The sequence below is a fragment of the Flavobacterium sp. 40-81 genome, assembly GCF_001898245.1.
Classification (GTDB): Bacteria; Bacteroidota; Bacteroidia; order Flavobacteriales; family Flavobacteriaceae; genus Flavobacterium; species Flavobacterium inviolabile.
In genome coordinates this window covers 1-57,671 of record NZ_MKTM01000022.1, presented here as the reverse complement: position 1 = coordinate 57,671, position 57,671 = coordinate 1, and the positions used below count along the sequence as shown (strand labels likewise).

The 57,671-nt window shown below is 40.8% G+C and carries 51 protein-coding genes (1 of these 51 running past the window's edge); 9 read left to right on the top strand and 42 right to left on the bottom strand.

All coding sequences use genetic code 11. The annotated features are described in order from the left end of the window. On the bottom strand, positions 1-557 hold the 5' portion of the coding sequence (locus BGO42_RS08410; protein ID WP_273245378.1) for an NAD(P)H-dependent flavin oxidoreductase. The gene continues 505 nt to the left of window position 1, outside the view; 557 of the gene's 1,062 nt are visible here — the first part of the coding sequence; its start codon is at positions 555-557; its stop codon lies off the left edge, out of view. Positions 558-706: 149 nt separating this feature from the next. Then, entirely contained in the window at positions 707-3,769 is a 3,063-nt protein-coding gene (locus tag BGO42_RS08405) for a choice-of-anchor I family protein (protein WP_273245380.1), read from the bottom strand. A 314-nt stretch (positions 3,770-4,083) separates the two neighbouring features. Here BGO42_RS08405 and BGO42_RS08400 point away from each other — a divergent pair, with 314 nt between their 5' ends. Together BGO42_RS08400 and BGO42_RS08395 are read left to right on the top strand one after the other, a co-directional pair. Then, positions 4,084-7,215 (top strand): cytochrome c biogenesis protein, encoded by a 3,132-nt coding sequence (locus BGO42_RS08400; protein WP_177734965.1) that lies wholly within the window; start codon positions 4,084-4,086, stop codon positions 7,213-7,215. Between the two features lie 169 nt (positions 7,216-7,384). After that, complete coding sequence (locus tag BGO42_RS08395) at positions 7,385-7,672, top strand: hypothetical protein (RefSeq protein ID WP_273245382.1); 288 nt, start codon at positions 7,385-7,387, stop codon at positions 7,670-7,672. Between the two features lie 33 nt (positions 7,673-7,705). Here BGO42_RS08395 and BGO42_RS08390 read toward each other — a convergent pair whose 3' ends face one another. Then, complete coding sequence (locus BGO42_RS08390; RefSeq protein WP_177734953.1) at positions 7,706-8,938, bottom strand: MFS transporter; 1,233 nt, start codon at positions 8,936-8,938, stop codon at positions 7,706-7,708. Positions 8,939-9,031: 93 nt separating this feature from the next. Then, entirely contained in the window at positions 9,032-10,225 is a 1,194-nt protein-coding gene (locus BGO42_RS08385) for a thioredoxin family protein (RefSeq protein WP_273245384.1), read from the bottom strand. Between the two features lie 459 nt (positions 10,226-10,684). Between BGO42_RS08385 and BGO42_RS08380 the strand changes: the two genes are divergently transcribed. Further along, on the top strand, positions 10,685-11,425 hold the full coding sequence (locus tag BGO42_RS08380) for a hypothetical protein (RefSeq protein ID WP_177734948.1): 741 nt from the start codon (positions 10,685-10,687) through the stop codon (positions 11,423-11,425). A 122-nt stretch (positions 11,426-11,547) separates the two neighbouring features. Here BGO42_RS08380 and BGO42_RS08375 read toward each other — a convergent pair whose 3' ends face one another. From BGO42_RS08375 to clpB, 7 genes are all read right to left on the bottom strand, one after another. Further along, positions 11,548-12,345: an alpha/beta hydrolase gene (locus BGO42_RS08375; protein WP_273245387.1), complete on the bottom strand. Its 798-nt coding sequence runs from the start codon at positions 12,343-12,345 to the stop codon at positions 11,548-11,550. Positions 12,346-12,420: 75 nt separating this feature from the next. Continuing rightward, entirely contained in the window at positions 12,421-12,996 is a 576-nt protein-coding gene (locus tag BGO42_RS08370) for a Crp/Fnr family transcriptional regulator (RefSeq protein WP_273245389.1), read from the bottom strand. 23 nt (positions 12,997-13,019) lie between these two features. Further along, positions 13,020-13,520 carry a GyrI-like domain-containing protein gene (locus BGO42_RS08365; RefSeq protein WP_273245391.1) on the bottom strand — a complete coding sequence of 167 codons (501 nt, stop codon included), beginning with the start codon at positions 13,518-13,520 and terminating at the stop codon, positions 13,020-13,022. Beyond that, a complete protein-coding gene (locus tag BGO42_RS08360; RefSeq protein WP_177734942.1) occupies positions 13,504-13,884 on the bottom strand; it encodes a VOC family protein in 381 nt (126 codons plus the stop codon). The genes BGO42_RS08365 and BGO42_RS08360 overlap by 17 nt, the downstream gene beginning before the upstream one ends. Before the next feature lie 45 nt (positions 13,885-13,929). After that, positions 13,930-14,556 carry a hypothetical protein gene (locus BGO42_RS08355; protein ID WP_273245394.1) on the bottom strand — a complete coding sequence of 209 codons (627 nt, stop codon included), beginning with the start codon at positions 14,554-14,556 and terminating at the stop codon, positions 13,930-13,932. Positions 14,557-14,579: 23 nt separating this feature from the next. After that, complete coding sequence (locus tag BGO42_RS08350; protein WP_273245395.1) at positions 14,580-15,257, bottom strand: hypothetical protein; 678 nt, start codon at positions 15,255-15,257, stop codon at positions 14,580-14,582. Positions 15,258-15,428: 171 nt separating this feature from the next. Further along, positions 15,429-18,041: an ATP-dependent chaperone ClpB gene (gene clpB / locus BGO42_RS08345; RefSeq protein ID WP_273245397.1), complete on the bottom strand. Its 2,613-nt coding sequence runs from the start codon at positions 18,039-18,041 to the stop codon at positions 15,429-15,431. Between the two features lie 157 nt (positions 18,042-18,198). On the opposite strand from clpB, the gene ytxJ reads away from it, so the two are divergent. After that, the gene (ytxJ, locus tag BGO42_RS08340) at positions 18,199-18,588 is read left to right on the top strand and encodes a bacillithiol system redox-active protein YtxJ (RefSeq protein ID WP_177734934.1); all 390 of its coding nucleotides are present in this window, start codon (positions 18,199-18,201) and stop codon (positions 18,586-18,588) included. A 51-nt stretch (positions 18,589-18,639) separates the two neighbouring features. Here ytxJ and BGO42_RS08335 read toward each other — a convergent pair whose 3' ends face one another. The 14 genes from BGO42_RS08335 to fahA all read right to left on the bottom strand — a co-directional run bounded on the left by BGO42_RS08335 (position 18,640) and on the right by fahA (position 34,561). Then, positions 18,640-19,803, bottom strand: coding sequence for a hypothetical protein (locus BGO42_RS08335; RefSeq protein ID WP_273245400.1), 1,164 nt, complete (start codon positions 19,801-19,803; stop codon positions 18,640-18,642). Continuing rightward, positions 19,787-20,782: a DUF2157 domain-containing protein gene (locus tag BGO42_RS08330; RefSeq protein ID WP_273245401.1), complete on the bottom strand. Its 996-nt coding sequence runs from the start codon at positions 20,780-20,782 to the stop codon at positions 19,787-19,789. Before BGO42_RS08330 ends, BGO42_RS08335 begins: the two co-directional genes overlap by 17 nt. 120 nt (positions 20,783-20,902) lie before the next feature. Continuing rightward, positions 20,903-22,183, bottom strand: a complete 1,281-nt coding sequence (gene argH / locus BGO42_RS08325) for an argininosuccinate lyase (RefSeq protein ID WP_273245403.1) — start codon at positions 22,181-22,183, stop codon at positions 20,903-20,905. A gap of 11 nt (positions 22,184-22,194) precedes the next feature. Then, entirely contained in the window at positions 22,195-23,268 is a 1,074-nt protein-coding gene (locus BGO42_RS08320) for a M20 family metallo-hydrolase (RefSeq protein WP_273245405.1), read from the bottom strand. A 3-nt stretch (positions 23,269-23,271) separates the two neighbouring features. Continuing rightward, on the bottom strand, positions 23,272-24,060 hold the full coding sequence (gene argB, locus BGO42_RS08315) for an acetylglutamate kinase (RefSeq protein ID WP_273245407.1): 789 nt from the start codon (positions 24,058-24,060) through the stop codon (positions 23,272-23,274). Beyond that, positions 24,047-25,000: an N-acetylornithine carbamoyltransferase gene (locus BGO42_RS08310; RefSeq protein WP_273245409.1), complete on the bottom strand. Its 954-nt coding sequence runs from the start codon at positions 24,998-25,000 to the stop codon at positions 24,047-24,049. Before BGO42_RS08310 ends, argB begins: the two co-directional genes overlap by 14 nt. 6 nt (positions 25,001-25,006) lie before the next feature. Then, positions 25,007-26,143, bottom strand: coding sequence for an aspartate aminotransferase family protein (locus BGO42_RS08305; protein ID WP_273245410.1), 1,137 nt, complete (start codon positions 26,141-26,143; stop codon positions 25,007-25,009). Positions 26,144-26,227: 84 nt separating this feature from the next. Continuing rightward, the gene (argC, locus tag BGO42_RS08300; protein WP_273245412.1) at positions 26,228-27,193 is read right to left on the bottom strand and encodes an N-acetyl-gamma-glutamyl-phosphate reductase; all 966 of its coding nucleotides are present in this window, start codon (positions 27,191-27,193) and stop codon (positions 26,228-26,230) included. After that, positions 27,186-28,400 (bottom strand): argininosuccinate synthase domain-containing protein, encoded by a 1,215-nt coding sequence (locus BGO42_RS08295; protein ID WP_273245414.1) that lies wholly within the window; start codon positions 28,398-28,400, stop codon positions 27,186-27,188. The genes argC and BGO42_RS08295 overlap by 8 nt, the downstream gene beginning before the upstream one ends. 4 nt (positions 28,401-28,404) lie before the next feature. Beyond that, positions 28,405-29,022: a GNAT family N-acetyltransferase gene (locus BGO42_RS08290; RefSeq protein WP_273245416.1), complete on the bottom strand. Its 618-nt coding sequence runs from the start codon at positions 29,020-29,022 to the stop codon at positions 28,405-28,407. A 462-nt stretch (positions 29,023-29,484) separates the two neighbouring features. Beyond that, positions 29,485-30,948 carry an N-acetylmuramoyl-L-alanine amidase gene (locus BGO42_RS08285; RefSeq protein ID WP_177734912.1) on the bottom strand — a complete coding sequence of 488 codons (1,464 nt, stop codon included), beginning with the start codon at positions 30,946-30,948 and terminating at the stop codon, positions 29,485-29,487. 4 nt (positions 30,949-30,952) lie between these two features. Then, the gene (locus BGO42_RS08280) at positions 30,953-31,801 is read right to left on the bottom strand and encodes a TolB-like translocation protein (protein WP_177734910.1); all 849 of its coding nucleotides are present in this window, start codon (positions 31,799-31,801) and stop codon (positions 30,953-30,955) included. Between the two features lie 177 nt (positions 31,802-31,978). Continuing rightward, on the bottom strand, positions 31,979-33,163 hold the full coding sequence (locus BGO42_RS08275) for a hypothetical protein (protein ID WP_177734907.1): 1,185 nt from the start codon (positions 33,161-33,163) through the stop codon (positions 31,979-31,981). Positions 33,164-33,277: 114 nt separating this feature from the next. Then, on the bottom strand, positions 33,278-34,561 hold the full coding sequence (fahA, locus tag BGO42_RS08270) for a fumarylacetoacetase (protein WP_273245419.1): 1,284 nt from the start codon (positions 34,559-34,561) through the stop codon (positions 33,278-33,280). 110 nt (positions 34,562-34,671) lie between these two features. Here fahA and glyA point away from each other — a divergent pair, with 110 nt between their 5' ends. Both glyA and BGO42_RS08260 read left to right on the top strand, forming a co-directional pair. After that, positions 34,672-35,946: a serine hydroxymethyltransferase gene (gene glyA / locus BGO42_RS08265; protein ID WP_177734903.1), complete on the top strand. Its 1,275-nt coding sequence runs from the start codon at positions 34,672-34,674 to the stop codon at positions 35,944-35,946. Between the two features lie 595 nt (positions 35,947-36,541). Next, positions 36,542-37,234: a hypothetical protein gene (locus tag BGO42_RS08260; RefSeq protein WP_177734901.1), complete on the top strand. Its 693-nt coding sequence runs from the start codon at positions 36,542-36,544 to the stop codon at positions 37,232-37,234. 39 nt (positions 37,235-37,273) lie between these two features. Here the strand turns inward: BGO42_RS08260 and BGO42_RS08255 are convergent, their stop codons facing one another. From BGO42_RS08255 to truA, 8 genes are all read right to left on the bottom strand, one after another. Continuing rightward, on the bottom strand, positions 37,274-37,717 hold the full coding sequence (locus BGO42_RS08255; protein ID WP_273245421.1) for a carboxymuconolactone decarboxylase family protein: 444 nt from the start codon (positions 37,715-37,717) through the stop codon (positions 37,274-37,276). A gap of 76 nt (positions 37,718-37,793) precedes the next feature. Then, complete coding sequence (locus tag BGO42_RS08250; protein ID WP_273245423.1) at positions 37,794-38,369, bottom strand: Crp/Fnr family transcriptional regulator; 576 nt, start codon at positions 38,367-38,369, stop codon at positions 37,794-37,796. Positions 38,370-38,476: 107 nt separating this feature from the next. Continuing rightward, positions 38,477-38,929 carry a GNAT family N-acetyltransferase gene (locus BGO42_RS08245; protein WP_177734895.1) on the bottom strand — a complete coding sequence of 151 codons (453 nt, stop codon included), beginning with the start codon at positions 38,927-38,929 and terminating at the stop codon, positions 38,477-38,479. After that, on the bottom strand, positions 38,930-40,108 hold the full coding sequence (locus BGO42_RS08240) for a retropepsin-like aspartic protease (RefSeq protein WP_273245426.1): 1,179 nt from the start codon (positions 40,106-40,108) through the stop codon (positions 38,930-38,932). 151 nt (positions 40,109-40,259) lie between these two features. Continuing rightward, positions 40,260-40,820, bottom strand: a complete 561-nt coding sequence (locus tag BGO42_RS08235) for a DUF4377 domain-containing protein (protein ID WP_273245427.1) — start codon at positions 40,818-40,820, stop codon at positions 40,260-40,262. A 270-nt stretch (positions 40,821-41,090) separates the two neighbouring features. Continuing rightward, positions 41,091-42,479, bottom strand: coding sequence for a dihydrolipoyl dehydrogenase (gene lpdA / locus BGO42_RS08230; protein ID WP_177734891.1), 1,389 nt, complete (start codon positions 42,477-42,479; stop codon positions 41,091-41,093). Between the two features lie 188 nt (positions 42,480-42,667). Next, on the bottom strand, positions 42,668-44,416 hold the full coding sequence (locus tag BGO42_RS08225) for an ABC transporter ATP-binding protein (RefSeq protein WP_177734889.1): 1,749 nt from the start codon (positions 44,414-44,416) through the stop codon (positions 42,668-42,670). 2 nt (positions 44,417-44,418) lie between these two features. Beyond that, positions 44,419-45,165 (bottom strand): tRNA pseudouridine(38-40) synthase TruA, encoded by a 747-nt coding sequence (gene truA, locus BGO42_RS08220; RefSeq protein ID WP_177734887.1) that lies wholly within the window; start codon positions 45,163-45,165, stop codon positions 44,419-44,421. A 153-nt stretch (positions 45,166-45,318) separates the two neighbouring features. Between truA and BGO42_RS08215 the strand changes: the two genes are divergently transcribed. Beyond that, entirely contained in the window at positions 45,319-45,816 is a 498-nt protein-coding gene (locus BGO42_RS08215) for a metallophosphoesterase family protein (RefSeq protein ID WP_273245431.1), read from the top strand. 2 nt (positions 45,817-45,818) lie between these two features. Here BGO42_RS08215 and BGO42_RS08210 read toward each other — a convergent pair whose 3' ends face one another. The 4 genes from BGO42_RS08210 to BGO42_RS08195 form a co-directional block, all read right to left on the bottom strand. Then, positions 45,819-47,573 carry a tetratricopeptide repeat-containing sensor histidine kinase gene (locus tag BGO42_RS08210; RefSeq protein ID WP_286749051.1) on the bottom strand — a complete coding sequence of 585 codons (1,755 nt, stop codon included), beginning with the start codon at positions 47,571-47,573 and terminating at the stop codon, positions 45,819-45,821. A gap of 2 nt (positions 47,574-47,575) precedes the next feature. Further along, positions 47,576-47,857 carry a hypothetical protein gene (locus BGO42_RS08205; protein ID WP_273245461.1) on the bottom strand — a complete coding sequence of 94 codons (282 nt, stop codon included), beginning with the start codon at positions 47,855-47,857 and terminating at the stop codon, positions 47,576-47,578. Positions 47,858-47,869: 12 nt separating this feature from the next. Beyond that, positions 47,870-48,532 carry a response regulator gene (locus BGO42_RS08200; RefSeq protein WP_177734879.1) on the bottom strand — a complete coding sequence of 221 codons (663 nt, stop codon included), beginning with the start codon at positions 48,530-48,532 and terminating at the stop codon, positions 47,870-47,872. Positions 48,533-48,726: 194 nt separating this feature from the next. Beyond that, positions 48,727-49,137 (bottom strand): DUF4293 domain-containing protein, encoded by a 411-nt coding sequence (locus BGO42_RS08195; protein ID WP_177734877.1) that lies wholly within the window; start codon positions 49,135-49,137, stop codon positions 48,727-48,729. Positions 49,138-49,322: 185 nt separating this feature from the next. Here BGO42_RS08195 and rho point away from each other — a divergent pair, with 185 nt between their 5' ends. Continuing rightward, positions 49,323-51,065 (top strand): transcription termination factor Rho, encoded by a 1,743-nt coding sequence (gene rho, locus BGO42_RS08190; RefSeq protein ID WP_273245463.1) that lies wholly within the window; start codon positions 49,323-49,325, stop codon positions 51,063-51,065. Between the two features lie 70 nt (positions 51,066-51,135). Here the strand turns inward: rho and lgt are convergent, their stop codons facing one another. The 5 genes from lgt to BGO42_RS08165 all read right to left on the bottom strand — a co-directional run bounded on the left by lgt (position 51,136) and on the right by BGO42_RS08165 (position 55,250). Beyond that, positions 51,136-52,065 (bottom strand): prolipoprotein diacylglyceryl transferase, encoded by a 930-nt coding sequence (gene lgt, locus BGO42_RS08185; RefSeq protein WP_177734872.1) that lies wholly within the window; start codon positions 52,063-52,065, stop codon positions 51,136-51,138. 85 nt (positions 52,066-52,150) lie between these two features. After that, positions 52,151-52,378 carry a membrane protein insertion efficiency factor YidD gene (gene yidD / locus BGO42_RS08180; protein WP_502686364.1) on the bottom strand — a complete coding sequence of 76 codons (228 nt, stop codon included), beginning with the start codon at positions 52,376-52,378 and terminating at the stop codon, positions 52,151-52,153. Positions 52,379-52,435: 57 nt separating this feature from the next. Beyond that, on the bottom strand, positions 52,436-53,917 hold the full coding sequence (gene cysS, locus BGO42_RS08175; protein WP_273245467.1) for a cysteine--tRNA ligase: 1,482 nt from the start codon (positions 53,915-53,917) through the stop codon (positions 52,436-52,438). Between the two features lie 49 nt (positions 53,918-53,966). Beyond that, positions 53,967-54,638 (bottom strand): GTP cyclohydrolase I FolE, encoded by a 672-nt coding sequence (gene folE, locus BGO42_RS08170; protein ID WP_177734868.1) that lies wholly within the window; start codon positions 54,636-54,638, stop codon positions 53,967-53,969. Between the two features lie 171 nt (positions 54,639-54,809). Further along, positions 54,810-55,250 (bottom strand): hypothetical protein, encoded by a 441-nt coding sequence (locus tag BGO42_RS08165; RefSeq protein WP_177734866.1) that lies wholly within the window; start codon positions 55,248-55,250, stop codon positions 54,810-54,812. 210 nt (positions 55,251-55,460) lie between these two features. Here BGO42_RS08165 and BGO42_RS08160 point away from each other — a divergent pair. Continuing rightward, the coding region (locus BGO42_RS08160; protein ID WP_502686363.1) for an NIDO-like domain-containing protein at positions 55,461-57,671 on the top strand (2,211 nt) is incomplete at its 3' end.

The following is a 57,671-nucleotide window of genomic DNA, read 5'->3' as shown; positions in this document are numbered from 1 at the left end:
CCTCTGTGGCCGCCGGCTTCAATGCCCTGGGCAACGATCATGTCGATGTCTTTATTGTTCAAAAGCAGCGCTTCTTCCAGGCAGGTTGCCGTTCCGATCAATATAATGTGGTTTTCTTTCAGTTTCCGGATACTGTTGTCATCCAGGATGCCAAAAGTAAAACTGACAATAGGAATCTGCTCGTCAATGAGTACCGGGATTTGCTGCTGGTATGTGTAAAATGAAAATGCCGTTATGAGTGTTACCGGAAAAGAAATGCCGTTTTGTTTTCCTAAAGCTATCAGGAATTCCTGCATTTGCAGGGCATTTTCCGTATCGGTTTCCGGCAGGGAATGGGCAAACAGGTTAACGGCAAACGGTTTCTGGGTAAGCGATTTTGTTTTCCGGATCAGTTCCTTTGTCTTTTCCGGAGATAATCCGCCTACGGGAAGGGAGCCTAAACCGCCTTCATTGGAAACAGCGGCGACCATTTCGGGTGTGGTCACGCCAAGCATTGGAGCCTGGATAACAGGGTAGTGTATGCGGGCTGTTTTGGTAAGTTGATTTTCCCAGTTCATGGTGTGTCTTTTTAAATGAATTTGACACTCAAATTTAAGGAATCACGCTCAAAACCCTTGTAAATTTGTATTTGTTTAACGTTGGCTAAAAACCAAAAACCGGATCAGAAATGAATCCAATCCGGTTTTCTTCTAAAAATATAAATAAACTACTTCACAATTAATTTCTGTGTAATACCCTCAGCAGTACGGATAAGGTAAATACCCGCTGTTAGTTTTGAGGTGTTGATGGTTAAGGCATTTTTCTCCGACTGAATCAGTTTTCCGGAAAGATCGTATAACTGATAATCGGCTACACGGTTAAAATACACCAGACCTTTGTTTGACGGATTCGGGAATACCGTGAACGTTTTCGGTGCATTCGTAAAATCGTCATTGGAAAGGTTGGCGGTATTCACTTCATACATGCTGATCGTACCGCTTATTTCATTGGCTACAGCCACATAATTTTTCCCGGTAGGGCTGTTTGCTGCTTTAATGAACGTTACGCCTTCCGGACCTAAATCGCCGGAATAAGCAGAAACGCTGCGGCTGTTTTTATAGTCAACAAATTTCACATCGGCAGGATTGGTTACGTCATATACCATAACACCACCCACGCGTTCCAGTGTGATAAAGGCAAATGTTTTACCGGCAATTTCGGCTATGGTGATGCCTTCCGGCTCCGGACCTTTGGCGCGGCTTCTTCCTTTTTTAACGTTGTCCCCGTGATCGGCATTAAAAATAGGGCTGATGGAAGGGGTCATTGCAGTGTACATTTCAAAATCGTCACCACTGTCAAATACGATGGCTTTGGTATCGGCATTAAAAATAGAGAACGAACGGGCTCCTAATATTCTGATTTGTTCATAATCGGCATCGGCATCGGTGTTTCCGTTCAGGTTGGTCGCACGCAGTCTTCCGGCATTATGGTTTTGCTTTAAAACGGCAGCATTCGGGAAAACAGCCGGATCTAAAGTATAGGTATTGGCACCAATGGTTGTTCTTTCGGTAAGGCCGCTGTATTCTTTTTCATCACCTTCATTAGCTGTCAGCAGGTAAGTGGTTCCGCCAACGGTGTAGTTGGCTACGGCATCCGGAATATAATAGGCTTCAACCGGCCAGTTGGCAATCAATACTTCACTGTTGTTATCGGAAATGTCCATTCCGTTACCCGGAATACGAAGGTCTTTGGTGCCCAATGCCCAAACATCGGCAATGGATTTGGTGTTTAAATTGATTTCTGCAATAGCGTTGTTTTCCTGTAAGGTAACCCATGCTCTTTGAGAATCGGCGCTGATGGTAATGTATTCCGGTTCGAAATCCTGCGACAAAGTACTGCTGCTTTTGGTTTTACGAACACCGGAAGCAATCAGGGCACTTTCCTGTGCATTATAGGCCGTGAACAATAAGGTCGTTACATCGGATTGGGACAAGTTTGCGATTCCGCCGGAAATGTCAATGATGGAAACAGAACCTTCCGGGTCTACCGTATAGGCATCGTTTGGCTGTCCTTCGTTAGCAGTCAGTACTTTGGTACCGTCATGTGAAAAAGTAACCATATCCGGTAAAGCGCCTACTGTAACCTGTTTTAAAAAGTTTCCGTTCGTGTCAAAAAATACTACGGAACCGTTTAGTTGTTCGTTAGCGTTTGGAGAAGCCACAGCTACTACGCCATTTTTAACGGCTACGCTGGTGATTCCGCCATAAGACGCCATATTGATGGAGTTTACGACACTTAACGCTGCCGGATTGGAGAAATCGATTATTTCCAGCTTGTCGGCAATGGCACTAATGGTAAACAAACGCTGCGTGGCCGGGTCGTGTACCACAATTTCACAGGAACTGCTGCTGGCTCCGGAAGGGTCAAAACTTCCGATGTATTCCAGCTGGATGTCATTATTCGCTACTGGCGCCTGTTTGTCGTTATCTTTAATATACACCGTAGTCATCGGGTTACCGGTAATGCTTAATCCTACCGGGTTTTCAAGACTCAGCACAAAATATTCGGCATGCTGCTCTTCCAGAGTGTCGTCGATAATGGGAATCGAAACGGTCTGTGTAGTCGCACTGCCGGCTGTAAAATGCAGGGTCTGCGTGGCCAGTGTGAAATCTCCGGTATCAGCGGTACTAAAGGGGGTGGCTTTAACAACTAAATCTACCGAAGCATTAGATGGCGCGGTAAGGTTCAGGTTAAAGTTTAAAGTACCGTGGTTTTCATTTACCGTGATAAAATTGGAAGCCATTGCGATTTTGGTGTCAAAGGTAACGGTTGTAAATACGGCCGAAGGAGTAGTGGTAATCGCATTATCGTTAGTGTCTTCTATAGTGTTGGGTACAACCGCCACATAGTAGTTCTGACTGTTTGTTAAGGGTTGTACAGGGGCAATGGTGATCACATTATTGCTGATCGTGGCATCAAAAGGTACCGGAGCTCCGGAGGCATTTCCCAAACGCAATTCCACAAGAGCATCAACATTTGTATTGTTGATAGGGGAATTATCTGCCAAACGGATAGCCTCATTGAAAGAGATCGTAGGTTGGGATGTTATGGCAACGTTTGTGGCATTGTTTGCCGGTAAAAAGGTGGCTACCGGAGCCGTAGTGTCTGTACCTCCTGCAATTGTTCCGGTGATGGTCAGGTTATCGAAACGGTTGTTTCCGCTGGATCCTGCCGCAGTTGTTCCGCCAAAATCTATTTTAAGGGCAAAGTTGGGATTGTTGGCAACACCTGTAATTCCCGAAAAGTCAAGTGTGACCACTTCATATGTAGGTTCTGTTTGAGGCGAATAGGAAGTAACGGTTAATCCGGTGGTGATAAAATCGGTTCCGTTAAGCGTATAGGAATAATTCTGAACAGATGCTCCCTGTGTTGTTCTGGTCGTTGCAAACTTGATGATGATGTTCTGATAGCCGGTTGTTGGGGCTGTTACCAAAAGCGAACGGGTATTGCTGGGATTTCTGGGACGTAATCCCAATCCGGCAGCATCACCGTTTTGTGCATTCAGAACGGATCCGGCCACATTGTCCATATATCCTGCTCCGGTTCCGGGATAGCTAATCGCGGTTCCGGTTGGCAAAAGGGAAGCATCAGGAGCAACAGTATTCAGGTTACCGGAAGGCAGCGCATTAAAGTTCCAGTAATGGAGCTGCGTTTGTCCCCAGGTAAAGGTCGTTCCCATAAAGAGAAATAACCGTAGTAAATTCTTTTTAGTAGTGTAGTGTTGTGTCATTTGGTTGTGTGTTTTTTACTGGCTACAAAAGTCAATGCTTCAGGTTATGTAAATATTACCGAATAAATAAATGGATGTGACGGAATGTTTAAGAATAGGTTAGCAATGTAAACAGACCGTTTTAAGGTAAGCCGGTTGTGATAATTCTGTGTAAATGAATCCGGAAATGTTATAAGACTTTTTTTATTAAAAGAAGGCTTTAAGAAAGCTTTATGATTTTTAACAGCTACTAAATATTAAGTTAAAAAGCGTTAATCAGATTTTGTTTTTAAGTACTTTTGCGACAATTTATAAAAAAACAAATCCAACTTACCATGGGTAAAAAAATATTCTCTTTTTTGTCTTCCACGCGTTTAATGGCTTTCTTATTTGTTTTTTTTGCAGCGGCAATGGCTGTAGGAACTTTTATTGAAAGCGAATATAATACCACAACGGCCAGAATCCTGATTTATAATACCAAATGGTTTGAGGGAATCATGGCAATCTTTGTGATTAATTTCTTCGGAAATATTAAACGTTACCAGCTGCACAAAAAGGAAAAATGGGCAACATTACTGCTTCACCTGTCTTTTATTTTTATTATTCTGGGTGCTTTTATCACCCGTTATATCAGTTATGAAGGGGTGATGCCAATCCGTGAAGGAGAAACTGCGAACCAGATCTTTTCCGATAAAACCTATTTAACGGTTTTTGTAGACGGTGATTATCAGGGGGAAATGAGAAGAAGAACCTTTGAAAAGCATTTGTTGTTGTCGCCGGTTACCAATAATGATTTTTCTATTGATAAAAAATTCAACGAAACACCTTTTGAAATCGAATATAAAGATTTCGTAATGGGTGCTAAAGAGGTGATCAAACCTTCCGAAAACGGAACCTTATTCCTGAAATTAGTTGAATCGGGCGATGGAACCCGTCATGAACACTACCTGAAAGCAGGAGAAGTTCAGAACATCCACAATGTATTATTTGCGTTTAACAAACCTACTGACGGCGCGATCAATATTGCTTTGGAAGGGGATAAGTATACAATTAAGTCACCTTTTGAAGGTGATTTTATGCGAATGGCAGACCAGATGAAAGGGAAAGTGGCTAAAGATGCTACGCAGGACCTGATGTTCCGTTCGCTATACAATATGGGCGGTACGCAGTTTGTATTGCCGGAACCGGCTATGAAAGGAGTTGTCGCTTTTGAATCGAACAACGATTTTAAAGATGATAAAAAAGACGATGCTTTGGTATTAACGGTTCGTGTGGACGGTAAAGAAAAAGAAGTGACCTTACTTGGTGCCAAAGGTAAAATGGGAGTTCCGAACTCTTTTAAACTGGGTAACCTGGAGTTTACAATGATGTATGGTAGTAAAGTGTACCAGACACCTTTCAGTATTAAATTGAATGATTTTATTGCCGATAAATATCCGGGAACAGAAAAAAGCTATTCTGCTTTTGAAAGTAAAGTTACCGTGATAGACGGCGCCGAAAACTTCGATGCCCGTATTTATATGAATAATATTCTGGATCATAAAGGATACCGTTTCTTCCAGGCTTCTTTTGACCCGGATGAAAAAGGTACCGTACTTTCTGTAAACCACGATAGCTGGGGAACGAATATTACTTATTTGGGTTACTTCTTACTATACATTGGTCTTATGGCAATTTTATTTGATAAAAACACCCGTTTTGGCGATTTAAAACGCAAATTGGAAAAAGTAAAAGCGAAAAAAGCCAAAATGCTTTCGCTGATTGCTTTGTTTGTTTCGTTTGCCGGTTTTTCCCAAAACCACATGCACCAGAAACCTACAGACAAGCAGGTGGATTCTTTACTGTCTAAATACAAAGTAAGTGAAGAACAGGCAGAAAAATTCGGCCGATTGGTCATCCAGGATCTTGGAGGGCGAATGAAGCCTATCAATACCTTCTCTTCGGAATTATTGCGAAAAGTGAGCAAACAGGATCATTATAAAGGAATGAATTCCGACCAGACATTCCTTTCCATGACGCAATTCCCGCAGGTGTGGTACAATGTTCCGATGATCTACCTGAAGAAAGACAATGACAGTATCCACAAACTGATCGGGGTTCCGGTTGGTGAAAAATATACTTCCCTGGTAAATTTCTTTGACGATAGAGGAAACTATAAACTGACAAAAGTATTGGACGAAGCTTATAAAGCGGCTGTACCAAATCAGTTCCAGAAAGATTTTATCGAAACCGATAAAAAAGTAAACTTATTGTATTCGGCGTTAAGCGGACAGATTCTAAAAGTATTCCCTGTTCCGGGTGATGCAAATAATAAATGGGTTTCTTACCTGGAAATAAACGAGCACACCAATTCGGCTCTGGATTCGATTAAAAACGTTATTCCGTATTATCTGAGCAGTATTGATAAAGCTGCCGTTACCGGCGATTATAAGCTTTCCAACAGCCTGTTGAAAGGATTGGAAAACTACCAGATAAAATACGGCTCAAAAGTGCGTCCGAGCGAAAAGAAAATCGATTCGGAGATCCTGTATAACAAATATGATATTTTCAAGAAACTGTTCTCGTGGTATATGTATGCCGGAGTATTGATGTTCCTGTTTGTAATCATCAAAATTTTCAATGCGAATAAAACGGTTAACATCCTGGTTAAAATCAGCCATGCGATCATTGCCATATTGTTTGTGCTGCACACCGTAGGTTTGATTTTTCGTTGGTATATCTCGGGGCACGCGCCGTGGAGTGATGCTTACGAGTCGATGATATACGTAGGATGGGCGACCATGCTGTTCGGACTTGTTTTCGGAAGAAAATCGGAATTAACGGTAGCTTCTACAGCTTTTGTGGCGGCAATGATATTAATGGTGGCACACTGGAACTGGATGGATCCTGCTATTGCCAATTTACAGCCGGTACTGAATTCGTATTGGTTAATGATCCACGTAGCGGTAATTGTAGGTAGCTACGGACCGTTTACGCTGGGAATGATATTAGGTTTGGTAGCGTTATTACTGATGATCTTTACCAACGAGAAGAACAAAGCCAAAATGGATCTGAATATTAAGGAGATTACCTATATCAATGAAATGGCTTTAACGGTTGGTCTGGTTATGCTTACTATCGGTAACTTCTTAGGAGGACAATGGGCAAATGAAAGCTGGGGACGTTACTGGGGATGGGATCCGAAAGAAACTTGGGCTTTGGTGAGTATCATGGTATATGCCTTTGTGATTCACATGCGTTTTGTTCCGGCTTTAAGAGGAAAATGGATTTATAACCTGATTAGTGTATTGGCGTTCTATTCGATCTTAATGACCTATTTCGGGGTGAATTTCTACCTGACCGGATTGCACTCTTATGCGAAAGGGGACAAAGTGGTAACACCTAATTTTGTGTACTATTCCGTTGCTTTTGTAGCCATACTGGGAACAGCGGCTTACTTTAAAAACAAAAAATACCTGCATAAATAGCCCGTATTTTAAAACGATAATTCCAAAAGCTGCCTGAAAAGGCGGCTTTTTTTATATGTGTTAATTAAAAATAGTTTGTTTTTTAATAGTGTTAATTTAATTTGTTATTAACATTTTTTGAAGTATAAACTTTTTAATTTTATGCTGCAAATCACAAAACAACAACATTATGAAAAAAGTAGTTTATTTAGGTCTGGCTTTGTTATTTTCAATGGCGGTATCGGCTCAGGAAACTGAGAAAAAAGCCGAAAAGAAAGTGAATGAAGCGAAAAAGGAAATGAAGCAGGATATGAAAAAAGCTGATAAGAAAATGGATAAAGCAGCTAAGGATATGAAGTCGGATGCGAAAGATATGAAGGCAGACATGAAATCGGAAGCAAAGGACATGAAGAAAAAAGCCGATAAGAAGGCAGACAAAATGACTTCTGATGTAAAAGAAGAAATAAATAAGAAATAATATAAAAAAAAGCTACTGATCAGTAGCTTTTTTTTATTCGGTATAGTCCAGATCTTTATTGTGTGTTTCGGCTATTGTAAGGGTTGCATAAATGGCCAGTGTGAACACAACCAGGCCAACTATAGCGGCGGCGGCAATTACCCCGTTACCGACCTTCAGATGGTCGAATGCCAGCAACATTACAGGAAGCAGGCCGCGAACCATATTGGGTATCGTGGTGGCCGCGGTACTCCTGATGTTCGTTCCGAACTGTTCGGCACCGACCGTGACAAACATCGCCCAGTAGCCGGTTCCCAGTCCAAGCCAGGCACAATAAAAGTAATACATATTCTCCGATTTTGTTCCGCCAAAAAGCATCAGCAGTACGCCGATTATGGTAAACAGCATCATATAAAAAATAGCTTTCTTCCGGGAACGAAGCAATTGCGAAATGATACCGCTGGCAAAATCGCCGGCCGATATTCCCACATAGGCCCACATAATGGCTTTTCCGGGTACTATTTCCCCAATGCCGAAAGACGGGGCAAACTGATTACCCATTACGGCCAGTATGCCTACACAAAACCAGGTGGGCAGCCCGATCGCAATACACTTTACATATCGTATAAAGCGTTCTTTATTGGTGAAAAAAGAAAGGAAATTGCCTTTTTGTATGTCGGCTTCGTGTTCAATATCTTTATAAATACCGGATTCCATAACGCCCACGCGAAGGAATAACAGGAACAGGCCTAAGGAACCGCCGATAAAATAGGCATACGTCCAGTCACCGGCAAGTTCTACCGTTAATTGGGCAACTACGGCACCCAGTAAGCCAAATCCGGCAACAATGGACGTTCCGATAGCCCGAAGCTCCTTTGGAAGCGATTCTGATACCAGCGTGATTCCGGCTCCGAGTTCGCCGGCTAAACCCAATCCGGCTATAAACCGTAAAATGGCATAGGTGGTCGCTTTATCCTGAAAAGGAAGTATCGGCAGGAAACCGCAGAGAATGTTTGCCAGGGAATATACCAATATGGAACCAAAAAGTACGGACAGTCTGCCTTTTTTATCACCCAGCATTCCCCAGACAATTCCGCCTATCAGCAGGCCTACCATCTGAAAATTCAGGATCATCGTCCCGACATTGTCCACATCCAGTCCGAGGGCTTTTAAACTGGGCACCCGGACAATCCCGAACAGCAGTAAATCATAAATGTCTACAAAGTAGCCTAAAGCGGCAACAATTACAGGAAAAGAGAGTAAATGTTTAATTTTTTCAGAGTCCATTTATATTTTTCGGTTAATTACTACCAAAAATATAAATTATTGTTATCCGTGATTCTTTTTTAGCCGGATATTTTTTGGCTGTTTTCCAAACTGTTAATTGGATCGGAACACACTCAACCGTGCCATATCAAGTTTATTTTCTTTATAGAAATCCGTTGCTTTGGGAAGCAGCTTTTTAAGCTCCCCGGTATTGTTTGTTTTCTGATTGTAGAGCAGCTCAGAATACAGTATGTCGGCTTTGTCGTCGTTGTCTTTAGTGCTGCTGCGCAATTTGTCTATTTTGGCTTTGATCGCTGCAAAACTATTCTTGTCTTTTACGATATCCAGAAAATTATTGATGATATAAGTCGCCCCGCCAATTTCTTCACCTTCTGTCATTTTTGTGAAAAGCGCTAAGGCTTCCGGTTCGCGGCCTTCTTTTATCAGTACTGCGGCTTCCTGCTGCCATAAAAAGGCATCCGGATTGGTACTGAGTCCTGTTTTCAGAATAAGCTCTTTAGCGGACTTTATTTTAGCGAGATTCCAGTTCTTTTTGTCGTCGCTGTTAATCGTTTTTAAAAGAATGTCCTGCAATACTTTAATTTCGGTGCCTTCTTTGGCACCTTTTTCAAATCCTTTTAGCTTATCGGTATTGTTTGCCCAGTAGGTGAAAAATCCGTTATCGATCGAAGTGACACAATTTTTCATGATGGTATAGCTTTTTTGGGTCGCCAGCTGGTCTTTTGGAAAAGCATCGTAAAGATTTTCGGCAAGACGTTTGGTCAGGCGGTCGTCTTTATAGAGCTGTGCCAGATTGGAATAGGCGTAGAGCGTTCGCACGCTTTTATCGCCGGAATTGTATTTTTTGGCAAGACTTCCGGTGCGTTCCTCCGGATTCAGGGCTATTTTTCCCACCCCATTAATCAGGTAATCCATATCCGGTTTGGCACCCGAACAATGTACCAGGTTATCTTCCGTATCGAAAAACAGAAAATAAGGAACACTTTCCAGCTGCAGTTTGGATTTGGCAATGTATAAACTGTCTTCCTTTTTCATGCTCTCGGTATTCATCCGGTAGCTCACAAAATTGCTGTTGTAAAAATCACCCATAGCGGCTTCTTTAAATACCGGATCGAGTGTTTTGCATACGGTGCAATTGGAATTGTAATATTCTATAAACAGGAGTTTGTTTTCTTTTCTGGCTTTACTGAGTGCGCCGTTAAGATCAGGCTCAAAGCTGATGCCCTGCGCGCTGGCAGTTAATAACGTGCATAAAAAAAGAATAGCCGAAGTTATTGTTCTGATCATGTGATAACGGTTTTGAATGTTGAAAGTAGTGCCTACTGAAAAGCAGTATAAATTTACCATTATCCTGAGAAATAAGGAGAATGATACGGATGGATTAACAGTTTTTTAGGACAACCCGGCCGTAGCTCCGTTTTTTTTAATCCAACTGCCAATGTGCTTTGTTTGCCGGTAAGGACACTGGTTACCGTTTTTTACAGCAGCGGTATAATATTATTTTTATCATAACATCTTGTTAATGTGTATACTAAAAGTATAATTCCTGACGTTTTTACAGGATGGATTTGCCTGATATTGACAGGTGAATTTTTAAAGTTAGTTTCCTGTTACCGGTATAATGAGGAATTCAGCTTTACTACATCTTTTCTTCGTTATGTTACATATTTGAACAGGATGCTTTCAAGGTTATTTTTTGAGATCATTCAAGCGGTAATTTTACGGTAATCAAAAAACAACATTACGATGGAAACCAACTTCAATATACTGTCCATTTGGGATGGGGAAACAAAAGCAAGGACCTTTTTTCAGAGGCTTTTCTTCAGGCGGACTAAGGAGGAAAACAAGCCGCTTAGTACGCCAAAGATCATAGGGAAAGCTTGTGAAGGAATCGTTCTGGGCGGAAAAACAATAAAATCGGTGTTGTTTTCTACGGATATGGCACTGATTGAAAATAATGATGCCGATGCGGTATTGGCAGTTTATCCTTTTGCGCCTTCTCCAAAAATTATGAAGGCATTAATTGACTTCTCCGACAAACCGGTAATCTGTGGTGTAGGAGGGGGACTAACACAGGGGAAGGTAGCAATTGGAATGGCCATAGAGGCGGAAGCATTGGGCGCCGCCGCGATTATTGTTAACCAGCCTTTTAAAAATGAGCATATCGCCGCCATCAGGAAAAAAATCAGCATACCGATTATTTCCAGTGTTTCGGTAGCCGATTTTTCGTTTCAGGACCGCGTGGATGCGGGCGTGGATATTTTTCACATTACCGGCGGAAAAAACACCAGTAAAATCTTAGAGCATATCGCTTATGCCGTTCCGGGTTATCCGGTTATGGCAACCGGCGGAAAAAGTATGGACAGTATTGAAAGCGCCATCGAATCGGGAGCCGATGCCATTGTTTTAACACCACCTTCCAGTGGCGAACTGTTTAAGAACATCATGGATCAATACCGGAAAGGACTTAACTTTTTAAGGAAATAACCGCAACAGACAGCTCCATTGCATTGCCCCTTACCCTTTGCCCATTGCCTTTTCCCTCTTGCCCCTTGCTTTTTTACTAATTCCCCCTTGCCTTTTGCTTTTTATCTTTTCCCCTTTCCCCGCTACTTTCCATTAAAAAACCTGTTAAAATACAAAAGCTGTATTTCCGCTGCTTCCGACCAATAGGCGGTGTCGTGTTTGCCCAAACGTTCCATATATTCGTGTGGGATTGCCTGATCCGTCAGCAGCTGGTGGAAAGTCCTGTTTTGGGTAATTAAGGGGTCTTCGGTACCGCAGTCCAGAATTAGCTGCTGGTTGCTGGTCTTAAAATAGGCTATTCGGTTGCTGATGACATATTGCTCCCAAAGTTTGCTTTTTGGCCCCAACACTTTATCCACCTGGTAATCGTTTCCGAACGTTCGAATATCCAGAGCACCGCAGATGCTTCCTAAAATTCCAAAGGTCTGGCTGTACTGACTGCCGATCAACAGCGTGCCGTATCCACCCATGCTCCAACCCAGTAACCCTCTGTTGCTGCGGTTTTTCAGCGTTGGATAATGCTTGTCGATATAGGTTACCAGTTCCGAACCAATAAATGTTTCGTACTGAGAAGCCTGATTTACCGGACTATTCACATACCAGCTGTTGTAGTTGCCATCGGGCAAAACAAAGATCGTTTGTTCCTTATCGGCACGGTTTACCAGTGTCGGGATGTCTTTTTCAAGAGTTCGCTGCGGATTGCCGGTGTAACCGTGAAGAATGTAAATCGTGTTGGAAAGCTGTGTGGTAACGGATGGCGATATTACAATCACGCTGATTTCCTTTTTCATGGAAGGGCTGTAAACCTTAATGGTTTCGGTTGTACTGGCCTGGATGGTGATTCCTGTCAGGAAAAGAAGAAAGCTGAAAAAATGTTTCATGACTTTATAATTTGAATTAGTATTACCGCAAAGTTCCTGCGATTTCAATTGTAAAGCCTTTACATATGTTGAGGTTTATAAACTTAATTCTTTTCGGATCCGGCTGAGCTGCGTGGGGGTGATTCCCAGGAAAGAAGCGATATGGTGTTGTTTGATCCGGTTTTGAATGGCTTTGTATTCCTCTAAGAAGCGCAGGTAGCGTTCTTTGGCAGTGTCATATTTTAACGAGATTTCGAGGTTCTCTTTGGCAACGACCCAGTTTTTTTCCAGATACCGGAGCTGGAACATCGCCAGATCGTGGTGGGTATCAAATAAGGCTCTGAATTTTGCCGCCGGAAATTGTATATAATCACAATCTTCGAGCGCAACAATAGCGAACTGGCTGGGCGTTTCCTGAATAACTGCCGATGTTGAAGCTACTAAAGAATGTTCGGCAAAGAATTTTTTGATAATACTGTCCCCGTTACTGGCAATAAAATAATAGGCGAGCAGTCCATGGTTGATAAAATAATAATGCTTCGGAACTTCTCCGATCCTTAGCAGGTAATCATTTTTTTTGATTTTCTTATGCTGAAATAAAGAAAGTAATGCCGCTTTGGTTGTTTCCGACAGGGGATAGTATTCCGACATTTTTTGCAACAGCTCTTCCATAGTAACAGCAAATTTACGGATAACTATTGTTCCGCTTTAACCGGAATCCAGATTTCTTCTTCCGAATCGGGAGCATTGTTTTTGTATTTCGCTCCTAAAATCTCAAAATGAGGCCGGTTGTCAAGGACGTATCCGGATGTGGGAAACCAGGTTTCAAAAATATACCGGAACGTTACCGGGCCGGTATTGGCAGCGCCTTTATGAATAAATACGGCATACAAGCCTTCGGCCAGGGTAAAGGCCTCCATGTCGTGCGGTATCGCATCGAAATCGGTTACTGCTACGGCTGCCCATTTTTCAAAAAGAGTATCCGGGTTATAATTGAAAGGACCGTCATAGACCTGCATCGAAAAAAGATCAGCATTAATGTTGTTCCGGATTTCCTTTCGCCGGGGCATAAAGTTGCTCCATAGCGGGAACGTTTTATTATCGGATAAAGACATCTGCATCCGTTTGCCGATAAGCTTTGTTTCGGGCAGGGATTCGATACGGAGAAAGATATCGGGACTATCGGGCATTTTCATTCACTTCAAATATTCCGAATACATTGTTGTCGGTATCGATAAAATAACCCTGCCAGCATCTGCCTGGTATTGCAAATTTAGGCATGGCCACCTGTCCGCCGTTTTCCAGGATCAAAGCCGCTGTTTTATCAAAGTTTTCAACTATCAGGGAACAGGTATAGGCATTGGTACCGCATCCTGTTGGCGGCACGGCTACCGGACGTTTTAAAAGACCGCCGTGAATGGTACCGTTGGTTTCGATCCGGAAGTATTCATACGGAACGGATTCTTCGCGTATAATGTTCCATTGGAAAACATTGGTATAAAACTGAATGGCTTTTGCCGTATCGGAAGCCTGAATTTCGAAATAACTGATGGTATTCATCGGGTATGCTGTTTAAGTTGTAATGACGAAGTTAGGAAATAAAAGTTATGCTTTTTTATACTTTTTAAGGATATCCGGACTGATATTGTTCTCTTTTAAAATGGCAAGGATCAGGTCTTTTGGCGCTTCTTTGCCGTTCAGGCTGACCAGTATTTCCAACGTCATGTTGTTGTTCAGACTGATAAAGAGCAATCCGTAATCCGGGCTGAAATAGGTGATTCCGGTGCGGAATGTTATATGATCGTGGCGGCTTCCGCATAAAGAGTCGTAGCAGTTGTAATCAACGTGTTTGTACACGGTGTACTTTTTATCTTTCAGGGTATAGGTAACTTTTTCAGAATAATAGCGGTCGCTGACTGTTGCGTTCAGCCCCGGTATGACTTCCGTTTTCGGGATGGAATCTTTAGCTTTCAGGCTGTCGGCTTCCTGTTTGGTAAACGGAAACCAGAACTTTCGTTTGTGGCCATGGATGATCATCTCAATGTCATAGTTCGTTTTTCCGGCAAGAATAGTACCGCCGGAGTAGTTAAACTCCTGCACTTTTTCGCCGTGAAAACCGATATATTTGGCACTGGAAAACCGGTTGACCAATTGAGTACTGGTTGATTTGTTTTGAGAATAAACCAGCAAAGAGTTTACGAATACGCTTAATATAAGAAGATGTTTTATCATCGGATCAATCAAAATTATATTGTTCAAATATAAAGATTATCTTCCATAAACTGTTTTAGAATAAGGTCCGAATAATAATTGCCAATACTGCGGATGTGCAGGGAATAGGCGTCATCATAGGCGTTATAGGCAACGCAGATAATATCGAAATCGGTCTGCCAGTAAAGCTGAATGCTATCGGAACACTCTTTTAGAAAGGAATACTGCCGGTGCATGTTGTTTTTAAAGGCTTCAAGATCCGTTATTTGTAAATCTTTTACGGGTGCTGTTACATAATGCCTGTATGCTTTTTCCAGAGCTAAGATCTCAATCATGACTTCAACGGATTCATACAGGCAGAAATGGGTATAGGCTTCGTCATCGTAATAGGCGATAGCCCCATCTTCGGTTAACAGGTAATCGGGAGTTTCTTTTCCGTTATCCATAGCGAAAGCGGCTTTGCCATTAACTGTGGTATAGTATATTTTTTTGTTTTTAGCGATAATGACATCCGACAAAAAACGGAGCCGGACGGTATAATCCGGATTTTCATATTCCGTAAAAGTATAACCGGAATACTGCTGCTGGATATGCAGCAGCCGGCCGGAATCCGTCAGCCGGTATTTGGATAAATACTTTTCTGCAGCCGCAGCTGCCGTAATCCAGGCAGGATCTCTTTTGAGGGTGCTGAGGTAGTTTCGGGCTCGTTCCGTTAATTGCATAATGACATGAAAATAAGCACCAATTTATAAAAACTTTGGATTGCCCCATAAAAAAAACACCGATTCAGATCCTGAACCGGTGTTTCCAACCAAAAAACCAACCCTGTACGGGTAATTATGAAAACTACTTTATATTGTTAATCTGAACTGATTTCAGATTTTTTGTAACGGTTATTCCGTATCCGCTTTTAATTCGGTCTGATTGCGGAATACTAATTTTCCATCGAAACTGTCCAGTAAAATAATACTGTCGGTAGCGACTTTTCCGGCAAGGATTTCTTTGGATAATTCGTTTAAGACCTCTTTCTGGATCACACGTTTTACCGGACGTGCCCCAAAGTGAGGATCATAACCTTTTACCGCCAGATAATCAATGGCTTCCGGTGTTGCATCCATCGTGATGTGCTGCTGTGCCAGCATTTTGATGACACTTTTTAATTGCAGACCAACAATTTCACGGATATCGGCATTGCTTAAAGGCGTGAACATTACAATCTCGTCGATACGGTTAATGAACTCCGGACGAACGGTTTGTTTCAGCAAGCCTAAAACTTCCACTTTTGCAGCTTCCGTAGCGGCTTCCACACTGCCTTTCAGGTTTTCGAATTTTTCCTGTATGATATGGCTTCCCATATTGGAAGTCATGATGATGATCGTGTTTTTAAAATCGGCCAAACGTCCTTTGTTGTCTGTTAGGCGTCCTTCATCCAATACCTGTAACAGGATGTTGAAAGTATCCGGATGGGCTTTTTCAATTTCATCCAGCAGAACCACCGAATACGGTTTTCTACGAACAGCTTCCGTTAATTGACCGCCTTCATCATAGCCCACATATCCCGGAGGCGCACCAACCAAACGACTCACACTGTGGCGTTCCTGGTATTCACTCATATCGATACGCGTCATGGCATTTTCATCGTCAAACAGGTATTCTGCCAGCGCTTTTGCCAATTCGGTTTTACCCACACCGGTTGTTCCCAGGAATAGGAAAGAACCAATCGGTTTTCTCGGATCCTGTAATCCGGCACGGCTTCGGCGAACGGCATCACTGATCGCAATGATTGCTTCTTCCTGTCCGACAACTCTGTTGTGCAGTTCGTTTTCCAGTTTCAGCAATTTCTCACGCTCGCTTTGCAGCATTTTGGTTACCGGAACTCCGGTCCATTTGGCAACCACTTCGGCAATATCATCGTGGGTAACCTCTTCTTTAATCAGCGAATGACCGGATTGATTTTCCTGTAATTGTTTTTGTAAAACATCCAGACGTTCCTGTGCTTCTTTGCTTTTTCCGTAACGGATCTCGGCTACTTTACCGTAATCACCCTCACGTTCTGCACGTTCTGCCTGCATTTTAAGGTCTTCAATTTCCTGTTTTGTTGCCTGGATATTATCCACAACATCTTTTTCCGATTTCCATTTGGCGAAAATCTCGTTGCGTTCTTCTTTCAGATTGGCTAAATCCAATCCTAATATTTTTAATTTGTTTTCGTCATTTTCACGTTTGATCGCTTCAATTTCGATTTCCAGCTGCATGATCTTTCTGTCCAGTACATCCAGTTCTTCCGGTTTGGAGTTGATTTCCATACGCAGTTTGGATGCTGCTTCGTCCATTAAGTCAATCGCTTTATCCGGAAGGAAACGGTTGGTGATATAACGCTGTGACAGTTCTACCGCCGCAATGATTGCATCATCTTTGATACGCACTTTGTGGTGGGTTTCATATTTTTCCTTGATACCACGCAAAATAGAGATCGCACTTTCCGTATCCGGTTCGTCTACCATTACTTTCTGGAAACGACGCTCTAACGCTTTGTCTTTTTCAAAATATTTCTGGTATTCGTCCAGAGTTGTCGCACCAATAGCTCTTAATTCACCACGTGCCAACGCCGGTTTTAAGATATTGGCAGCGTCCATTGCGCCTTCACCGCCTCCGGCACCAACCAGTGTGTGGATTTCGTCAATGAACAGTACAATATCCCCTTCTGCTGAGGTTACTTCTTTTACAACGGATTTTAAACGTTCTTCAAATTCACCTTTATATTTTGCCCCGGCAATTAAAGCACCCATGTCTAACGAATAGACTACTTTGTTTTTTAAGTTTTCCGGAACGTCGCCCTGTACGATACGGTGTGCTAATCCTTCGGCTATAGCCGTTTTACCTACTCCGGGTTCTCCCACCAGCATCGGATTGTTTTTGGTACGTCTGGAAAGAATCTGTAATACCCGGCGGATCTCTTCATCACGCCCGATTACCGGATCCAGTTTCCCGTCGTTTGCCAGCTGGTTTAAATTTTTGGCATATTTGTTTAAGGCATTATAGGTTTCTTCGGCCGAGGCTGAAGTTACCCGTTCGCCTTTACGGATTTCATTGATAGCACTTTCCAGACCTTTTTCGGTTACTCCCTGGTCTTTCAGGATTTGCGCTATTTTACTTTTTGATTTAAAAATTGCCAACAGTAAATGTTCGATGGAAACATATTCATCGTTCATTTTTTTAGCAATGCTGGTTGCTTCATTCAATGTTGTTCCGGCTTCACGGGAAAACATTAATTCGCTTCCGCTAACTTTAGGAAAGCTTTGTAACGTACTGTCCAGAATTTGTTTGAACAGGTTTACATTCACATTCAGTTTTTTCAAAATGAATGGCGCTACATTTTCATCAACTTCAAGAATACCTTTGAAGATATGTTCGTTCTCGATTTGCTGATGGCCTGAACCCTGCGCAATTTGCTGCGCTTGTTGCAGGGCTTCCTGCGATTTGATGGTTAAATTATTAAAGTTCATATTTTTAAATGTTGTTTGTCGTTTGTGATCGTTATTTTCTAACTTTGGTTGGTATATTTCAATTTGTATTCCAATACAACAAAACAAGACAATTTGGCGTTTTTATACTCCTGTTTGGAGAATTTGAATGTCAAAATGGCGTAAAATCGGACAAAACATGAGTTTTTTAGACAAACTATTTGGGGAGAACAAGAAGGAAGAAGCCCTTCCAAAAGTACATTGGCTGTATTTAGAGGAAACGCCTCTGGATGAAATTGAAAAGATTTCTTTTGAAAAGCCAGTAGCTATTTTTAAACACAGCACCCGTTGCAGTATCAGCAGAATGGCATTAAAACAGTTTGAAAACGAATATGACGTGCCGGCAACAGCGATGGAGCTTTATTTCCTGGATCTGTTAGCACATCGTTCGCTTTCGAATGAGGTAGCACAACGTTTCGGAGTGGAACACCAGTCGCCGCAATTGGTACTGATTAAAAATGGAAAAGCAATATATGATGCTTCCCACAGCGATATTGATGCTGAGGTATTGAAACAAAAAATAGCATAAGGAGCTAAATAAGAAATCCCGGATTTTTGATTTGCGGATTTCTTATCCTTTTTAAAAACTTCCGCCCGATCCGCCACCGCTAAAACCGCCATCTCCGAATTCCATTGGCGATTCTTCCGCTTTTATTGCTGGTTTTAAATCAAAAGTAGAAGCGATAATCAGTGTTTCCACATTTAACAAGGCATTGGAATTATCAAAGCGGTCCGGTTTGAAAGTAAAGCCTGTAGCATTGTTTTTTATCTTTTTGATAGAAAAATACGTAAATGCAAAAAGGAATAAGCCTCCAAGAGTCAGTGCAAACTCCGTTGGCAAAACATGATGGTAATTCCGGAAGCTGAAAATCGAAAAACAAAATGCCAGGAAACCGATCCAAAGCAGCATCCTGTTTTTGTTTTGTAATGCAAAAACGATATAAAGAACAGGAATGATAAAGGTAAAGCACCAGAAGAACCATGATAATGGGATTTCCGGACTATAATCGTAGTAGGTGTCGGCCATTGCTGCTGAAAGTTCCCTTACAACAAAATAATTCCCTGATAAATAAAATAAGACCAGACTGAAATTTCTGATCAGCAGGATTCCGTTGTGATAAAAAGGTTCCGTCAGTTTTTTTAGAAGCTGTACACCGGCAACATACATTCCAACTGCAAAAAGCATCATCGCAAAAGGCAGTATCGCTTTTCCATATGCCAAAAGATCAAAGACAGCATAAGCCAGTGTAGCGGTTAAAGCCAGGAAAAAAACAACCATGGAGGGTAAATGTACATAACGCAGATACATCATTAAAGCGGCTATCGTGACCGTGCCTGTAATAACCAGGATGTTGCCTTCTGTAGAAAAAGTAACGGCTATGCCCAGAGCAAACTGCGTTCCCAATATAAAAGCATCGTCCAGTCCGAAACCATAATATTTTTGTCGTGCCAATAATTCAGATCCTACCAGGCCAATTGCCGCAAAAAGATATACCAATCCAATAGCGAGATCTACATTGACCAATCCGAATAGCGCTAATACACCACTAACAGACGAATACAGGAAAACACCCAATATGAAAAATCCTGAACGGATTAAGATGTTGTGCTGGCTTTTCAGTGCGGGTAATGCTTTTACCGCATTTTGGAACTGTTCTTTAGTAATGAAACGGGCTTTCTCTAAAGCCTTCGCTTCGGTAACCAAAAAAGTGTTTTTCAATAAATTCTTATCGTATGCGATCATTTGCTTTATGTTTATTGAAATTTTTAATTAACCCGATAAATAAAATAATAGAAACAATTATATAAAAAGGGGAGGCCAGTAGTATTATTTCATAAAAGTTATCGGCTCTGACAAAAATCAGAAACTTAAACAGCAGGAGGTTTAGGCCTATATAGGCGTATATAATTGTAAAAGCAAATAACGAAACCGAAGGAATCTGATAGCTTGTTTTGTAAAAATAATAGGAGGAAACGCTTAAAAGTATCGCTGCCATCAGCCAGTTATCAAATAAATTATTGATCGTTGCAATACTGATTAAATGCAAAGCATACGTGAGGAAGATAAAATTGAAATGTGCTTTTAAGTGAATCTTTGCGCTGTAAACAGTCCAGGCAATTAATAAAGCGCCGAGTAAAATTGCCGAATAGCTTAATGTTGCTGTTGAATAAAGATTATTGCTTAGCAATGCCTGAGGACTAACCGAAAGACCAATATAGGCCGCTAAACCGGTTACCGCAATGGTTAACACGCCTTTATGGTCAAAATAATAGGCGCAAAAGAAACTGATAATTGTAGGGATTAATGTTGCTAAACCGTAATGGGTTCCGAAAAGGGTGTATTGAAATTGTATGTATCCTACAAAAATGCAGCTTAAAAGGGTTGCCGCAAGCACTAAATACTGCCATAAAGGGTTCTCAAAACCGGACTCTTCTTTTTGAAATCCTTTCGAATTTTTAAAGCAAAAGTAGAAACAGCATATTGTGATGAGCAGCAGCAGCGACAAGATAACAACGTGTTCGATACTGTCAATATTCTGATAAATTAAAATTCCGATTCCTGAAGTGAATAATAAAACCGACAGGTACAGCATTAGTTTTAATTCGGAATAAAGTGAAAAAATAGCCAACCGGCGATATTCCTTTATTTGGTCGGATTGTTTTGCTGTAATTAAATTTTTCTTAAAAAGAGTTTGGGTAGCCTCATCTTCAAATTGTGCCATACTATTACTTTAAGATAACTTATACTCAAATATATACATTTAGTATGGATTTTTTGGTTTCCGGATAAAAGGATTTCATTTAAAAAAAATACGTTATGCTGCCATAACGTATTTTCTAAATTAATAAGCGCTCTCCATTTTTGTCTGAATCTCTTTCAGACAAAGATTGTTGATACTGCCTTCATGGGTATGTTTTGTTTTTTCTGGAGCTTTGAAAGTTCCGTTTTCCAATTGCCCGGCTATTATTTTATAGGCATCCCGAAACGGGATTCCCTGAACGACCAGTTCGTTTAAGGCATCTACCGTAAAGAGGTAGTTGTATTTCGGATCGTTTAGGATTGTCTCTTTTACTTCAATATCCTGCAAGGCATAACGGGTCATTTCCAGACAGGATTTTAAATTTTGAATAGCCGGAAACAAACCCTCTTTCAGCAGCTGGAATTCCCTGTGGTAACCACTGGGCAGATTGTTCGTTATTAGGGTCAGTTCATACGGCAGACTCTGGATTTTATTCGCTTTTCCCCTGATCAACTCAAAAATATCCGGATTTTTTTTATGCGGCATAATACTGGAACCGGTGGTGAGCTGTTGTGGCAGCGTCATAAAATCAAAATTCTGACTCACATACAGGCAGACGTCCATTGCCAGTTTCGACAAGGTTCCGGCAACGCTGCTCATCGCAAAAGCCAGCGTTTTTTCCGATTTTCCACGGCTCATCTGCGCGGCAACGACATTGTATTTTAATGTTGCAAATTGCAGGGTTTCGGTTGTATGCGTTCGGTCGATAGGAAAGGAGCTTCCATAACCGGCCGCAGAACCTAACGGATTCTGGTCGACAACCTGTAAGGCGGCATTCAGCATCGTAATATCGTCAATCAGACTTTCGGCATAGGCAGAAAACCACAAACCAAAAGAGGAGGGCATGGCAATTTGCAGATGCGTATAACCGGGTAATAAAACCTGCTGATTTTTATCGGCTAATGCCATCAGCAAATCAAAAAGTGCTTTGACCAATGCTTTTATAGCGATAATCTCGTCTTTAAGGTATAAATGCAGGGCTACTAAAACCTGGTCGTTTCGGGAACGCGCCGTATGGATCTTTTTTCCGGTGTCGCCCAGTTGTGCAATCAGCATGGACTCTATTTTGGAATGTACATCTTCAAAATCGGCTTCAATGGTAAACTGTTCTTTTTCGATGGTCAGCAGTATTGCTTCCAGTGCCTGGATAATGTCCGCTGCTTCCGTTTCGGTCAGTAATCCTGTTTTTGAAAGCATTTTGGCATGACCGATGGATCCCAAAACATCATATCGGGCTAAAATAATATCCAGTTCCCTTTCATTGCCTACGGTAAACTGTTCAATTTTCTGATCCGTAGGGATGCCTTTTTCCCATAATTTCATGTTTCGTGTTTTTATGTGGTTAGTAAATAGCCTTCGAGTATGTTGATGTATAATTGAATTCCTTCTTCAATTTCCCGGCGATAGATAAACTCGTTAGCCGTATGGGAACGCAGGGAATTTCCCGGTCCTAATTTTAAGGACTGACAACTCAGTACCGACTGGTCGGAGAGCGTTGGAGAACCATAAGTGCTGCGTCCAGAAGCGATTCCGGATTGCACTAACGGATGCTGTGGCGCAATCGAAGAGGCATTTAAATTCATCGAGCGCGGTTTTATAACGGCCGGTACCTGCTGAACCACCGTGTCCAGTATTTCCTGGTTGCTATAGCGGTCGTTTACACGGATATCCACGACCAGCCGGCATTCGGCAGGAACAACATTATGCTGCTTTCCGGCATTGATCTGGGTTACCGTCATTTTAACCGGTCCCAATATGTTGGAAACCTTTTCAAAACGGTAATTTTTAAACCAGTCGATAACGGCAAGCGTTTTGTAAATAGGGTTATCATCGTTGTGATGTGCGGCATGGCTGGCTGTTCCGTTTACCGTAACATCCAGTACCAAAAGCCCTTTTTCGGCTATGGCCAATTGCATTTCGGTGGGTTCGCCCACAATTGCACAATCCAGCGGAGGCAAATGTTGCAGGACGCTGTTCAAGCCGTTCGGTCCGCTGCTTTCTTCTTCGGCGGAAGCCACGATCACAATATTGTGCGACAGGTTTTCGTGTGTATAGTAATAGGCAAACGCAGCCAATAGCGAAACCAGGCAGCCACCGGCATCATTACTGCCGAGGCCGAAAATTTTGCCGTCTTCCTCAATAGGGGTAAACGGATCAAGGGTATAGCCCTGATTGGGTTTTACGGTATCGTGATGGGAGTTGAGCAGTAATGTCGGTTTGGAAGCGTCAAAATGCTGGTTGCAGGCCCATATATTATTGTTTTCCTGTTTAAAAGGAATATTATTTTCCTGAAACCAGTTCTGGAGTAATAGTGCCGTTTGCTGTTCTTCTCCAGAAAAAGAAGGAGTGGCAATGAGCTTTTTTAATAACTGGATGGCTTCGTTTGTTAGCGTTGGTATTGTTTTCATAAGTTAAAGGCTAATTGTGGTACATTGTGTATTTGGATTTTCAAGAACAGCCGGATTCCCAATAATGACCCGGTCAACTCCTTTGGACAATGCCAGGAAGCAGTTGTCGAGTTTCGGGATCATACCGGAATGTATCGCACCGATTTCCAGCAGATCCCTGTATTTGGATCGGGTGATGGCCGGTATAACGGAATCGTCATCATTCGAGTTGATTAAAACACCTTGTTTTTCAAAGCAATAAATGAGCTTTACCGTATAGATTTCCGATAAGGTGCTGCTCAGTTCCGATGCAATGGTATCGGCATTGGTGTTTAAAAGCTGTCCGTTTCCGTCATGGGTAATGGCACAGAAAACCGGTACTATATTTTGTTCCAGTATTTTTGTGAGTGGTTCTTTATTAACGGCAATGATGTCCCCCACGAAACCAAAATCGATGTCCGGATTTTTTCTTTTTTCGGATACGATTGTGTTCCCGTCGGCTCCGGAAAAACCAATGGCTATTGACTGCCTCGCGTTCAGCTGTGCAACAATTCTTTTATTAATCAGTCCGGCATAGGTCATTACAACGACATCCAGCATGTGCTGGTCGGTAATTCTCCTGCCGTCAATCATTTGCGGTTCCAGACCTAAGGACTGAGCAATTTTACTGGCTTCTTTTCCGCCGCCGTGAACGAGTATTTTAGGCCCGTCTGTTTTGGAAAAAGCGGTCAATACTTTCGATAAAGCAACCGGATCATCAATAACATTGCCGCCGATTTTAACGATGGTTATATTGGGTTTACTGGCTTTCATGTGCTAATATTTTGGTTAGAACGGCCTGTGCCGCATAGGTTCTGTTGTTTGCCTGCGAAATGACGATGGAATCGGCACCGTCTAAAACGGCATCACTAACAACCTGGTTTCGTCTTACTGGAAGGCAATGCATGAATTTTGCCTGTTTGGTCAGTGCCATTTTTTCCGGGGTTACCATCCAGGCAGCATCCTGCGACAGTATCTGCCCGTAATCGTTATAATTGCTCCAGTTTTTGGCATAAATAAAATCAGCATCTTTAAATGCTTCCTCCTGGTTGTGGGTAACGGTACTGTTTTTCGTTACTTCCGGATTGAGCTCATAACCTTCCGGATGTGTAATGACAAAATCAACATTAGCGAGCTGCATCATTTTTATAAAGGAATTGGGAACCGCATGTGGCAAAGCTTTCGGGTGCGGTGCCCATGTTAAGACCACTTTCGGCTTTTGGGTCGTCTTGTATTCCTGTATGGTCAGTATATCGGCAACCGCCTGTAGCGGATGTTCCGTGGCGCCTTCGAGGCTGATTACCGGCACCGAGGCATACTGGACAAAGGCGTTGATGACGTGTTCTTCTTCATCTTTTTCCTTATCGGTTAACGAAGGAAAACTGCGAATGGCGATAATGTCGCAATACTGGGAGATTACCTGTGCCGCTTCTTTTATATGTTCGGCTTTGTCACCGTCCATAACCGCACCGTCTTCAAATTCCAGGCTCCAGCCTTCGTTGTTGAGGTTCATGGTAATGCAGTTCATGCCCAGATTAGCAGCTGCTTTTTGAGTGCTCAGTCGGGTTCTTAAGCTGGGATTGAAAAATAACAGTCCCAGGGTTTTGTTTTTGCCTGCTGTTTTGTTGGCATAAGGATTGGATTTGATCTGTTTGGCTAATAGAAGCAACTCGTCCAGATCATCAATATGGTTTACGGATGTGAAATGTTTCATGTTGTTTTAGGTTAAGGTTGCGAGCGCATTTTTGAGCCCTTTTACAAAATAATCAGTGTCGTCTTTGGTGATGGATAATGGCGGCAGTATGCGCAGCAGGTTTTTTTGTGCGGCATTGCCGGTAAAGATGTATTCTTCATAAATGAGCTTTTGACGCAGTTCGCTAACGTCAAAATCAAATACCAGTCCGAGCATTAGTCCTCTGCCTTTCACTTTTTTGATTTCGGGAAATTGTTGCATCTGATCGCAGAAATAATCATGCTGAAGACGGACATTGTCAATCAAAGCTTCTTTTTCAATGGTTTCCAATACCGAAAGAGCCGCAGCACAAGCCAGGTGGTTGCCGCCAAATGTGGTTCCCAGCAAACCATAGGAGGCTTTGAATCCGGGACTGATTAAAATACCACCAACAGGAAAACCGTTGCCCATTCCTTTTGCCATCGAAATGATGTCCGGCTGAATTCCGTGGTGCTGATGGGCAAAGAATTTACCGGAACGGCCGTAACCGCTTTGGATTTCATCCAGGATCAGGATCACGTTATGGGCTTTACAGAGCTGTTGCAAGGCCTGAAAGAAAGCGGTTGTACCTTCGTCCAGTCCGCCAACACCCTGAATGCCTTCGATAATTACGGCACAGACGTCGCCTTTGGCAATTTCATCGGTCACCGGGCCGATGTCGTTTAACGGTAGGAATACGACTTCGTGCTTATTGTTAACCGGCGCTATGATAGCGGGATTGTCGGTAACGGCAACCGCGGCAGAAGTACGTCCGTGAAACGCTTTTTGAAATGCAATGATTCTGGATTTTCCATTGTGGAAAGAAGCGAGTTTTAAAGCATTTTCGTTGGCTTCCGCGCCGGAGTTGCACAGGAATAAGGAATAGTCGGGATAACCGGAAAGCTGCGCTGTTTTTTGAGCCAGTTGTTCTTGGATAGGGTTTACTATCGAATTGGAGTAAAATCCTATTTTCTGTACCTGTCCGGTAATCGCATTAACATAGGCTGTATGGGAATGACCAATGGAAATAACGCCGTGGCCTCCGTAGAAGTCAAGGTATTCCTGGTTGTTGGCATCCCATACTTTAGCGCCCATGGCTCTGGTTGGGGTTATGTTGTATATGGGGTAAACGTTGAATAGATTCATTTTTTTAGTTTTTAAATAGTGAAAAGTAAAGGGCAATTAGCAAAAAGCAAAGGGCAAAATGTAAATGGCAAAGGGCAAATGGGATTAGAAATTACCGGATTTTAATTGCAAGCCTGTTTTCTCATCTAAGCCGAACATCAGGTTCATGTTTTGAATTGCCTGGCCGGATGCGCCTTTGATGAGGTTATCAATAATGGAAGTTACCAACAGGTAATCTCCTTTTTTGGTAAGGCTGATCAGGCATTTATTGGTCTGAACCACTTGTTTCAAATGGATATTTCCGGTGGTGACCACAACAAACGGTTCCTTTTCGTAAAAAGCCTGAAACTGTTTTACATGGGTGTCCAGTGATTTGTCGGTTTTGGTATACAGCGTTGCAAAAATGCCTCTGGTAAAATCGCCGCGATTGGGTATAAACAACAGTTCCTGACAGAAACCGGTCTGTGTGATGGCCAGACTTTGCTGTATTTCATCCAGATGCTGGTGTTCAAAGGCTTTGTAATGGGACATATTGTTGTTTCGCCAGCTGTGATGCGTTGTTTCCGAAGGCTGTACGCCGGCACCGGTACTTCCGGTGGTGGCATTAATATGAATACTGTTTTGCAGTTCCTGGTGCTGTGCCAACGGTAGTAAAGCGAGCTGAATAGCCGTAGCGAAACAGCCCGGATTGGCAATAAACTGTGCTTTCTGTATGGCTTTTTTGTTCCATTCTGGCAGTCCGTAAACGAAGGCTTCCGCATCTTTCTGCAAACGGAAGTCATTTCCCAGGTCGATAATACGGGTGTGACCGGCAAAAGGATGTGCCGCTAAAAAGGCTTTCGATTTGCCGTGTCCCAGGCAAAGGAACAAGACATTGATTTCCGGGTTTACCGTATCGGTAAATAGTAAGTCCGTTTCACCAAGGAGGTCCTGATGCACATCCGTTACCGGTTTACCGGCATTGGTGGTGCTGTAAACAAAGTCGACTACAGCCTTAGGATGGTTATCCAGTAAACGCAACAGTTCTCCGGCAGTGTAGCCGGAACCTCCGATAATACCAACATTAATCATAATCCAGATAATTTACATGTGAATAAATAGTTTGTGCATTGCCCAGGATTTTAATGAATCCTTTGGCTTCTTCGGCCGTCCAGGCGTTGTTCATTTCGCCATATTGCCCGAACTGGGAATTCATCAGGTCGTGAGCCGATTCTACTCCGTCCAAAGAGAAATGGTAGGGCTTTAGCGTTACGGTCACTTTTCCGCTGACTGTTTTTTGAGAGTCTGTCAGGAAGGTTTCGATATTGCGCATAACCGGATCCAGGAATTGCCCTTCATGAAACAACATGCCGTACCAGTTGCCCAATTGTTCTTTCCAGTACTGCTGCCATTTTGTGAGTACGTGTTTTTCCAGCAGGTGATGGGCTTTGATAATGAGTAAGGGTGCCGCAGCTTCGAATCCGACTCTGCCTTTAATACCGATGATGGTATCGCCCACGTGTATGTCTCTGCCAATAGCAAATGCGTTTGCCAGAGCTTCCAGTTTGAGGATATTGTTCGCCGGAATGTCTTTTTGATGATTGATGCCGACCAATTCTCCTTTTTCAAATTCAAGGATCACTTTTTCAGGTACGGTTTTTTGTAATGGCGACGGATAAGCTTCTTCCGGTAACGGCAGGTGAGAGGTTAGGGTTTCTTTTCCGCCCACACTGGTTCCCCAGATCCCTTTGTTGATAGAGTATTGTGCTTTTTCCCAGGAATAGTTGATGCCGTTTTGCTGTAAAAATTCCACTTCCTGCTGGCGGGACAATTGCAGGTCTCTGATGGGGGTGATAATTTCAATCTCGGGGGCGATGGTTTGAAAAATAAGGTCAAAACGAATCTGGTCGTTTCCGGCACCGGTACTGCCGTGCGCAATTGCCGCCGCTCCGTTTGCTTTGGCATATTTTATGACTTCCAATGCCTGGAAAACACGTTCGGCACTGACCGAAAGGGGATAGGTGTTGTTTTTGAGTACGTTGCCGAAAATCAGGTATTTAATGGCTTTGTTATAGTATTTTTCAACAATGTCCAGGTTGGTATGCTGTGTGCTGCCCAATGCATAGGCTCTGGCCGTAATGGTTTCCAGTTCGGCTGTGGTAAAGCCTCCGGTATTTATCAGGACTGTATGTACTTCGAAACCGTTTTGGATTAAATACGTCAGGCAGAAAGAGGTGTCCAAACCACCGCTATAGGCCAATACTACTATTTTGGAATGATTGTTATGAGTTTTGTTCATGGTATTATTTTTTTAAGAAAAGTGCCTGTTTGATGCTTTTTAATCTGCCCAGCACTTTTTTGTTAAAGGTGTATTCCTGTTCCTGGTTTTTCTTTTCTTTCGGGTCGTACAGCATTCCGGTGCAAAGGCACATTTTGTTTTCTTTGTGTTGCAGGATATCGAAATTCGTACAGGTTTTGCAGCCTGCCCAAAAACTGGGATCATCGGTTAGTTCCGAAAAAGGAACGGGACGATACCCGAGGTCGGAATTGATTTTCATAACCGCTAAACCGGTGGTTATTCCGAAGATTTTTGCTTCCGGATACTTTTTTTGGGAATACTCAAATACAAAAGTTTTGATCTTTTTTGCCAATCCGAGATGCCTGTAGCCGGGATGTACGATCAATCCGGAATGGGCTACGAATTTTCCGTGCTGCCAGCTTTCGATATAGCAGAATCCGGCAAATTTTCCATTTTCCAAAGCGATCACAGCTTCCTGTAAATCGATCTTTTTATGGATGTATTCCGGAGTTCTCTTGGCAATTCCGGTACCTCGCTGCAGGGCAGATGTTTCGATGGTGTCGCAAATTTCCTGCGCATAGTGATAATGCTCCTTTTGAGCAATAACAATGATTACATTCATTTCTAACAATGATGAATAAAGGATTAATAGAAAATAAAAAATAGGGGGTGTGGTTCGAGCCTAAAAGAAATTAGTGTCGAAAAGAGCAGCCTTTACCGTCGTGTTGTCAGTATTACAGACTGTAATGCTAAAAATATAAATGTGTTGTTAAGACTGTTTTGTCCTGATACAAAAATTACTGGTTCCAAAATGGGAAATATGAGAAATGAATAACAATATGAAAAACTCGGGTACTAGAAAGTCGACCGCTCTGTCCGGGAAGATAGGATCAGGGTTTTCCGTGTAGAAAAGTTACTATGTAACATTGTTGTTTTCATTGCTGCAAATGTAAAAGATTTTGTAATAGGATGTGTTAAAAAATACAGAAAGTGATTTTTTTAACAATAGAAGTCCCTGTTTACAGGGCTTTACACTAAAAAAAATCCGGAGCATTGCCCCGGATTTAAACAAAAAAGAAAGGATTTATTTCTTAATAATCTTACGAATGTATTCTTTATTGTCGGCTGTAATCTTGACAATATAGATTCCCGCAGCAAAATTACGAATGTCAATCTGCTCGGATACGGTGTTGTCTGCCGGTGTCAGATTGTTTTCTAATACGATACGTCCGTTGGTATCGATCAGCATCAGATGAAGCTGTTTTACGGCTATATTTTCAATGGAAAGGTTGATTATTCCGTCTGACGGGTTAGGGTATAAGTTTAAGCTGTCAAATCCGTTCGGAGCTGTTTCACCAGCCATTTTCGCACCACAGCTGGTTGCTGTTACGCTGCGGGTACCGTTCGAATTACTGATTGTTCCCACACTGTTTTTGGCAACCATCGAATACGTATAGGTAGTACCGGCAGTGATCAGGTAAGTGTTTAAGAATGATGTTCCTGTAACATCCGGAGCATACAGGTTACCGTTTCTGTAAATATCATAAGTAGTGGCATTGGCAGATGCGGTCCAGGTAACGTTAATGGCACTGGTAGTACCGCTGCAGGTTGCTGTTGCTGTTACCGTAAAGGCTCCCGGAGTACTGCAGGATGGCGGTGTAGCCGATAGTGTTCCGTTTGAATTATTGGTACTGCTGCTGGCATTTTTAGCTTTTACATAGTAGGTATAGGCTGTTCCGGCGGTAACGGCGGTATTCAGGTATTGTGTTCCTGTAATGCTGCTGGCATATAGAGCACCGTTTCTGTAAATATCGTAGCTGGTGGCATTAGCAGAAGCGGTCCAGTTCAGTCTTACGCGGGTAGCTGTTCCGTTGCATTCCGGTGTAGCGGTCAATGTGAATGCGCCCGGAGCGGTAACGCTGCAGGTCAGGTTCAGGTTGGATTTTAAAGCGTTAAAGTAGGCAGACGCAAAAGAATCCCTCCAGGTGGAGCTTGTTAGTTTTGTAGCATCGGCAGAATCCACAAAACCGATCTCATTTAAGCATCCTGTAGCGGAAGAATAGCGTAAAACGCCCAAATGATAGGCCAGGAAGCTATTGTCTTCCACGCAGCGTCTGTTTGTCCAGGAACCGTAAGAAACCATATCGGCCTGGATTTTCTGTGCAAAAGCAATATCCGGAGCGGTATTGGTATCGTCATAAGTACAATAGAAAGTCTCGGTTCCGGTACCACCGCCGGCGTTACAGTGAACGCTCAATAAACGGTCGGCATTCCAGTTATTGGACATCGTTGCTCTTTGGGTAACGGATGTCCAGCTGTTTAGGTTTGTGGTTCGGGTCATGTATACGGTCCACGTACAGCTGTTCTGGATCAGGGTACGGGTTCGTAAACCCACTTCCAGTGAAGTTTCTATTTCGGTTGCGGTTCTTCCGTCGGGATTGTCACTGGTTGAGGTGCCATATCCGTGACCCGGATCGATAACGATTATCTGAGCATTTGCCATAAAGGTCACTACTAAGGCAAACAGGAGTGCAGTTATTTTTTTCATGTGTTTAGTTTTTTAGTTGAGAAGTGAAAATTCTACCGGTTTTATCATCCGAAAACATTATCTGGTTTTTGCCGTAAAATGTTGGGAACATTTCGGTAAAAACTTCTGTATTGGTGATTTTTTTCGGTCTGAAAGCGCTGGTGTCAAAAAGGTATATCTCGGAATTGCTTACCGTATGCCCGTCTTCACTTTCGTCTAAAAAACCTAATAAGTATTTGTCGTCTGCCGACCAGGAAGTTGCGATTCCGGTGCCCACTTTTGTTCCTTTTCCGTCTCCGTTAAGGTCGTAAACAAAAATGTCCGGACCGTTGTGTACCGCTACTTTTTTACCGTCATTGGATAAAATAGCGTTGTAGAATTGTCCTTCATCGCCGGTAACTACCCAGCTTTTATCGCTGGCCAGATCTTTGGCTTCGATTTTTAAAGTCGTCAGGTTGGTGTAAACAACTATGTTTGTTGTTTCACCCTGAAACGAAGGCAGGAAGTTGTGATTGATGTTTGTTTTACGTTCCAGTTGTTTGGTGGCAACATCATAGGCCATAACTCTGGATTGTGAGAAATATTCTTTTTCTCCTTTTTCCTTGAAATAAAAAACGGTACCGTTCTTATCCCAGCTGTAACCATAACCGCTACCATCCTTATCGGAAATTTTGACAACAGTGTTTTTTTTCAGGTCTAAAAGATAGAGCCCTTTAAAATGCTCGCCTGTTAGCAAGGCATAGTCCCCGTTTGGAGCTACTACGGGATTGGTGTAAAATCCCTCAACATTAATGCGATTGAATTCGGATAGTTTCTGGGCATGGCCGCTGATGCCTAAAAACAACATCGAAATGAAAAGTAGGTTTTTTTTCATAATGTATAGATTTGATTTTCATAAAATTAGCATTTATATTTTATAAAACGTCAAATTTTTATTAACAAATAATTAATATTATAATGCTTGTTAATATTTTAATGCAGCCTTTCGGAAATAAAAAAAGTGCTTTAATTACTAAAGCACTTTGGTTGGTACAGCCTGAAAACAGGGGTATTATTTACGGAATTTATTCCGGGTGATAATGTTCTTTAATTTGGATTTAAGATCTTCACCGGTGTCAAAAACCATTTGTTCGTTGCTTGGGAACGGCACGGCTTTGCGGTCAAAATACTGGTAGTAATTTTCATCGCTGGCACGTCGGTCTCCGTTATAATTGGCATAGATGTTCTGGAAAACAAATTCACTGCTCAACGGGAAAGTTTCGATCAGCTGGTTGGTTTTAAAATCGATATAATCAACTTTAGCCGTTATCTGGCAGGCTTTGAATTGTGTAAATTCATAGATGTTGATTTTTATCGTACGGAAGTTGTCTACTTTAATTGGTTTGCCCAAACTGTCTCTTACCACACGTCCGTTTGCATCCAACAGGTTTTTTACGCCGTCTTTGATCTGTTTTTCCTTGATGAATTGTTTTTCTTTGATTTGTTCCGGAGTGATTTTAATATCCCTGAAGTTTACAATTAAACCAAAATCGTAAGTCACTCCTTTTTGCCGGTTACTGTGGTAAACGGTCCATTTGTCGTTTAATCCCAGTGTGCTGAAATCCAGAAGGTCGTTTTGCAGACCAACCGGAATGACCATATTGGTTTCGTTTTTTGTATAGACGTTTACAAAGTCGGTACCTTTAAATTGTGCCTCATCCATTAATTTTTTGACATCTTTAAAGCCCGGGCTTAAGGTTTCCAGATAAGCGAAATCGTCATAAGCTCTTCTGAAATTCATTTTGTCGTTGGTAGCCAACAAAGCTTTGGAGTTGTTATACAGGTGTTTGGCAAGTGCATTTTTGCTGCTTATGATCTGATCGGAATAATCGTCAAAAGGGAAAAGGGCATTGCGTTTTTCTTTCAGCAACTGCAAAGGCAATAGCGGGCGGATGCGTTCCTGGCGGTTGTTAAGCTGTAAATAGGTATTGTACAGTTTTTCCAGTTTGGAAGGATTGGCATCTTTTATCAGTAAATCGATAGTCCGTAAATCACGTTCTTTGGCTTTGGCAAACGCTTCTTCCAGTAAATAGACATAATCCTGTTTACCTTTGGCATTTTTGTTATTGCTCAGTCCTTCGATAGCGCGGTTAATAGCACCGTCATAATCGCCTTCGCTGATCATGCTTTGGGTTTGTTTGACACCACAGGAATAAACAAATGCTATTACGGAGAACAGCGCTATAATTTTCTTCATAAATCGGACATTTTACTTTGGGTCAAAAATATAATTTTTTTAAGAGGTATTTTCGGTCAGGACATAAAAAAACTCCGAATTTAATCCGGAGTTTGATTTTGATTCAGAAAGAATCTATTTTCTTTCGAAAGCGGGAAGCAGTTTACTGGAAACTTCTCCGAATCCGATTCTTACATTGTTATTCTGGCAGTATCCTTTCATGATTACAGTATCGCCGTCATTGATGAATTTACGCTCGGAACCGTCATTCATTTTAATCGGGTTTTTTCCGCCCCAGGTTAATTCCAGCATCGAACCGAAACTGTCTTCTGTTGGACCGGAAATAGTACCGGAACCCATCATATCACCTGAATTCACACGGCAACCGTTGATGGTGTGGTGTGCCAGCTGCTGACTCATTGTCCAGTACATGTATTTGAAGTTGGATTTACTAACGCTGGTTGCTTCTGCATTTTCCGGTGCAATTAATACTTCCAGATTAATATCGAAAGCATGATCGCCGGTTTGCTGTAAATAAGGCAGCGGAGCCGGTTCCTGTACAGGACTTGCTACGCGGAAAGGTTCCAAAGCGTCTAAGGTTACAATCCACGGAGAGATGGAAGAGGCAAAGTTTTTCGCTAAGAATGGTCCCAGCGGCACATATTCCCATTTCTGGATGTCACGGGCACTCCAGTCGTTTAGTAAAACCATACCAAAGATATAGTCTTCGGTTTCACCAACAGGGATATTTTCGCCCATGATGTTGGCATCGGTTGTGATGAAAGCGGTTTCCAATTCGAAATCCACCGTACGGGAAGGTCCGAATACCGGTTGTGTTTCCCCGTTTGGAAGGGTTTGTCCCATCGGACGGTGAATCGGGATTCCGGAAGGAACTATCGTTGAACTTCTTCCGTGGTAACCCACCGGAATGTGCAGCCAGTTTGGCAATAAGGCATTGTCCGGATCACGGAACATTTTACCAACATTGGTAGCATGTTCTTTACTGGAATAGAAATCAGTATAATCACCGATTAAAACCGGCAATTGCATTTCAATATCGTTAACATTGAAAATCACAACTTCTTTGTGCGCTTCATTATCTCTTAATTGCGGATTTACGGCATCAAAAATTTCAGCCAGGCGGTTACGAACCAATCGCCATGTTTTTTTTCCATCGGAGATAAAGTCGTTCAGCGTATCCTGCATGAACATATCGTCTGTTAATTCTATTCCTTCAAAGTACCCTAATTGTTGTAAGGCTCCCATATCGATCGCAAAATCACCAATACGAGTTCCTATGGTTACGACATCGTCTTTTGTTATGAAAACTCCAAATGGAATATTTTGGATTGGGAAATCGCTGTTTTCAGAGACGTGTAACCACGATTTTCTGTTAGGGTCATTGGCACTTATAGGCATATTGTTTGTTGTTTTTGTTGTTGAAAAATTCGAAATCAAATATAGTCCCTATTGTGAATTTAACAAACGATTTTCGTATTTTTGAACTCAATTTAACGAAATATTATAAAATGCAACGCGACGAACAAATTTTCGACTTAATTCTTGAAGAACAAGATAGACAAATTCACGGACTGGAACTTATTGCTTCAGAGAATTTCGTGAGTGATCAGGTAATGGAAGCAGCGGGTTCTGTTTTAACAAATAAATATGCAGAAGGATATCCCGGAAAAAGATACTATGGCGGATGTGAAGTAGTGGATGTTATTGAGCAGATTGCGATAGACAGAGCGAAGGCTTTGTTTGGAGCGGCTTATGTGAATGTACAACCGCATTCCGGTTCTCAGGCCAATACAGCTGTTTTTGCTGCCTGTTTAAAACCGGGTGACAAAATATTAGGTTTTGACCTTTCACACGGTGGTCACTTAACACACGGTTCACCGGTTAATTTCTCCGGAAAATTATACAATCCTGTATTTTACGGAGTAGAGCAGGAAACAGGAATGCTGAACTATGATAAAATTCAGGAAATTGCTACGAAAGAGCAGCCTAAATTGATCATTGCAGGTGCTTCTGCGTATTCCCGCGATATGGATTTTGCGCGTTTCAGAGCAATTGCAGACAGCGTTGGGGCTATTTTAATGGCAGATATTTCACATCCTGCCGGATTAATCGCGAAAGGATTAATGAATGACCCGGTTCCGCATTGTCATATTATTACAACTACGACACACAAAACATTAAGAGGTCCGAGAGGAGGAATGATCATGATGGGGAACGATTTTGAGAACCCATTCGGAATCAAGACACCTAAAGGAGAAATCAGAATGATGTCGTCTTTATTGGACGGAGCTGTTTTTCCTGGAAATCAGGGCGGACCGTTAGAGCATATCATCGCCGCTAAAGCGGTTGCTTTTGGGGAAGCTTTAACCGATGAGTTTTTCACTTATGCAATGCAGGTACAAAAGAATGCCAAAGCGATGGCTGCTGCCTTTGTGAAAAGAGGGTATAACATCATTTCCGGAGGAACGGACAATCACATGATGTTAATTGACCTGAGAAATAAGAATATTTCCGGTAAAGAGGCTGAAAATGCTTTGGTAAAAGCGGAAATTACCGTTAATAAAAACATGGTTCCTTTTGATGATAAATCACCATTTGTAACCTCTGGTATCCGTGTGGGAACTCCTGCCGTTACTACCCGTGGATTGGTGGAAGCCGATATGGAAACAATTGTTGCTTTGATTGATAAGGTAATTATGAACCACACAAACGAAGAAATTCTTGAAGAAGTTGCCGACGAAGTAAACGATATGATGAGCGAAAGAGCGATGTTCGTTTTTTAATCAGCGATCAGTAAATATTAAAAATCCCTCTTTTTAGGAGGGATTTTTTGTTTTTATTCCGGTAACAAAATTAAATGATAAAAGAGTTGACATCTATATTGAATCCCATTGTAAAAAGGGACTAAAAATAGTCTGGAGTAGTGTAAACGTTATAACAACTGGCTGAAGTTAATTATCAGCACAATCAGTTGTCTTATTAGCATAATCATTATCTGTACCATAAGTAAATCAATGACTTTATAAAGGTTTAACGGACTGCAAGTTACAAAAAAAGGAATAAACGTTTTACGGTTTTTCCTATTATTTTTTATGGATATTCTTAATAAAATCATAAATTTTATAGTGTAATGCCGGCTATATTCCGGTTCCGGGTTTCCGATGGATGCCCGTCTAAACAGGTAAAACAATAAACTGATATCACAAATCAAAACTTCCGCTGTTTTTAGGGCATGGTTGTTTTCTTTTTTTGAAAAAAATAGAAAAAGCAGCTAAACAGGCATTGTGTTTGATAATTAAAATAGCGTTAAAAAGCGGCATAATATTTTTATGTCGTCCTTAATTTGTTATTTTTAAACTTTAAAAAAATTTCAGCCTGGTGAAATCGTTATATTTATTATTTCTTGTAATCGGATTATCCGTAAATGGTTTTGCGCAAAATGATTTTATCATCAAATCCAAACCGATACCGCGTTTGAAGATACCCATCGCCGCTCCGGATAAAGCATCGAATACCACTGCTTTTCCATCGATGAATTTTGGTGCTTCCATTTTTGATACTCCCGTGAATCCTTTAGATGCTTTAAAACCGAATACGTCTTCTTTTCAGATTGGCGATACCAATAATTCCGGTTTTGGCAGCGAAAAAGAGAAGTTCGCAAATCCGGGAGAGGTATATGTAGACAGGCTGAAACAGGATTTTAAAGGAGAAGGCAACGGCGATTCCAGGATTTTTAAAAGGGATCAGTCCTTTGGTGAGATCAGAACGAAATCGGAATTTGTAAAAATACTGTACCGTGACCATGAATATGTAGACGGGGATATGATTAAGGTACTGGTTAACGGTAAGATTGTGGTTGCGCAGGTAATACTACAGGGCGATTTTAAAGGAATTACACTGGGTCTGGAAAAGGGATTCAACAAACTGGACTTTGAAGCGCTAAACCAGGGAAGTTCCGGTCCCAACACAGCGGAGTTTAATATCTTTGATGATAAAGGACAGACGCTGTCGGCAAACCGATGGGATCTGGCCACCGGCTTTAAAGCAACAATAATGATTATCAGAGAATAATATAAAAATAAAAAATCCCTTTTTAAAGGGATTTTTTATTTAGTCTCTTTCGGGCTGCAAACCACTTGCAATCGCAATCCGGTTCCAGCTGTTAATGGTTACTATGCCAAACATCACCTGGGCAAGATAGTTGTCGTCTTTTAAAGCCTCCTGTGCTCTTTTAAAGGTAGCATCCGATACATGGTGCTGGATCAGGGTCATTTCTTCCGTTAATGCTAAAATAGCCTGCTCTTCTTCGGTAAAGAAAGGCGTGTCTCTCCAGGCATTCAATGCATAAATCCGTTGTTCCGTTTCGCCGGCTTTTCGGGCATCTTTGGTGTGCATGTTAATGCAGAATGCACAGCCGTTAATCTGGGAAGCTCGGATTTTTATCAGCTCTTTGTGGGTAGTGGTCAGTTTGGAACTGCTTAAATATTTTTCAAAGGCATACATTATTTTATATGCTTCCGGTTCTACCTGACTAAGGTTTATTCTAATGTCCATAACTATTGATTTTTAATATTATAGGACAAAGTTATGGGCTGCAAACCGGAAAAAAATTAAGAAAACCTAAGAAATACTATTTTGTGTTTTTTTTTCGGATTTCACTCAGGTATTCCGGTGTCAAGCCCAGAAAGGACGCCAGCATGTATTGCGGTACGCGCTGGATAAAGCCCGGATACAGTTTGGCGAACTGGGAGTAACGTTCTTCTCCCGATAAAGCAAATATATACTGGATCCGGATTAAAGAAGCGGTATAGGCTATTTCCAGGTTTTTACGGAAATAGCTCTCTATTTTAGGAACCCGGAGAAACAGTTCTTCTTCTTTTTCCTTGCTGTAATATAACACTTCCGAGCGTTCCAGTGCCTGGATGTAAAACTTGGACGGCTGTCCGGATGAAAAGCTGACATAATCAGTTATCCACCAGTTTTCAAGTCCGAACTGAATAACCTGTTCCCTTCCGTTTTCGGTTATGATATACAAACGGAAACAGCCTTTAAGGATAAAATAGTTGTATTTGCAAAGACTGCCTTCCTGTAGCAGAAACTCTTTTTTGGCAATATCTTTGGAACTGAAATACGTTTTTATGATATTTTCGTCTTCAGCAGTAAGGGATACAGATTTTTTAATATGAAGAAAAAGTTGTTCAAACATAGCAGGAGCTTTGGTATAAAGATAATCGATTCTTAGCGGATAGCTTTGATTTTAAGCATAGTATTTTGCCGGAACAATGGTTTCCGGAAAGGTACTCTCTTTAATCGTTATAGTTCTTTTGAAAGCCGGATAAGGTGTCTGCACTTAATCCCGTTTTCATAAATAGGCTCTTTATAATTTGTGGTAAAGAAGTCTTTTTCAATATTAAAAATGTCAAATCCCTGTTTCTGGTATAAATACAGCTGACCGATGCTGGAATTGCCGGTGGCAATTTGAATGGTCCGAAAACCTTTTTTCCGGGCTTCTCCGGCGGCATGGTCAAGCAGCTGCTTTCCAATTCCTTTTTGCTGACAGGCTTCCTGTACGGCTATGTTTTTGATCTCTGCCGTCGCGGTATCTATGGGAAACAGTACATAAACTCCAACGGCAGCCGTTCCGGCATACATGACAAATACAAACGACTGATGGATATAACTGTCAATCATTGCTTTTGACGGATCGGCCAGGTATAATAAATCATACGGAAGCGGCTCGGTCTTATCCAGCTGTTTTATGGTCATTTAGTTTTTGTTTAAGGTCAGCTTTGTTAAGTCTTCTGCGCTGTTTCTAAAAGTTACTGTAGCGGAATCTTTATTCTTTAATGGTGAAGGTTGGGTCACAATATAACAATGATCGATGTTCTCGTAGTTGATGTCGTCAATCTGAACGATTTCGTCACCAATGCCCACGGTTCCTCTTATGGCATCGTCCCAGATAATCCCCACGACTAATTTGTCGTTAACGATAGTGGGCTTGAAACCAAATTGTTTTTCCTTTAGGTCATAGCTTTCCCTGAAAGGCTCAAAATAGAAGTATTTGTTCTTATAATCGATGGTTACGATACCGTGATTGAGCAGTTCGGCACCAAATCTGGAGTTTTGATCGCTGGTAGTTTCAACGGTTGCGTTTTTAAAAGGAATACCGTTAATTTTTATTTCCGGAATGGTAAAGCGGTAATTTTTGGTACCGCCGGCATTGCCAAAAATACCGATGGTGGCATTGCCATAGCCTTCCTGTGTATTGGTAAAAAGGTTTTCATTTTTAAAAATATCATAGGCTCTTAGTGACATATCGTATAAATTGTTCATACCGGTATCGAATAAAAGCTGTTCTCTGGCACTTTTTTTATTTCGTAGCTCAATGGTAATATACGGACTGCTCTGATTGTCCACGAGTATTAATTTTGAAGCGTGTTTTTTATTCAGGTTTAATTTGGAATGATTGTCGGTTATGGTGATTGTCTTTTTTACAGAAGAAAGATGCAGGATGGAATTTCGCAGCATGTTACTGCCGATGAATCCATCAATGTTCATGCATTCGGAAATCAGTTTGTTGTCGCTAACCAAAGCCGGAACGCCATTAAAGGCAATATTGCCCAAGGTGACTTCCGGTAAAGAAACCATTTTCAGGCTGTCGATTGTTCCGTTGGCATCTGTAATATTGGCATTGGTAAGCACTGCCGGTTTGAGATGGTCGTATAGTTTTTTTGTGATAATGCAGGGCGCACCGGTATCGAGCAGGAAACGATAGGTTTTATTCTGGATGACAACCGGTATGATAATCTTATTGTTTACATTTTCGTATGCAATCTCCGCATGATAATCCTTTTGACTGGTTCCGCCCTGGTTAAAGGTAAACTGCTGGGCAGTGGTTGTAAATGGAATGAAGCATAGCAACAGGAGGCATAGGTAATGTTTCATGGAATTTGGTTTTATTTCGATAAATATACAAATTCACGGTTAACGATTAATTCCGGAAAATGTTAAACTCAAAAAAATGATACCCGGTTTATAATAAAAAAAACAGCCTCATTACAACAATGAGGCTGGGCTGTAAAACGAATTACGGTTTTTATTTTTTTGGTTTGGGAAGATTATCAGACGTTTTTTTCTGTTTGGAAATCTCTTTTACCAATACATATTTTAAAGATGAGGCATCTGCCGGCGGATTGTCAATTTTTTCTTCTTTTACTTCCAGCACATATTCATTTCCTTCTTCATACTTGAATCCTTCAATACCGCTGTACCAGAACTCCCAGTCTTTTTGACCGTCTTTTTTGATCAACAGGCATTTCTGCGGGGCTACTCCGGTACAGTCTGCCTGCTGTGAGGCGATTGTGAGCTGGAAAGTTGCCGCCACTTCGGCTTTTTGCGGTAATCCTTCCGATACTTTAGCTGTTTTGGAAATTTCCTTTACCAAAACATATTTCATAGCGGGTGCATCTGCCGGCGGATTGTCGATTTTTTCTTCTTTTACTTCCAATACATATTCATTTCCTTCTTCATAGTTGAATCCTTCAATTCCGCCATAAAGATTTTCCCAGTCTTTCTGATTTTCTTTTTTAATCAACAGACATTTTTGCGGGGCTACTCCAACACAATCTGCTTCCTGTGAAGCAATTGTTAGTTTCATCACTTCGTTTTTGTTACAGGAAGTAAACAAAAATAGTGACAGTAAAAAATACATTACAGGTCTAAACATAAAACTTGATTTTAAGATTATTGATTTTGTTGAATGCTGTTTTATCCGATCGATGCGGATAGAAACGAATGTAGTAAAGTGGATGTATATTACAAATATAGTATTTTTTGTTATAAAAATCGTATTAAATGCGGGAATACCGGCTATAAAAAAACCGTCTTGAATTTCAAAACGGTTTTTTTATAGGTATTGTAATGTATATTATAAGTGGATCACTTCGCCATAAGCATCGGCAACAGCTTCCATTACAGCTTCACTCATGGTTGGGTGAGGGTGGATAGCTTTCAGGATTTCATGTCCTGTAGTTTCCAGTTTACGCGCTACAACTGCTTCAGCAATCATGTCGGTAACACCGGCTCCAATCATATGGCATCCTAACCATTCTCCGTATTTAGCATCGAAGATCACTTTTACAAAACCGTCCGGAGTACCGGCAGCTTTTGCTTTTCCTGATGCAGAGAAAGGGAATTTACCCACTTTGATTTCATATCCTTTTTCTTTAGCCTGTTTTTCAGTCAATCCAACGGAAGCAATTTCCGGAGTAGCGTATGTACAACCTGGAACGTTTCCGTAGTCGATTGGCTCTACATGTAATCCGGCGATTTTTTCAACACAAAGAATACCTTCAGCAGAAGCAACGTGTGCCAAAGCTTGTCCCGGTACAACATCACCGATGGCATAATAACCCGGAATGTTTGTTTGATAGTAATCGTTTACTAAGATTTTATCTCTGTCTGTCGCAATTCCAACTTCTTCCAAACCGATATTTTCAATATTGGATTTGATTCCTACAGCAGAAAGTACGATATCGGCTTCTAAAATTTCTTCTCCTTTAGCTGTTTTTACCGTTGCTTTAACACCCGTTCCGGTTGTATCAACTTTTTCAACAGAAGCATTTGTCATGATTTTGATACCTGCTTTTTTCAATGAACGCTCAAATTGTTTTGAGATATCTTCGTCTTCTACAGGAACAATATTTGGCATGAACTCTACAATAGTAACATCGGTTCCCATTGCATTGTAAAAATGAGCAAACTCAACACCAATAGCACCGGAACCAACAACAATCATCGATTTAGGCTGCTCGGCTAAAGTCATTGCCTGACGGTATCCGATTACTTTTTTACCATCCTGCGGTAAGTTTGGCAATTCACGGGAACGGGCTCCGGTAGCGATGATAATATGATCTGCCGTATATTCCGTTACTTTTCCGTCTTTATCCGTTACGTCAATTTTTTTACCCGGTTTTACTTTACCGAAACCGTCAATAACGTCAATTTTATTTTTTTTCATCAAGAACTGAATCCCTTTGCTCATTCCGTCTGCAACACCACGGCTGCGGGAAATAATAGCATTGAAATCTTTATCAAATTCTTTGATCGTTAATCCGTAATCTGAAGCGTGTTTTAGGTAATCAAAAACCTGAGCAGATTTTAATAATGCTTTTGTTGGAATACATCCCCAGTTTAAGCAAATACCACCTAAGTTTTCTTTTTCGATAATGGCTACTTTAAAGCCCAATTGTGATGCTCTGATAGCTGTTACATATCCACCCGGACCACTTCCTAAAACAATAATATCGTATTTCATAAAAGTATAATTTCTAATGAATTTTCTGCGTACGAAAATAGGGATTTATTTGTTTATTGAAAAGTTTCGTACTATCAATTTTTAAAACGTGTGGAAAATTAATAGCCTAAAAATATTGTTTTAATAGCTTTTAAAAGAAATTTCTAGCAATTTTTCAACTTTTCAATCATAAATCACGGTTGTCGTATTTATTCCGTAATGGCAAACTGTGAATAATAAAGGTTTTTATAGAAACCGTCTTCTTTATTGAGCAGTTCATAATGGGTGCCTTCTTCTACAATTTCTCCTTTGTCCATTACGATGATTTTATCGGCATTGATAATGGTTGCCAAACGGTGTGCAATCACGATGGAGGTTCTTCCCTGCGTGATGGTTTCGGTTGCCCGTTGTATCAGTTCTTCCGAATAGGAATCGATGGAAGAAGTGGCTTCATCAAGGATCAAAACGCTTGGATTGCTCACAAAGGCTCTTAAAAAGGCGATAAGCTGACGTTGTCCGGAAGACAGCATCACACCGCGTTCTTTTACATTATAGTCGTAACCTTCCGGCAGGCTCATGATAAAATCATGTACGCCTATTTTTTGTGCTGCGTTAATAACATCTTCGCGGCTAATGGCCGGATTGTGCAGGGTAATATTGTTTAAGATCGAATCGGCAAATAAAAAGACATCCTGTAATACAATGGCAATTTGTTTGCGAAGACTTTCAATTGTAAAATCATGTATATCCGTATTGTCAATGCTGATTTTCCCGCTGTCAATTTCATAAAAGCGGTTCAAAAGGTTGATAATGGTGGATTTTCCGGCTCCGGTTGCTCCAACGATGGCTATGGTTTCGCCGGCCTTAACTTTCAGGTTGATGCCTTTGAGGACTTCTTCGCCCTGTATGTAGCTGAAGTGTACTTTTTCAAACTGGATATCTCCTTTAAAATGGGTCGCTTCAACGGTTCCGGATGTTTGTAAATGGTCGTCAATGTCCAATACTTCAAAAACCCTTTCGGCGGCGATTATCCCCATCTGCATTACGTTGAATTTATCCGCAATCTGACGCAAAGGATTGAATAGCATGTTAATCAGCATCGTGTAGGCGAATAAATCCCCGAAAGTAGTGGTATTGTCACCATTCAGGATGTTCAGTCCACCATACCAAACGATACAGCCTAACGTTAGCGAAGAAACAATATCGGCTATCGGGAAGAAGATGGAGTTGTACAGGATATTTTTAAGCCACGCATCATTGTGTTTCTGGTTGATGACCTTGAATTTTTCGAATTCAATTTCTTCACGGTTAAAAAGCTGTACGATTTTCATACCGGTAACGCGTTCCTGTACAAAGGTGTTCAGGTTGCCCACCTGATTACGAACTTCTTCGAAAGCAATTTTCATTTTTTGCTGGAAAACACGCGTTGCATATAACAAAATTGGCATTCCCAAAACAACAATACAGCTTAATTTCCAGTTCATATAGAACATGATTCCCAGAATGACAACCATTTTGAGCAGGTCACTCACGATCATAAACAATCCCTGGCTGAAGATACTGGCTATGGATTCGATATCGGAAACGGAACGGGTGACTAATTTTCCAACCGGTTCGTTGTCGAAATATTTCATCCGGAAATTCGAGATATGGCGAAACAGTTTTTCACGGATATCTTTTACAATATCCTGACCTAACCAGTTTGCCCAGTAAACAAAGTAAAACTGCGAAGCGACCTCCAGAATAAGGATCAGTGCCATTAAAAGAATATACAGCAGCAATCCTTCTGCATCGTGGGTTTTCAGGTACTCATCGACAGTTTGTTTTAGTAAATAGGGACGAAGAGCAGCAAAGATGGAAAGGGATACAGCCCACAATATAACGCCGTTAAAGCGGTTTTGATAAGGCTTTGCAAAGTGCATTACTTTTCGTAAAGAAATAGATTTTATGGCTTTCATATTTATGGGCGCTCTTGGATATACGGATAGATAACTTTCGTCAGGTACAAACCGTGTGCCGGTACTGAAAAACCTGCTTCACTACGGTTTTTGCTTTCAATTATTTTTCTGAAATCATCCAATGTAGTTTTACCTAATCCAATTTTTATTAATGTCCCGACAATAGCTCTGACCATGTTTCTTAAGAAACGATCAGCGGTAATTGTAAAGACTAACCGTGTTTCGTTTTGCTGCCAATGGGCTGCCGTGATTTTGCAATTAAATGTCCTAACATCGGTATGTACTTTTGAAAAACATTCAAAATCGATGTATTCAAACAGTATTTCGGATGCCTGATTCATCGCAGCGACATCAAGCGCGTGGAAATGATACCAGCTTCCTTCATTTTCAAAGGCATCTTTGAAAGTGTGGATATGATATTCATAGGTTCTGCTTGTGGCATCAAAACGGGCATGCGCCTCATCATGCAGCGGAATAAGACGGTAAACCACGATATCTTTTGGTAAAAAAGAGTTTAATTTTTGTACCCAGTAATCGGAATTTAAGGTTTCTTCATAATCAAAATGGGCATACATTTGTTTGGCGTGTACTCCGGAATCGGTTCTTCCGGCTCCAACAAGGTCGATAGGCCTGCGCAATAAAACCGTTAAAGCTTTATTTAAAGTTTCCTGAACCGATATAGCATGAGGCTGATATTGCCAGCCGTGATAGTTTTTTCCGTTATAAGCAAATTCTATGAAATATCTCAAAGTTTAATTTCCTAAATTATATAAGAAACAAAGATAAGTTAATTCGATAATTGGCAAATTTGAAAATGCTATAATTTTAAGTTAAAACATGGTAAAGTATGCTTATTTTTGTGTTTTAACAAATCGCCCTATACTTCTTTAAACCTTTTCCTTTTGAAAAAAATTCTGTTACTTTCCGATACGCACAGTCATCTTGATGATACGATTCTGAAATATGTTGATCAGGCCGATGAAGTCTGGCATGCCGGTGATATAGGGGATTTGTCGGTTACGGATGCCATTAAGGAACGTAAACCTTTGCGGGCGGTTTACGGCAATATTGACGATGGTAAAGCGCGGCTGGAGTTTCCGTTAAACAACCGGTTTTTCTGTGAAGGGGTTTCGGTCTGGATAACCCACATTGGCGGTTATCCCGGAAAATACAATCCGGCGATTCGTGCGGAGTTAAAGGAAAATCCGCCGAAACTGTTTATTTGCGGGCATTCCCATATTTTAAAAGTGCAGTTTGATAAAGAACTGAATTTACTGCACATGAATCCCGGAGCAGCAGGAAAACACGGTTTTCATCAGATGAGAACCATGCTGCGTTTTGAGATTGACGGGGATAAAATCCAGAAACTGGAAGTAATCGAAATCGGGAAAAGAGCCTGATTTTAGTCCGGTAATTCCACTTTGATATAAATCAATGTCCCGGTATTCGACTTGGAGTTGATATTGATGTTTCCATTCATACTTCTTATCCGCGCTTTAATTTGTGTGAGTCCGAATCCTTCTTTGTGTTCGGTGTTTTTGGTGTCAAATCCGATACCGTTATCTTCAATATTGATAAACAGCTGGTTGCGGTTCTGGTCGACAGAAAGGTAGGCTTTTGTGGCCCGGCTGTGTTTGATGACATTGTTTAACAATTCGGCAACAATAAAATAGATCTTCATTTCAAACTCGCTGTTGTAGCGCGAATCTTTAGGGGTATAATTGGTAAACTCGAACTGGATCAGGGTATTCGAGTTTTTCTCACAGAGATCCTGCAACGCGGCAAACAATCCCAGTTTTTCAAGTACCGGCGGAATCAGGGTGTGTGACAAATCCCTGATTTTGTCGTGGGCTTCCTTAATGATGGCTCTTGTTTTGGTGAGTTCCGGTGAGGATTCGGTTAAATTGGTTGTTTCGTAGGCCATGAGGTGTAAGCTGGCCGAAGAGAGCAGGGCGCTAATGCTGTCGTGCAGTACGCCGGCAAGTCTTTTTCGTTCAAATTCCTGACCGTCAATGGTTGCGTTGATGATGTTTTGCTGGATTTTATTGTTGACGTCTTTAAGTTTGTTTTTTTGTTTAAGGCGCAGGTTCTGGTAAAAGAAATAGAACAAAATGCTGCAAAAGGCAAACAGGGTGATAAAGATATACAGCAGTTTTTTGTTCCGGGCTTCCTTGTCTTTTAGCAGCTGCTCTTTGGTTTTGTAATTGTCTTCAATTTTATAGATTTTATATTTGGTTTCGGTATCTCTCAGCTGTGAACTAACCCGTTCGTTAAACAGTGCTTCCGTAATATCAATGTATTTGTTGAGATAATGATTGGCGGTTTTGTAGTCGTCCATCTTTTCGTATACATACGATAAATTGAGGTAGGTATCGGCGGTTTTAATCGAAAGCGTGTCATTGGGCTTGGACGCTAAAATTTCAAGAAAAATATCCCGTGCTTTTTCGTTGTCGTTCTTAACCTGCAAATAATAATAGGCGAGGTTGCTGCGGGTGTTGTTCATGTAGTTGGTATTGCGCGATGTTTCGGCATAGAGTAAAGTCGTATCGAGGTATTTTTTAGCCAGGTCATAATTGGCGGTTTTGAGGTAAAATGCCGCACAGTTGCTGTAACCCAGATATTTTTGATTGGTTGTTCCGTTGTTTTTGGCAATGTTCAGAATCCGGTTCATGTAATAACGGGAGCTGTCCATTTTGTTTTTTTCGGTAAAGATTTTGAATAATCCCTGTTGTGCCCAGGCAGCAAGGGAATCGTTTTTTTGATGAATAGCGGATTTTTCGCTTTTTCGAAGGTAATCAATCGCTTTTTTGATGTTTTTTGTTTCTTCAAAACATATTCCGATATATTTGAGAATGATGGCTTCCTGAAGATGAAGTTTTTGTTTTTCGGCTATTTGTAAGGTGCTGAAAAGGGTGGTTATAGCTATATTATAGTCTTTAAGACGGATGTAGATCCGGGCTTTCTGAATGTTTTTGTTGCATAAAGCGGAATAGTTTTTATTGTAAAGATGGTATTCCGATTGTTTTTTGAGGTATTGCAACGCTTTCAGATCCTGGTGCGTGTTACTGTAATAGTCAGCCGAGTCAATTCCTGTTTGGTTTTGTGCCCAAAGAGTCTGACCTATAAAAAACAAGAGTAGAAAAGTAATTTTTTTCAATATCAGATTTCGATTACGATTTTAGGTTTTGTTGCGGTTAAGCCGTTTTCTGTTTGTTCCATGTCAATATTGAGTCTGCTGCTGCCGGAAGTAGGGATGTTTTCATCTCTTATAATATAACGGGAAGACGGTTTTTTGTCCATGTCCAGTTTTATTTCTACCCGGTGGGTATCGGTTGTTCCGTCATAAGTGTATAGGTAATCACAGTTGTCGGGAATCGTGATCTTTAAATTAAAAGAATCATTTCCATTATCACGCACTTCATATTCTTTAAGTAAGGCCATAATTATGTAGATTTATTGGTTAATCAAATTATTCCGGATAGCAAATTTTACTAGTCCTATCGTGTTTTTTACGTTGAGTTTTTTGATTAGATTTTTCCGGTGTGTTTCTACAGTGTTGGTGCTTATAAAAAGTTCTTCGCTAATTTCCTTGCCGCTGTATTCTCTGGAAATGAGTTTTAAGATTTCCAGTTCGCGGTCGGTAATGAGCATTAATAATTCGCTGTTTTCAATGGATTTATCGTTGTTGATACCGGTAAAAGAAAGAAATATCTTTTCACGGATGGCTTTGGAATAGTATTCTTCTCCTTTGCTCACGCAGGTAATGGCATCTACGATGTGTTCGCTTGCGCATTGTTTGGTGAGGTATCCTTTTGCGCCCAGCTGTATGACCTCTTTGATTAGCTTGGCGTCGTCATAACTGGATAAAACAATAACATGGCAGGGGAAACCTTTTTCCGAAAATTCTTTTAAGACTTCTATTCCGTCTTTGCAGGGCATGTTGATGTCGATTACCAGGACGTCTACATTCTGATTGTAGATGTTTTCCAATAGTTCAACACCATTAAGGGAGTAGCCTACCACTTCGAAATTCTTGTTTGTTTTTAAAACAGCAAGAATTCCTTCTATTAAAACCAAATGGTCATCGGCTAAATGAATTCGTATTTTGGTACTCATCGCCACTGTTTTTATTCAAATTTAACACTATTTGCGACATGTATTTATTTTAAAGGTAAATATTTTGAGATATCTATAATTAAAAACGATAAAGTGTTTGAAAAAAACGATAAAAAAAGATTTGGGTATAAATAAAAAATCCGGATCAAATTTGATCCGGATTTTTAACGCACTAATAAACTAAGATGATAGGTTTATCGTAATCGGTCTACAGATTTTACGAGATCATCATCCTTCTTGATGGCTTTATTGGCTAAAACCAAAAAGACGATAGAAACAATAGGAAGAAGCATCCCAATACCTTTCTCAGAAACTTCCGTTTCTCCAGATAAATTTAGTGAACGATACACAAATAATCCTAGTAATATAACGTTTAATATCATGTTCAACCGGTTCATAACAAACTGGTTTTGTCTGTTTTTAAAGCTAAATATACTAATCAATGAAAGTGTGGTACTCAGGCCGCATAAAGAAACGTATACCAGGTTTGACATAAAGAATACTTTTTCTCCCGCAGCATTTATCCATAAAGGGAATACGAATGGTAAAACCCCCGAAAAGATAAAAGCGATTAAAAGATATACGGACTGAATTCTCTGTATCATTTTGATTTCATTGTGGCACAAAAATAGTATTTCTTTTTTGAAAAAAAATGATACGGTATAAAATAAATTCGTATTATTGCATAGTTAAACCGTAAGTACTTCATTCTGCGGTTCTTTCGTTTCAAAAAAAATACTACCCAAAAACTTAGATCTACATTACATTTAATTTAACTAGAAAACGATTCATGTTTGATATTTCTGTATTAAAAGAAATGAAGCTTGCTGAGCTTCAAGAGATTGCGAAAATTGCGAAAATTAATAAGTACCGAAACCTTAAAAAAGACGAATTAATTTACCAGATTCTCGATCATCAAGCGACAAACCCAGAAGTCGTAAAACCAGCTTTAAAAGAAGAGGCTCCGAAACCGGAGGAAAAGGTAAAAAGAACGAGAATTGCACCGGGAAAGCCTCTGAAAAAAGAAAACAAAGCAGAAAATAAGCCTGCTGTACCAGTCAAAGAAGTGCCTAATGTAAAAGAAGCGGTTCAGCCGGTTAAGAAAGAAGAAGTTATGCCAGCTGCTGTTGAGGAAAAAGAAGTGAAAGCTTCGGAAACTGCAGCAAATAAAAAAGAAAATACTTTTACCAAGAAAAAAGAATTTCAGCAAAAACCACAACGTTTTACCAAAGAGAATAATCAAAATACACAGGCTCCTGTACAGGCGCGTTCTCAGGTAAAACAGGAGACTACTCCGGAAGAAACAGTTTCTGTTTCGAAACCTCAAAACAGTTCTAATCAGAACAACCCGCAAAACCCAAATCCAAATCCAAACCAGAAGAATAAAAAACAAAATTTCAGAGAACCTGATTATGAGTTCGATGGTATTATTGAAAGTGAAGGTGTATTGGAAATGATGCCGGACGGTTATGGCTTTTTGCGTTCTTCCGATTATAATTACCTGGCATCGCCGGATGATATTTATTTGTCACAATCCCAGATTCGTTTGTTCGGACTGAAAACGGGTGATACGGTTAAAGGTGTGGTGCGTCCTCCGAAAGAAGGAGAGAAGTATTTCCCGCTGGTAAGAGTGTTGAAAATTAACGGACATGATCCGCAGGTGGTTCGTGACAGGGTTTCTTTTGAACATTTAACTCCGTTGTTTCCGGAAGAAAAATTCAATCTTGCTGAAAAACAAAGTACCATTTCAACCCGAATTATCGATTTGTTTTCCCCAATAGGTAAAGGACAGCGTGGTATGATCGTGGCGCAGCCAAAAACAGGTAAAACGATGTTGTTGAAGGATATTGCCAATACCATTGCAGCGAATCATCCTGAAGTATATTTAATTGTTTTGCTAATTGACGAGCGACCGGAAGAGGTTACCGATATGCAGCGCAGTGTTAGGGGAGAAGTTATTGCTTCTACTTTTGATGAGCCAGCTGAGCGCCATGTTAAGGTAGCGAATATTGTTCTGGAAAAAGCAAAACGTCTGGTAGAATGCGGACATGATGTTGTTATTCTGTTGGATTCAATTACCCGTCTGGCAAGAGCTTATAATACCGTTCAGCCGGCTTCCGGAAAGGTATTGAGCGGTGGTGTGGATGCCAATGCATTGCAAAAGCCAAAACGTTTCTTCGGAGCTGCCCGTAATATCGAAAATGGCGGTTCGTTGAGTATTATTGCTACAGCATTAACGGAAACCGGTTCTAAGATGGACGAAGTTATCTTTGAAGAGTTTAAAGGTACCGGTAATATGGAATTGCAATTGGATCGAAAAATTGCAAACAAACGTATATTCCCTGCAATTGATCTTACGTCGTCAAGTACCCGTCGTGATGATTTATTACTGGACGAAGGTACGATTCAGAGAATGTGGATCATGCGTAAATACCTGGCGGATATGAATCCTGTTGAAGCAATGGATTTTATTAATGACAGGTTTAAAAAGACCCGAAATAACGAAGAGTTTCTGATCTCAATGAATGATTAAGAAAAGATATTTATATAAAAAGGGCGTTTACAATTTGTAAACGCCCTTTTTAATTATTGGAAGTTTTATTTTAAACAGCCGAAGCCGGTTTTTTAGCTCTTATTAATAATATAAAGCCGATAATGATAAAAGGAATGCTCAGCCATTGTCCGGTCGAGAACATGCCTAATTCGTTTTCAAATCCGCCCTGGCTTTCTTTAACGTATTCCACTACAAAACGAACGGTCCAGAGTAATACCAGGAAGATGCCGAAAAGGTAGCCTAATTTCTCTCTGGCATTGGTTTTCCAGTATAGGAAGAATAAGATCAGGAATACGAAAACATATCCCAATGCTTCATATAGCTGTGCCGGATGTTTCGGGATTACGCTTTCCAGCAAAGGTGCAAACTGCGGATTGGTTTCAATGGCTTTGTAAGCTTCTGCTGGGTTGTTGATGTTTGTTAGCTGCATGGCTTCTCTCGGACTGAATTTGTCCTGTATAAAACGGATTCCTAAAGAAGAAGTGGTTTCATGACCTATGATTTCCGAGTTGAAAAAGTTTCCAAATCGTACAAAAATACCGCCACAGGTAACCGGAATAACGATCCGGTCTAAAATCCAGAGAATCGGTTTGTGGATTATTTTTTTGCTGTAATAATACATGACTAATATGATGGCAATTGCCGCGCCGTGACTGGCTAAACCGGCAAATCCGGTAAATTCAAAGGATGGCTCAAATCGGAAAGGCAATAGTATTTCCAGTTTGTGATCTTTGAAATAATCCCAGTCATAAAAGAAAACGTGTCCTAAACGGGCTCCGATTAAGGTTGCAAAAACGGTATAAATAAATAAGGAGTCAAGTTTTTCGATGGAGATCCCTTCTCTCTGGTAGATGTGCTTCATAAGGTACCATCCTAATCCAAAGGCAACTACGAACATTAAACTGTAATAACGAACGGTGAAAAAGCCTAAATCGATTCCGTGTGAAGGATTCCAAACAAACTGTAAAGCGTGTGTCATAATTAATTCTGTACTTTTTATTTCGGTAAAAATAGATAAATGAATTTTAAGGAGTATAATAATTAAGGTAAATTTAATTATAAAGTTACGGAACGGGATCGTAACCTTTTCCGCCCCAGGGGTTGCAGCTTATAATGCGTTTTGCGGCCAGCCAGCTTCCTTTTAGCAGGCCGTGTTTTTGCAGGGCTTCAATGGAATATTGAGAGCAGGTGGGAGAGTAGCGGCAGACGGATGGTGTGAATGGTGATATTGCCGTCTGGTAAAAGCGGATTAAAAAAACGAAAGGGAATATGATGACTTTTTTGAAATTCATTTTGCGGTAAATAAAAAATGATGAAGTTTTGGGCTTCATCATTTGGTGTTTGTATTTTTAACTAACGGTAAAGGAAGTACCTTCTTTTCCGTCTTTTAATTGTATTCCTAAAGTTAACAACTGGTCGCGTATCTGGTCGGAGAGCTGGAAATTTTTATTGGCTCTCGCTTCATTTCTCATTCCAATCAGCATGTTGATCACGCCTTCCAGTTTGTTGTTTTCATCGGCACTTAGTTTTTCGTTTTGCAATCCTAAAATGTCAAAAACGAAAGCTTTTATGGCCTTTTTAAAACTTTCTAAATCAGCGGCATTCAGGGTTTCCTTGGATTCTTTCAGCAGGTTGATGTAGCGAACGGCTTCAAAAAGCTGTGCAATCAGTATCGGGCTGTTAAAATCGTCGTTCATGGCATCATAGCAAGCCTGTTTCCAGGATTGAATGTTGATTGAAGAGGTGGCAGCCGGTTCAATTTCGTTTAGATTGTCAATAGCTTCCATTAAACGGTTGAATCCTTTTTCGGAAGCTAAAATGGCATCATCGGAAAAGTCCAGTATGCTTCTGTAGTGTGCCTGTAATATGAAAAAACGGGCTACTGCAGGAGAGAATGCTTTGCTCAGGATGTTGTTTTCACCCGAAAAAAGTTCTCTTGGCAGGATATTGTTTCCGGTTGATTTTGCCATTTTTTTACCGTTAAGGGTAAGCATATTGGCGTGCATCCAGTAATTTACCGGAGAATGGCCGGTGCAGGCTTCATTTTGTGCGATTTCACATTCGTGGTGCGGGAATTTTAAGTCCATTCCGCCGCCATGTATGTCAAATCGTTCTCCTAAATATTTTGTGCTCATTGCGGTACATTCCAGGTGCCATCCCGGGAATCCGTCACCCCAGGGTGAAGGCCATCGCATGATATGCTGTGGTTCTGCGTTTTTCCAAAGCGCAAAATCCTGTGGGTTCTTTTTGTCGGATTGTCCGTCAAGTTCCCGTGTATTGGCAATCATGTCTTCGATATTTCTACCGCTTAAGATACCGTAATTATTGGTTTTGTTGTATTTGATAACATCAAAATAGACGGAACCGTTTACGATGTAGGCAAATCCGTTATCGATGATTTGTTTGATGATTTCGATCTGTTCAATAATATGCCCGGTTGCCGTTGGTTCGATACTTGGGGCAAGGTTGTTGAATAATTCCAGGATCTGGTGAAAATCAACGGTATATTTCTGAACGACTTCCATCGGTTCGATCTGGTCGATACGTGCTTTTTTGGCGATTTTGTCTTCGCCTTCGTCTTCATCGTCCACTATGTGGCCAACGTCGGTGATGTTACGGACATAACGAACTTTGTATCCAAGATGTTTCAGATATCGGTATATTAAATCAAAAGAGATAAAAGTTCTACAATTCCCAAGATGTACATTGCTGTAAACCGTAGGTCCACAAACATACATTCCAACATTTCCCTCATGAATAGGAGTGAAAAGTTCTTTTTCTCCGGAAAGAGAATTGTAAATTTTTAAATTTTGATTCTGATATAAATGCATCTTTTGTCTATTCGTTATTTGGTTATTAAACTATTTAATAAGTAACAAACTAAAACTGAGTGTCTAATTTAATGTAGTCCAGGAATTCTCTGCGTACTTTGTCTTCTTTGAATTTTCCTCCGAATTCTGCTGTTACGGTGCTGCTTTCGATGTCGCGGATTCCTCTGGAATTCACGCAAAGGTGTTTGGCATCAATAACGCAGGCAACATCCTGAGTATTTAGTACTCTTTGTAGTTCCTGTACAATCTGGATTGTTAGTCTTTCCTGAACCTGAGGCCTTTTTGCAAAGAAATCCACGATACGGTTCATTTTGGAAAGTCCAACAACGGTACCGTTTGAAATATAGGCTACATGGGCACGGCCTACTATTGGAAGCAGGTGGTGTTCGCAGGTTGAATAAACAGTGATGTTTTTTTCAACAAGCATTTCGCCGTATTTGTATTTATTGTCAAAAGTAGAAGAGCTTGGTTTTTTGGAAGGGTTTAAACCGCCAAAAATTTCTTTTACAAACATTTTGGCAACACGGTTTGGTGTTCCTTTTAAGCTATCGTCTGTTAAGTCTAATCCTAAAGTGTTTAGAATGCTCTCGACATCTTTTTTAATTGCGTTTATCTTTTCTTCGTCAGATATGTTAAAAGCATCCGGACGTAATGGGGTTTCAGCACTTGATGCTATATGATTGTCTCCCATTTCGTCATGCAAATCATCACTATGAATCATTATATAAGTTTTTAATGTAAGAAAATTTAGTTTGCAAAGATAACTAATAAACTTGATTCTGTATTCTGAATATAGTTGTAAATTAAGGATAAAATGTTAATCATTTAATAAAATAAAAAAGACCAAACCGGAGTTTAGTCTTTCTGAAATATTTTATGAGGAGATTCCTGTTTATTTTTTACAAGAACCGTCTTTATTCAGGAAAGTGGTGCAATAGTCACTCCATGAATAACACATCCATTGGGAAGTTACTCCTTTATTATCGATTACTCTCCATCGAAACCATTTTGAAGATAGCATTTCCAGGGTAAGTGGTGAGGAAAAGATATAGTCATTATTTGATTTTGTGAAGTTGTTAGCATACTTGCTGTCTGTTGATTTGAAAAACACCGGTTTTTCTAAATATTCAGAAGGATTAATACCGCATGCGTTATTTTGTACCTCTATAGTATAGCCTTGTGTTAAATCTTGCGTCGTTGTTACCTTTAATATAGCATTTTCAGCAGAATTTACCGAAGTAAGTGTCAGGGTAGATTTTGCATTCTGTGCAGATAAAGAGGTAATGAATAATAGAAATAATCCTATAATGCTTTTGGAATAAAATTGTTTCATATGAAATTTCAGGTTGGTTATAGGTTGTAAAACTATAAAAAAAATCGAATAATTGTCAATGTAACAGAATTATTTAACTATAAGCTGGTTTTTTGTTAGGAGATTTTGGTTAAAATGTTAATTTTCATGGTAAAAACTTTTTTTTTCTTCAATAAAGTTAATTGTTTCTTAATTTTATGTAAATTTCGCGTTCCAAAAAACTAATTCATAATGAGAAATAATTACCTGTTATTGTTATTATTTTGCATTTTCTCGGTCAACATGTTTGCGCAAGCCCCCGGCTGTGCTAATGTTCAAGGAGGAGATGTTAACGGTAATCCTGTCGCTCCGATTTGTAATCCGGGTGAGTGTAGGGATCTTACAGCAACATTTTTACAAACCGGAGGAACCAATACTTATGCGGTATCCTCTGTAAATTATGCTCCGCCATTTCCTTTTACTGGTGGAACACCCGTTTCAGTAAATACTGACGATATTTGGTCAAACGCTATTACGTTACCTTTTAAGTTCTGTTATTTCGGAGTAAATTACACAACTTGTTACGTGGGATCAAATGGAATTATTTCATTTAACCCTCAGACACCAGGAGGTTTTTGTGATTATTCCATACCGAATGCGCAAATTCCAACGACATCAACAGGCATGCACCGTAATGCAATTATGTTGTATCAGGATATTGATCCAAGGTTTTCAAGACCTGCTAACCAACCACAAATTTCAGTTAATTATCAGGTGTTAGGAGCGTATCCTTGTAGATCACTTGTTGTGAATTTTAGTAATGTACCTTATTATTATAGTACCAGTTCTGGGGCGACTGATTCTCACGTGGATAATACTTTTCAAATTGTATTGTATGAAACAACAAATGCCATTGAGTTTTATGTAAAAGCAAGACCTAATCCAACTTCAGTAATCTCAAGTCCTATTAATGGAGGACGAGTAGTTTTGGGTATTCAGAATGCTGCGGGTACTGTTGGTTTTACACCTCCGGGCAGAAATACAGGAACCTGGACAGTAACTACTCCTGAAGCATGGCGTTTTACTCCGGCTGGACCTTCAAATGTAACATTCCAATGGTTGTTGAATGGTGATCCAATCAGTACCAATACTTCTATTACAGTATGTCCGACGGCTTCAACAACCTATACGGCTGAAGCGACTTATACAGCATGTGATGGAACAAAAACAGTTGTTCGGGATAATGTAGATGTTATTTATGCTCCTTTTTCAGTTAACGAGCCTAATGATTTATATAAATGCCCGGGAGATACTTCTTGCTGGGATTTGACCGTTAATAATCCTGTGGTTTTAGGTGCCCTGAATCCTGCGGATTATCCGGTCACTTATTATCCGACTTTGGCGGATGCCCAGATTGAAGCGAATTATATTCCGACACCGGACTGCTATTTCCCAGCAGCTGGTAATAATACAGTATATGTAAGAGTTAATAACCCTAGCTCTGATTGTTATGATATAAAAAGTTTTGAACTATTAATAGGAGGAACAACACCTCCCGATTTTACACAGGTTGGACCATATTGCATCGGGTCTAACCCGGCACCACTTCCTACAACTTCTAATGATGGTTTTCAGGGAACCTGGAATCCGGCGACTATTAATACGACTGCTGTAGGAACGACTACTTATACTTTCACACCTGATCCAGGTCAGTGTGCATCTTCTACAACTATGGATATCCAGATTATTGCTGCACCAACGGCTGCTATAGCTAATGGGGCAACAGTGTGTTCCGGTACGTCTACAACATTAAACGTTAGTGGTACACCAAATGCAACAGTAGACTATACTGTTGGTAATAATCCTACTACTATTCCATTGACTTTAGATCCTTCCGGAAATGGAACGATTACAACACCGGTTCTAACAGCAGATACTACCTTTACTATTGTAAATGTTACTTCTGCAGGAACGCCTTCATGTTCTCAGGCAATGTCCAGTTCTGTATTGGTTTTGGTAAAACAATTACCAACAGCTACAATTTCAGGAACAGCTACAATCTGTTCCGGACAAACAGCTGTTATCACCTTTACAGGAACAGCAGGTGCTACCGTTCATTATACTGCAGACGGTAACCCGGCAGATATTACATTGGATGCTTCTGGAAACGGAACAGTAACTACTCCTGTATTAACTGCAGATAGTACTTACACTTTAGTAGATATCGATTCTAATGGTACACCGAACTGTTATAATACGTTAACGGGTAGTGTAACTATCACTGTTAATGCATTACCAACGGCTACGATCAGCGGAGCGACAACAATCTGTTCGGGTGACACAGCAGTGCTGACTTTTAACGGTACACCAAATGCTGTAGTTACCTATACCAATGGTACGACCAACGCGACAGTAACCTTAGACGGTACCGGAGCAGGAAGTGCAACAGTTGGTCCGTTAACG

Bases quoted from the DNA above. Each gene is read 5' to 3' on its own strand.
- glyA (WP_177734903.1), top strand. From the start codon at position 34,672: ATGCAACGCGACGAACAAATTTTCGACTTAATTCTTGAAGAACAAGAT.
- BGO42_RS08195 (WP_177734877.1), bottom strand. From the start codon at position 49,137: ATGATACAGAGAATTCAGTCCGTATATCTTTTAATCGCTTTTATCTTT.
- BGO42_RS08275 (WP_177734907.1), bottom strand. From the start codon at position 33,163: ATGAAGAAAATTATAGCGCTGTTCTCCGTAATAGCATTTGTTTATTCC.
- BGO42_RS08280 (WP_177734910.1), bottom strand. From the start codon at position 31,801: ATGAAAAAAAACCTACTTTTCATTTCGATGTTGTTTTTAGGCATCAGC.
- clpB (WP_273245397.1), bottom strand. From the start codon at position 18,041: ATGAACTTTAATAATTTAACCATCAAATCGCAGGAAGCCCTGCAACAA.
- ytxJ (WP_177734934.1), top strand. From the start codon at position 18,199: ATGAGTTTTTTAGACAAACTATTTGGGGAGAACAAGAAGGAAGAAGCC.
- argH (WP_273245403.1), bottom strand. From the start codon at position 22,183: ATGAAATTATGGGAAAAAGGCATCCCTACGGATCAGAAAATTGAACAG.
- argC (WP_273245412.1), bottom strand. From the start codon at position 27,193: ATGATTAATGTTGGTATTATCGGAGGTTCCGGCTACACTGCCGGAGAA.
- BGO42_RS08165 (WP_177734866.1), bottom strand. From the start codon at position 55,250: ATGAAACAATTTTATTCCAAAAGCATTATAGGATTATTTCTATTATTC.
- BGO42_RS08390 (WP_177734953.1), bottom strand. From the start codon at position 8,938: ATGGACTCTGAAAAAATTAAACATTTACTCTCTTTTCCTGTAATTGTT.
- BGO42_RS08335 (WP_273245400.1), bottom strand. From the start codon at position 19,803: ATGATCGCATACGATAAGAATTTATTGAAAAACACTTTTTTGGTTACC.
- BGO42_RS08235 (WP_273245427.1), bottom strand. From the start codon at position 40,820: ATGAAACTAACAATTGCTTCACAGGAAGCAGATTGTGTTGGAGTAGCC.
- BGO42_RS08310 (WP_273245409.1), bottom strand. From the start codon at position 25,000: ATGAAACATTTCACATCCGTAAACCATATTGATGATCTGGACGAGTTG.
- BGO42_RS08225 (WP_177734889.1), bottom strand. From the start codon at position 44,416: ATGAAAGCCATAAAATCTATTTCTTTACGAAAAGTAATGCACTTTGCA.
- BGO42_RS08405 (WP_273245380.1), bottom strand. From the start codon at position 3,769: ATGACACAACACTACACTACTAAAAAGAATTTACTACGGTTATTTCTC.
- BGO42_RS08250 (WP_273245423.1), bottom strand. From the start codon at position 38,369: ATGTTTGAACAACTTTTTCTTCATATTAAAAAATCTGTATCCCTTACT.
- fahA (WP_273245419.1), bottom strand. From the start codon at position 34,561: ATGCCTATAAGTGCCAATGACCCTAACAGAAAATCGTGGTTACACGTC.
- BGO42_RS08305 (WP_273245410.1), bottom strand. From the start codon at position 26,143: ATGAATCTATTCAACGTTTACCCCATATACAACATAACCCCAACCAGA.
- BGO42_RS08290 (WP_273245416.1), bottom strand. From the start codon at position 29,022: ATGAATGTAATCATTGTTATTGCTCAAAAGGAGCATTATCACTATGCG.
- BGO42_RS08385 (WP_273245384.1), bottom strand. From the start codon at position 10,225: ATGATCAGAACAATAACTTCGGCTATTCTTTTTTTATGCACGTTATTA.
- BGO42_RS08360 (WP_177734942.1), bottom strand. From the start codon at position 13,884: ATGAATACCATCAGTTATTTCGAAATTCAGGCTTCCGATACGGCAAAA.
- argB (WP_273245407.1), bottom strand. From the start codon at position 24,060: ATGAAAGCCAGTAAACCCAATATAACCATCGTTAAAATCGGCGGCAAT.
- BGO42_RS08355 (WP_273245394.1), bottom strand. From the start codon at position 14,556: ATGATAAAACATCTTCTTATATTAAGCGTATTCGTAAACTCTTTGCTG.
- BGO42_RS08205 (WP_273245461.1), bottom strand. From the start codon at position 47,857: ATGGCCTTACTTAAAGAATATGAAGTGCGTGATAATGGAAATGATTCT.
- BGO42_RS08365 (WP_273245391.1), bottom strand. From the start codon at position 13,520: ATGAAAATGCCCGATAGTCCCGATATCTTTCTCCGTATCGAATCCCTG.
- BGO42_RS08375 (WP_273245387.1), bottom strand. From the start codon at position 12,345: ATGAAACATTTTTTCAGCTTTCTTCTTTTCCTGACAGGAATCACCATC.
- yidD (WP_502686364.1), bottom strand. From the start codon at position 52,378: ATGAATTTCAAAAAAGTCATCATATTCCCTTTCGTTTTTTTAATCCGC.
- BGO42_RS08285 (WP_177734912.1), bottom strand. From the start codon at position 30,948: ATGAAAAAAATAACTGCACTCCTGTTTGCCTTAGTAGTGACCTTTATG.
- BGO42_RS08400 (WP_177734965.1), top strand. From the start codon at position 4,084: ATGGGTAAAAAAATATTCTCTTTTTTGTCTTCCACGCGTTTAATGGCT.
- BGO42_RS08255 (WP_273245421.1), bottom strand. From the start codon at position 37,717: ATGGACATTAGAATAAACCTTAGTCAGGTAGAACCGGAAGCATATAAA.
- lpdA (WP_177734891.1), bottom strand. From the start codon at position 42,479: ATGAAATACGATATTATTGTTTTAGGAAGTGGTCCGGGTGGATATGTA.
- BGO42_RS08380 (WP_177734948.1), top strand. From the start codon at position 10,685: ATGGAAACCAACTTCAATATACTGTCCATTTGGGATGGGGAAACAAAA.
- cysS (WP_273245467.1), bottom strand. From the start codon at position 53,917: ATGCATTTATATCAGAATCAAAATTTAAAAATTTACAATTCTCTTTCC.
- BGO42_RS08370 (WP_273245389.1), bottom strand. From the start codon at position 12,996: ATGGAAGAGCTGTTGCAAAAAATGTCGGAATACTATCCCCTGTCGGAA.
- lgt (WP_177734872.1), bottom strand. From the start codon at position 52,065: ATGACACACGCTTTACAGTTTGTTTGGAATCCTTCACACGGAATCGAT.
- folE (WP_177734868.1), bottom strand. From the start codon at position 54,638: ATGATTCATAGTGATGATTTGCATGACGAAATGGGAGACAATCATATA.
- BGO42_RS08240 (WP_273245426.1), bottom strand. From the start codon at position 40,108: ATGAAACATTACCTATGCCTCCTGTTGCTATGCTTCATTCCATTTACA.
- rho (WP_273245463.1), top strand. From the start codon at position 49,323: ATGTTTGATATTTCTGTATTAAAAGAAATGAAGCTTGCTGAGCTTCAA.
- BGO42_RS08350 (WP_273245395.1), bottom strand. From the start codon at position 15,257: ATGCAATTAACGGAACGAGCCCGAAACTACCTCAGCACCCTCAAAAGA.
- BGO42_RS08245 (WP_177734895.1), bottom strand. From the start codon at position 38,929: ATGACCATAAAACAGCTGGATAAGACCGAGCCGCTTCCGTATGATTTA.
- BGO42_RS08395 (WP_273245382.1), top strand. From the start codon at position 7,385: ATGAAAAAAGTAGTTTATTTAGGTCTGGCTTTGTTATTTTCAATGGCG.
- BGO42_RS08200 (WP_177734879.1), bottom strand. From the start codon at position 48,532: ATGAGTACCAAAATACGAATTCATTTAGCCGATGACCATTTGGTTTTA.
- BGO42_RS08330 (WP_273245401.1), bottom strand. From the start codon at position 20,782: ATGGCACAATTTGAAGATGAGGCTACCCAAACTCTTTTTAAGAAAAAT.
- BGO42_RS08320 (WP_273245405.1), bottom strand. From the start codon at position 23,268: ATGAAAACAATACCAACGCTAACAAACGAAGCCATCCAGTTATTAAAA.
- BGO42_RS08295 (WP_273245414.1), bottom strand. From the start codon at position 28,400: ATGAACAAAACTCATAACAATCATTCCAAAATAGTAGTATTGGCCTAT.